The 46,192-nt window shown below is 72.3% G+C and carries 47 protein-coding genes; 18 read left to right on the top strand and 29 right to left on the bottom strand.

Annotated features, from left to right (window positions below; all coding sequences use genetic code 11):
- Positions 1-144: 144 nt before the first annotated feature.
- The 3 genes from ACTHMF_RS10700 to ACTHMF_RS10690 are packed head-to-tail and all read left to right on the top strand — an operon-like array spanning position 145 to position 3,643.
- On the top strand, positions 145-888 hold the full coding sequence (locus ACTHMF_RS10700; RefSeq protein ID WP_440317452.1) for a YcnI family copper-binding membrane protein: 744 nt from the start codon (positions 145-147) through the stop codon (positions 886-888).
- Positions 885-1,577 carry a copper resistance CopC family protein gene (locus ACTHMF_RS10695; RefSeq protein ID WP_440317450.1) on the top strand — a complete coding sequence of 231 codons (693 nt, stop codon included), beginning with the start codon at positions 885-887 and terminating at the stop codon, positions 1,575-1,577. The genes ACTHMF_RS10700 and ACTHMF_RS10695 overlap by 4 nt, the downstream gene beginning before the upstream one ends.
- Positions 1,574-3,643, top strand: a complete 2,070-nt coding sequence (locus ACTHMF_RS10690; RefSeq protein WP_440317448.1) for a cytochrome c oxidase assembly protein — start codon at positions 1,574-1,576, stop codon at positions 3,641-3,643. Before ACTHMF_RS10695 ends, ACTHMF_RS10690 begins: the two co-directional genes overlap by 4 nt.
- 6 nt (positions 3,644-3,649) lie before the next feature.
- Here ACTHMF_RS10690 and ACTHMF_RS10685 read toward each other — a convergent pair whose 3' ends face one another.
- On the bottom strand, positions 3,650-3,997 hold the full coding sequence (locus ACTHMF_RS10685) for a hypothetical protein (protein WP_440317447.1): 348 nt from the start codon (positions 3,995-3,997) through the stop codon (positions 3,650-3,652).
- A gap of 158 nt (positions 3,998-4,155) precedes the next feature.
- Between ACTHMF_RS10685 and ACTHMF_RS10680 the strand changes: the two genes are divergently transcribed.
- The gene (locus ACTHMF_RS10680; RefSeq protein WP_314148437.1) at positions 4,156-6,324 is read left to right on the top strand and encodes an ATP-dependent Clp protease ATP-binding subunit; all 2,169 of its coding nucleotides are present in this window, start codon (positions 4,156-4,158) and stop codon (positions 6,322-6,324) included.
- Positions 6,325-6,345: 21 nt separating this feature from the next.
- Here the strand turns inward: ACTHMF_RS10680 and ACTHMF_RS10675 are convergent, their stop codons facing one another.
- Genes ACTHMF_RS10675 through ACTHMF_RS10650 form a run of 6 tightly spaced genes read right to left on the bottom strand, consistent with a single transcriptional unit; the run spans position 6,346 to position 9,076 of the window.
- Positions 6,346-6,864 carry a phage tail protein gene (locus tag ACTHMF_RS10675; protein ID WP_314148436.1) on the bottom strand — a complete coding sequence of 173 codons (519 nt, stop codon included), beginning with the start codon at positions 6,862-6,864 and terminating at the stop codon, positions 6,346-6,348.
- Between the two features lie 7 nt (positions 6,865-6,871).
- Entirely contained in the window at positions 6,872-7,369 is a 498-nt protein-coding gene (locus ACTHMF_RS10670; protein ID WP_440317444.1) for a phage tail protein, read from the bottom strand.
- Between the two features lie 15 nt (positions 7,370-7,384).
- On the bottom strand, positions 7,385-7,897 hold the full coding sequence (locus tag ACTHMF_RS10665; RefSeq protein WP_440317442.1) for a phage tail protein: 513 nt from the start codon (positions 7,895-7,897) through the stop codon (positions 7,385-7,387).
- On the bottom strand, positions 7,894-8,190 hold the full coding sequence (locus tag ACTHMF_RS10660; protein WP_440317441.1) for a DUF6916 family protein: 297 nt from the start codon (positions 8,188-8,190) through the stop codon (positions 7,894-7,896). The genes ACTHMF_RS10665 and ACTHMF_RS10660 overlap by 4 nt, the downstream gene beginning before the upstream one ends.
- A complete protein-coding gene (locus tag ACTHMF_RS10655; RefSeq protein ID WP_440317439.1) occupies positions 8,187-8,651 on the bottom strand; it encodes an N-acetyltransferase family protein in 465 nt (154 codons plus the stop codon). Before ACTHMF_RS10655 ends, ACTHMF_RS10660 begins: the two co-directional genes overlap by 4 nt.
- A complete protein-coding gene (locus tag ACTHMF_RS10650) occupies positions 8,651-9,076 on the bottom strand; it encodes a DUF6916 family protein (RefSeq protein ID WP_440317437.1) in 426 nt (141 codons plus the stop codon). Before ACTHMF_RS10650 ends, ACTHMF_RS10655 begins: the two co-directional genes overlap by 1 nt.
- Positions 9,077-9,295: 219 nt before the next feature.
- Here ACTHMF_RS10650 and ACTHMF_RS10645 point away from each other — a divergent pair, with 219 nt between their 5' ends.
- A complete protein-coding gene (locus tag ACTHMF_RS10645) occupies positions 9,296-13,120 on the top strand; it encodes a beta strand repeat-containing protein (RefSeq protein ID WP_440317436.1) in 3,825 nt (1,274 codons plus the stop codon).
- 9 nt (positions 13,121-13,129) lie between these two features.
- Positions 13,130-14,179, top strand: a complete 1,050-nt coding sequence (locus ACTHMF_RS10640) for a zinc-dependent alcohol dehydrogenase family protein (RefSeq protein WP_314148429.1) — start codon at positions 13,130-13,132, stop codon at positions 14,177-14,179.
- Positions 14,180-14,268: 89 nt separating this feature from the next.
- Here ACTHMF_RS10640 and ACTHMF_RS10635 read toward each other — a convergent pair whose 3' ends face one another.
- Together ACTHMF_RS10635 and ACTHMF_RS10630 are read right to left on the bottom strand one after the other, a co-directional pair.
- On the bottom strand, positions 14,269-14,859 hold the full coding sequence (locus ACTHMF_RS10635; RefSeq protein ID WP_440317434.1) for a nitroreductase family protein: 591 nt from the start codon (positions 14,857-14,859) through the stop codon (positions 14,269-14,271).
- 186 nt (positions 14,860-15,045) lie between these two features.
- Positions 15,046-15,465, bottom strand: coding sequence for a Rho termination factor N-terminal domain-containing protein (locus ACTHMF_RS10630; protein WP_440317432.1), 420 nt, complete (start codon positions 15,463-15,465; stop codon positions 15,046-15,048).
- Between the two features lie 121 nt (positions 15,466-15,586).
- Here ACTHMF_RS10630 and ACTHMF_RS10625 point away from each other — a divergent pair, with 121 nt between their 5' ends.
- The gene (locus ACTHMF_RS10625; RefSeq protein ID WP_440317430.1) at positions 15,587-15,925 is read left to right on the top strand and encodes a nuclear transport factor 2 family protein; all 339 of its coding nucleotides are present in this window, start codon (positions 15,587-15,589) and stop codon (positions 15,923-15,925) included.
- 14 nt (positions 15,926-15,939) lie between these two features.
- Here the strand turns inward: ACTHMF_RS10625 and ACTHMF_RS10620 are convergent, their stop codons facing one another.
- Positions 15,940-16,416 carry a hypothetical protein gene (locus ACTHMF_RS10620; protein ID WP_440317428.1) on the bottom strand — a complete coding sequence of 159 codons (477 nt, stop codon included), beginning with the start codon at positions 16,414-16,416 and terminating at the stop codon, positions 15,940-15,942.
- Positions 16,417-16,864: 448 nt separating this feature from the next.
- Here ACTHMF_RS10620 and ACTHMF_RS10615 point away from each other — a divergent pair, with 448 nt between their 5' ends.
- Genes ACTHMF_RS10615 through galU form a run of 4 tightly spaced genes read left to right on the top strand, consistent with a single transcriptional unit; the run spans position 16,865 to position 22,368 of the window.
- A complete protein-coding gene (locus ACTHMF_RS10615; protein WP_440317454.1) occupies positions 16,865-18,427 on the top strand; it encodes a glycosyltransferase family 2 protein in 1,563 nt (520 codons plus the stop codon).
- On the top strand, positions 18,420-19,928 hold the full coding sequence (locus ACTHMF_RS10610) for a glycoside hydrolase family 26 protein (protein WP_440317427.1): 1,509 nt from the start codon (positions 18,420-18,422) through the stop codon (positions 19,926-19,928). Before ACTHMF_RS10615 ends, ACTHMF_RS10610 begins: the two co-directional genes overlap by 8 nt.
- A 25-nt stretch (positions 19,929-19,953) precedes the next feature.
- Positions 19,954-21,357, top strand: a complete 1,404-nt coding sequence (locus tag ACTHMF_RS10605) for a UDP-glucose dehydrogenase family protein (protein WP_440317426.1) — start codon at positions 19,954-19,956, stop codon at positions 21,355-21,357.
- Between the two features lie 33 nt (positions 21,358-21,390).
- On the top strand, positions 21,391-22,368 hold the full coding sequence (gene galU, locus ACTHMF_RS10600) for a UTP--glucose-1-phosphate uridylyltransferase GalU (protein WP_440317424.1): 978 nt from the start codon (positions 21,391-21,393) through the stop codon (positions 22,366-22,368).
- Between the two features lie 86 nt (positions 22,369-22,454).
- Here the strand turns inward: galU and ACTHMF_RS10595 are convergent, their stop codons facing one another.
- Positions 22,455-22,760, bottom strand: coding sequence for a hypothetical protein (locus ACTHMF_RS10595; RefSeq protein ID WP_440317422.1), 306 nt, complete (start codon positions 22,758-22,760; stop codon positions 22,455-22,457).
- Between the two features lie 88 nt (positions 22,761-22,848).
- Here ACTHMF_RS10595 and ACTHMF_RS10590 point away from each other — a divergent pair, with 88 nt between their 5' ends.
- Positions 22,849-23,592 (top strand): GNAT family N-acetyltransferase, encoded by a 744-nt coding sequence (locus ACTHMF_RS10590; protein ID WP_440317420.1) that lies wholly within the window; start codon positions 22,849-22,851, stop codon positions 23,590-23,592.
- Positions 23,593-23,770: 178 nt separating this feature from the next.
- Here the strand turns inward: ACTHMF_RS10590 and ACTHMF_RS10585 are convergent, their stop codons facing one another.
- From ACTHMF_RS10585 to ACTHMF_RS10575, 3 genes are read right to left on the bottom strand one after another with little or no spacing between them, the layout of a single operon-like run.
- Positions 23,771-24,841: a threonine aldolase family protein gene (locus ACTHMF_RS10585; RefSeq protein WP_440317418.1), complete on the bottom strand. Its 1,071-nt coding sequence runs from the start codon at positions 24,839-24,841 to the stop codon at positions 23,771-23,773.
- Positions 24,838-25,524 carry an SDR family NAD(P)-dependent oxidoreductase gene (locus ACTHMF_RS10580; RefSeq protein WP_440317416.1) on the bottom strand — a complete coding sequence of 229 codons (687 nt, stop codon included), beginning with the start codon at positions 25,522-25,524 and terminating at the stop codon, positions 24,838-24,840. The genes ACTHMF_RS10585 and ACTHMF_RS10580 overlap by 4 nt, the downstream gene beginning before the upstream one ends.
- Positions 25,521-26,966, bottom strand: a complete 1,446-nt coding sequence (locus tag ACTHMF_RS10575) for a DUF6421 family protein (protein ID WP_440317414.1) — start codon at positions 26,964-26,966, stop codon at positions 25,521-25,523. Before ACTHMF_RS10575 ends, ACTHMF_RS10580 begins: the two co-directional genes overlap by 4 nt.
- 435 nt (positions 26,967-27,401) lie before the next feature.
- Between ACTHMF_RS10575 and ACTHMF_RS10570 the strand changes: the two genes are divergently transcribed.
- Positions 27,402-28,151: a DNA alkylation repair protein gene (locus ACTHMF_RS10570; RefSeq protein ID WP_440317413.1), complete on the top strand. Its 750-nt coding sequence runs from the start codon at positions 27,402-27,404 to the stop codon at positions 28,149-28,151.
- A gap of 7 nt (positions 28,152-28,158) precedes the next feature.
- Positions 28,159-29,058, top strand: coding sequence for an SDR family NAD(P)-dependent oxidoreductase (locus tag ACTHMF_RS10565; RefSeq protein WP_440317412.1), 900 nt, complete (start codon positions 28,159-28,161; stop codon positions 29,056-29,058).
- A gap of 50 nt (positions 29,059-29,108) precedes the next feature.
- On the opposite strand, the gene ACTHMF_RS10560 is transcribed toward ACTHMF_RS10565, so the two are convergent.
- The 8 genes from ACTHMF_RS10560 to ACTHMF_RS10525 form a co-directional block, all read right to left on the bottom strand.
- Complete coding sequence (locus tag ACTHMF_RS10560; RefSeq protein ID WP_440317410.1) at positions 29,109-29,348, bottom strand: hypothetical protein; 240 nt, start codon at positions 29,346-29,348, stop codon at positions 29,109-29,111.
- On the bottom strand, positions 29,345-29,812 hold the full coding sequence (locus ACTHMF_RS10555; protein ID WP_440317408.1) for an SRPBCC family protein: 468 nt from the start codon (positions 29,810-29,812) through the stop codon (positions 29,345-29,347). Before ACTHMF_RS10555 ends, ACTHMF_RS10560 begins: the two co-directional genes overlap by 4 nt.
- Before the next feature lie 124 nt (positions 29,813-29,936).
- Positions 29,937-30,380, bottom strand: a complete 444-nt coding sequence (locus ACTHMF_RS10550) for an SRPBCC family protein (protein ID WP_440317406.1) — start codon at positions 30,378-30,380, stop codon at positions 29,937-29,939.
- A gap of 88 nt (positions 30,381-30,468) precedes the next feature.
- Positions 30,469-31,392 (bottom strand): ABC transporter permease, encoded by a 924-nt coding sequence (locus ACTHMF_RS10545; protein ID WP_440317404.1) that lies wholly within the window; start codon positions 31,390-31,392, stop codon positions 30,469-30,471.
- A gap of 7 nt (positions 31,393-31,399) precedes the next feature.
- Positions 31,400-32,437 (bottom strand): aliphatic sulfonate ABC transporter substrate-binding protein, encoded by a 1,038-nt coding sequence (locus ACTHMF_RS10540; RefSeq protein ID WP_440317403.1) that lies wholly within the window; start codon positions 32,435-32,437, stop codon positions 31,400-31,402.
- Between the two features lie 103 nt (positions 32,438-32,540).
- Positions 32,541-33,377 carry an ABC transporter ATP-binding protein gene (locus ACTHMF_RS10535; protein ID WP_440317402.1) on the bottom strand — a complete coding sequence of 279 codons (837 nt, stop codon included), beginning with the start codon at positions 33,375-33,377 and terminating at the stop codon, positions 32,541-32,543.
- Positions 33,378-33,466: 89 nt separating this feature from the next.
- Positions 33,467-33,928 carry a hypothetical protein gene (locus tag ACTHMF_RS10530; protein ID WP_440317400.1) on the bottom strand — a complete coding sequence of 154 codons (462 nt, stop codon included), beginning with the start codon at positions 33,926-33,928 and terminating at the stop codon, positions 33,467-33,469.
- A 71-nt stretch (positions 33,929-33,999) separates the two neighbouring features.
- The gene (locus tag ACTHMF_RS10525) at positions 34,000-34,845 is read right to left on the bottom strand and encodes an exodeoxyribonuclease III (protein ID WP_314149225.1); all 846 of its coding nucleotides are present in this window, start codon (positions 34,843-34,845) and stop codon (positions 34,000-34,002) included.
- Positions 34,846-34,932: 87 nt separating this feature from the next.
- Between ACTHMF_RS10525 and pyrE the strand changes: the two genes are divergently transcribed.
- Positions 34,933-35,481: an orotate phosphoribosyltransferase gene (gene pyrE, locus ACTHMF_RS10520; protein WP_440317399.1), complete on the top strand. Its 549-nt coding sequence runs from the start codon at positions 34,933-34,935 to the stop codon at positions 35,479-35,481.
- Positions 35,481-38,402, top strand: coding sequence for a septum formation family protein (locus tag ACTHMF_RS10515; protein ID WP_440317398.1), 2,922 nt, complete (start codon positions 35,481-35,483; stop codon positions 38,400-38,402). Before pyrE ends, ACTHMF_RS10515 begins: the two co-directional genes overlap by 1 nt.
- 15 nt (positions 38,403-38,417) lie before the next feature.
- Here ACTHMF_RS10515 and ACTHMF_RS10510 read toward each other — a convergent pair whose 3' ends face one another.
- Together ACTHMF_RS10510 and ACTHMF_RS10505 are read right to left on the bottom strand one after the other, a co-directional pair.
- Positions 38,418-39,218 (bottom strand): HAD-IIA family hydrolase, encoded by an 801-nt coding sequence (locus ACTHMF_RS10510; protein ID WP_314149897.1) that lies wholly within the window; start codon positions 39,216-39,218, stop codon positions 38,418-38,420.
- Between the two features lie 46 nt (positions 39,219-39,264).
- On the bottom strand, positions 39,265-40,062 hold the full coding sequence (locus ACTHMF_RS10505; protein WP_440317396.1) for a GH25 family lysozyme: 798 nt from the start codon (positions 40,060-40,062) through the stop codon (positions 39,265-39,267).
- Between the two features lie 61 nt (positions 40,063-40,123).
- Between ACTHMF_RS10505 and ACTHMF_RS10500 the strand changes: the two genes are divergently transcribed.
- The gene (locus ACTHMF_RS10500; RefSeq protein WP_440317394.1) at positions 40,124-40,822 is read left to right on the top strand and encodes a TrmH family RNA methyltransferase; all 699 of its coding nucleotides are present in this window, start codon (positions 40,124-40,126) and stop codon (positions 40,820-40,822) included.
- Positions 40,823-40,890: 68 nt separating this feature from the next.
- Here the strand turns inward: ACTHMF_RS10500 and ACTHMF_RS10495 are convergent, their stop codons facing one another.
- The 5 genes from ACTHMF_RS10495 to ACTHMF_RS10475 all read right to left on the bottom strand — a co-directional run bounded on the left by ACTHMF_RS10495 (position 40,891) and on the right by ACTHMF_RS10475 (position 45,565).
- A complete protein-coding gene (locus ACTHMF_RS10495; RefSeq protein WP_440317392.1) occupies positions 40,891-41,310 on the bottom strand; it encodes a DUF3052 family protein in 420 nt (139 codons plus the stop codon).
- Positions 41,307-42,152: a metallophosphoesterase gene (locus tag ACTHMF_RS10490; protein ID WP_440317390.1), complete on the bottom strand. Its 846-nt coding sequence runs from the start codon at positions 42,150-42,152 to the stop codon at positions 41,307-41,309. Before ACTHMF_RS10490 ends, ACTHMF_RS10495 begins: the two co-directional genes overlap by 4 nt.
- A 100-nt stretch (positions 42,153-42,252) precedes the next feature.
- Complete coding sequence (locus ACTHMF_RS10485; RefSeq protein WP_440317388.1) at positions 42,253-44,190, bottom strand: YhgE/Pip family protein; 1,938 nt, start codon at positions 44,188-44,190, stop codon at positions 42,253-42,255.
- A complete protein-coding gene (locus ACTHMF_RS10480; protein ID WP_314148052.1) occupies positions 44,187-44,924 on the bottom strand; it encodes a hypothetical protein in 738 nt (245 codons plus the stop codon). The genes ACTHMF_RS10485 and ACTHMF_RS10480 overlap by 4 nt, the downstream gene beginning before the upstream one ends.
- Entirely contained in the window at positions 44,921-45,565 is a 645-nt protein-coding gene (locus tag ACTHMF_RS10475) for a TetR/AcrR family transcriptional regulator (RefSeq protein ID WP_314148051.1), read from the bottom strand. The genes ACTHMF_RS10480 and ACTHMF_RS10475 overlap by 4 nt, the downstream gene beginning before the upstream one ends.
- A 235-nt stretch (positions 45,566-45,800) precedes the next feature.
- Here ACTHMF_RS10475 and ACTHMF_RS10470 point away from each other — a divergent pair.
- On the top strand, positions 45,801-46,192 hold a 392-nt coding region (locus ACTHMF_RS10470), incomplete at its 3' end, for an adenylosuccinate synthetase (protein WP_440317386.1).

Raw genomic sequence — 46,192 nt, 5'->3', positions numbered from 1 at the left:
AGGTGGGTGGACGGCGTCCGCGACGGTTCGTCGGCGGCGGGGAGGACGCATCGCCTCCGCGTCGGGGCGCCGTCGCGCGCCCGCGCCGAGGTGCCATCCCCATCCCCTCATCCGGCCGTGCATCGGCCGAGAATCGGACATCCCATGAACACGCGTTTCCTCACGCGCGCCGGCGTCGCCTCCGTCGCGGCCGTCGCGCTCGCCCTCGCCGCCCCGCTGGCGGCGAGCGCCCACGTGCACGTCGACCCCGACCAGGCCTCCGTCGGCGGCTACTCCACCCTGACCTTCAAGGTCCCCAACGAGTCGGCGAAGGCCGGAACGGTCAAGCTGGAGGTGGACCTGCCCACCGACACGCCGCTCACCTCGGTCTCGTACCAGCCGGTCGCCGGCTGGACGACGCAGGTCGTCTCCGAGACGCTGCCGAAGCCGGTGAAGACGGACACCGGCACCATCACGGAGGCGCCGGTGAAGGTGGTCTGGACCGCCGGCTCCGGCGTGCAGATCGCGCCGGGCCAGTTCCAGCAGTTCGTCATCTCTGCCGGCGCGATGCCGGACACCGGGAGCATCCTGCTGCCGACCCACCAGTACTACTCGGACGGCACCGTCGTCGACTGGGACCAGAAGACCCCGGCGTCCGGCGCGGAGCCGGAGCACCCGGCGCCGACGGTCTACATCACCGAGGCCCCGCCGGCGGGGGAGGACTCCGCCGTGCCGAGCGTCGCCGCGACGCCCGGCGCAGAGCCGGCACCGGCATCCGCCTCCCCGGCTGCCGCTGCCGCCGCGATCGGCCTGGGCATCGGCGGGCTGGCGCTCGGCGCGATCGCACTCGTGGTCGCGGTGTTCGCCGCGACCCGGCGCGGGCGCCCGGCGCAGGGCGCGGGCAAGTGAGCGCGGCCGCGCGGGACGCCCGTCCCGCGCGGTCGTGGAGGACGGCGGCCGCTGCGGCCGCGGGTGCGATCGCGGCGGCAGCGCTGGCGTTCGCACCCGCGGTCGCGGCGAGCGCCCACGACTACCTCGTGGAGAGCTCGCCCGCCGCGGGCTCGGTGCAGACCGTCCCCCTCGACCGCGTCAGCCTGACCTTCAACGATCGCGTCCTGGACCTGAGCGGCGACGGCTCGTCGGCGCTCGTCCAGGTGACCGCCGCGAACGGCCGGCACTTCGAGACGGGATGCGCGAGCATCGCCGATCGCACCGTCTCCGCCCCGGTCGCGCTCGGCCAGGACGGCCGCTACACGGTGGAGTGGCAGATCGTGTCCGCGGACGGGCACACCGTGTCCGACTCGCTGGTCTTCGACTACCGCGCACCGGCCGGCGCCGCCCGCAGCGAGGGCAGCCCCGACCGTCCCGGCTGCGGGGCGGCGAGGGAACAGCCGGCGGCGGCCGGCACCTCGACGCCCGCTCCGGCCGCGGCGAAGCAGGACGACGCCGTGGGGCTCGTGATCGGGATCGCCGTCGGGATCGTCGTGCTCGCCGCCGTCGGCGTGCTGGTGGTGGTGCTCACCGCGCGCCGGTCGCGCAGAAGCGCCCCGTCCGGCAGGCCCGCCCGGGAGCCGTCCCGTGAGGAGGACGACGAATGAGCGCCCGCACCGGCGGCACCCGGGTCGACCCGAACGACGCGGGCGCCCCCGGTGAGGCGGCGTTCCGCGAGCAGGAGCTGCGGCTGCCCCCGGTGAGCGTTCCGGCGCTGCTGGTGCTGCTGTGCGTGCCGCTCGCCGTCGCCGCCGCGCTGCTGGCGATGGTGTTCTCCGGTGCCTTCCTCACCGGGACCGCCCTACTGGACCCGGGCGACCTCGTGACGTACGGCCTGCCGGTGGCGCGCACCCTGCACGACATCGCGGCGACGGCGACCGTCGGCTTCCTGGCGGTCGCCGCGTTCCTCGCGCCGGGGCAGACGAAGCGGCCGGGGATGCTCGGCTGGGCGCAGTCCCGGGCGACGCGGTGGGCGGGCTGGGCGGGTGCCGCCTGGTTCGCGTGCGCGCTGGCCGTGCTCCTGCTCACCGGGGTGAGCGTCTCGGGCGTGCAGCCGGCGGACGCGCTGTTCTGGCCGACGCTCGGCACGTTCCTGTTCGGCGTCGAGCTCGGTCAGTCGCTCGTCGTCTCCGCCGTCGCGGTGCTCGTCGCGGCCGTGGTCGCGGCGCTCGCCCACCGGATCACCACCGCGGGCGTCGCGTTCGGCTTCGCCGTGTTCGCGCTGCTGCCGCTCGCGCTCTCCGGGCACGCCGCGGGCTCCTCGGAGCACGCGAACGCGGTCAACAGCCTCGCGGTCCACCTGGTCGGCGTGACCCTGTGGGCGGGCGGCCTGCTCGCCCTGCTGCTGCTGCGGACGACCATGAAGCGGGGCTTCCCCGCCGCCGTCGCGCGCTACTCGACGCTCGCCGGCTGGGCGTTCGCGGCGGTCGCGTTCTCGGGTGTCGTGAACGCGTCCCTGCGGCTGGCCTCCCCCTCCGACCTGCTGAAGCCGTACGGCATCCTCATCCTGGTCAAGGCCGCCGTGCTGGTGCTGCTCGGGATCGCCGGGGCGCTGCAGCGCAGGCGCGTGATCCCGCGACTGCGGCGCGACCCCGCCGACCGGAGGGCGTTCGCCGCGTTCGCGACCGCCGAGATCGTGTTCATGGCGCTGGCGGTCGGCGTCTCGGTCGGGCTGTCCCGCAGCGCGCCTCCCGTCTCGCAGCAGCCGCTCACCGGCGACGAGGCGCGCGAGGGCCTGCTCGGCTTCCCGTACCCGCCGCCGGTGACGGTGGAGCGGATACTGACGGTGTCCCACATCGACTGGGTGTGGCTCGCGCTCGCCGCGGTGCTCGCCGGGCTGTACGTCTGGGCGTTCGTCCGGCTGCGCCGGCGAGGCGACCCGTGGCCGGTGCACCGCCTGATCGCGTGGCTCGCGGGCTGCGTCGCACTGGTCTGGCTGACCAGCGGGGGCGCCGCCGTGTACGGGCTCGTGCACTTCAGCACCCACATGGTGCAGCACATGGGCCTGATGATGCTCGCGCCTCCCCTGTTCGTGCTCGGCGGTCCCGTGCTGCTCGCGCTGCGCGTGCTGCCCGCCCGGCACGACGGCAGCATGGGAGTGCGGGAGTGGCTGCTGCTGCTCACCCACTCCGGCTATCTGCGGTTCCTGTCCCGTCCGGTCGTCGCGGGGGTGATCTTCGCGGGCAGCCTCGTGGTGTTCTACTTCACGCCGGCGTTCCAGTCCGCGATGTTCAGCCACCAGTGGCACGTGCTGATGTGCGTGCACTTCCTGCTGAGCGGCTACCTGTTCTTCTGGGTGTTCATCGGGATCGATCCCGGGCCGCCGCGTCCCGCCTACCCGATCCTGTTCATCGTGATGCTGGCCACCCTGGCCTTCCACGCGTTCTTCGGGGTCGCACTGATGGAGAGCGGCTGCGTGCTCGCGGCCGACTGGTACCACGCGCTCGGGCAGACGGACGACGCCGCGCTGCTCGCCGACCAGCACGTCGGCGGCGGTGTCGCCTGGGGTGCGTCCGAGCTGCCGATGGTGCTGGTGGCGCTGCTCGTTGTGGCGCGCTGGGTGTCCTCGGACGAGCGCGCCGCCCGCCGCCTCGACCGCCAGGCGGAGCGCGACGGCGACGCCGAGCTGCGCGCGTACAACGAGCGGCTGGCGCGGCTCAGCCGGAGGGAGTGAGGCCGCTCAGCGCTCGTCGTGCCTGCGCTTCTTGGCGCCGGGCGCGTCCAGCAGCGAGAGCGCGAACAGCACGCCGAGCAGGCCGAAGATCACGAGCGCGGCGGCCAGGTCGCTCCACGCGAACGGGATGAGCGTCCCGTCGATCGAGAGCACCAGCACCGTCTCGATGACGCCGAACACCAGGAAGAACAGTCCGAGCAGCGTGCGGGTGACCCGGATGCGCCCGCGCCGGTGCAGCTCCACCCGCCGGAACTCGACCATCAGGGTCAGCAGCAGCAGCGGCAGGATCTGCGAGAGGGCGGCGGCGGTCGCGCTGTCCAGCAGCACGACGTGGACGTCCATCGGGTCGACCATGGGGTTCAGGGTACCGCGGGGCGCCGGTCCCGGGAGCCGCCGGGCCTCCCGCGGGCCCGGCGTCGCGGGTAGCCTGAGCCCTGGAATACCCGTCGCGCGAGCAAAGTTGAGCTAAGTAGACTCAACTCTGTCGGAAGACGTGGAAAGGACTTCAGAGTATGGCGAACATGCAGGGCGCGCCCTCCACTCAGGAGGAAGCCAAGAGCGCGCTCGAACAGTACGGCGTGAACCTCACGGAGATCGCCAAGAGCGGCAAGCTCGACCCGGTCATCGGGCGGGACGCCGAGATCCGGCGCGTCAGCCAGGTGCTCACCCGCAGGACCAAGAACAACCCGGTGCTCATCGGCGAGCCCGGCGTCGGCAAGACGGCCGTCGTCGAGGGCCTCGCCCAGCGCATCGTCGCGGGGGACGTCGCCGACTCGCTCAAGGGCAAGCAGCTGGTCTCGCTCGACCTGTCCGCCCTCGTGGCCGGCGCGATGTACCGCGGCCAGTTCGAGGAGCGGCTGAAGGCCGTCCTCAAGGAGATCAACGACGCCGAGGGCCAGATCATCACCTTCGTCGACGAGCTGCACATCCTCATGGGCGCGGGCGGCGGCGAGGGGTCGGTCGCGGCCTCCAACATGCTGAAGCCGATGCTCGCGCGCGGCGAGCTGCGCCTCATCGGCGCGACCACGCTCAACGAGTACCGCGAGTTCATCGAGAAGGACGCCGCGCTCGAGCGGCGCTTCCAGCAGGTGTACGTCGGCGAGCCGAGCGTGGAGGACACCGTCGCCATCCTGCGCGGGCTCAAGGGTCGCTACGAGGCGCACCACGGCGTGACCATCGAGGACTCCGCCCTGGTCGCGGCGGCCTCGCTCTCCAACCGCTACATCACCGCGCGGCAGCTGCCGGACAAGGCGATCGACCTGATCGACGAGGCGGCCAGCCGGCTCAAGATGGAGATCGACTCCGCCCCGGTCGAGATCGACACCCTGCAGCGCCAGGTGGAGCGGATGAAGCTGGAGGAGTTCGCCCTCAAGAAGGAGAAGGACGACGCCAGCAAGGAGCGCCTGGAGCAGCTGCGGCAGCGGCTGCGCGAGCAGGAGGACGAGCTCGAACAGCTGCAGGAGCGCTGGCGCGCCGAGAAGGCGTCGCTGAACCGCGTCGGCGAGCTGCGCTCGCAGCTGGACGAGGCCAAGACCCAGCGCGACCTGGCGCTGCGCGACGGCCGCTACCAGGAGGCGTCCCGCATCGAGTACGAGACCATCCCGAACATCGAGCGCGAGCTCGCGGAGGCCGAGCGTGCCGAGCAGCACCCCGACCACCCGCGCATGGTGAACGAGCAGGTCACCGCCGACGACATCGCCGCCGTGGTCGCCGCCTGGACGGGTATCCCGGTCGACCGGCTCACGCAGGGCGAGACCGAGAAGCTGCTGCACCTGGAGCACGAGCTCGGCCGCCGCATCATCGGTCAGAAGAAGGCCGTGCAGGCGGTCGCCGACGCGGTGCGCCGCACGCGCGCCGGGATCTCCGACCCCGGACGCCCGACCGGCTCGTTCCTGTTCCTCGGTCCGACCGGTGTCGGCAAGACGGAGCTGGCGAAGGCGCTCGCCGCCTTCCTGTTCGACGACGAGAAGGCGATGGTGCGCATCGACATGAGCGAGTACGGGGAGAAGTTCTCCGTCTCGCGCCTGGTCGGCGCGCCTCCCGGGTATGTCGGTTACGAGCAGGGCGGTCAGCTGACCGAAGCCGTGCGCCGTCGCCCGTACTCGGTGATCCTGCTGGACGAGGTGGAGAAGGCGCACCCCGAGGTGTTCGACGTGCTGCTGCAGGTGCTCGACGACGGCCGGCTCACCGACGGCCAGGGCCGCACGGTCGACTTCCGCAACGCGATCCTCATCCTCACCTCCAACCTGGGCAGCCAGTACCTGGTGGACCCGACGCTGAACGAGACCGAGCGCGAGGAGGCCGTGCTGCAGATGGTGCGGCAGGCGTTCAAGCCGGAGTTCGTGAACCGGCTGGACGACATCGTCGTGTTCTCCGCGCTCAGCCAGGACGAGCTCGGCGAGATCGTCGAGCTGAACATCGACCGGCTGATGCGGCGGCTCGAGGAGCGCCGGCTGGAGCTGGCGGTCACGCCGGACGCGCGGCGCTGGCTGGCTGAGCGCGGCTACGACCCGATCTACGGTGCGCGGCCGCTGCGCCGGCTGATGCAGCGCGAGATCGAGGACCGGCTGGCGACGGCGCTGCTCGCGGGCGAGATCCGCGACGGCGACCTGGTGCGGGTGGACCTCGACCCGAGCGGCGACCGCCTCAGCGTCGCGCCCGTGCGCGACGAGGCGGAGTAGTGGTTCCCTCCCGCCGCGGTCTCACGGCCGCGGCGGGAAGACCCCCTGCATCGCGATGATGTAGTTCAGCACGAGGTAGGGCTGCATGTTGTTGTGCGGCAGCCCGGAACCGGTGGGAGCGATGGCGGCCGGGTGCAGCGGGACCGCCGGAGCGCCCCCGTAGGCGGCCTCCGGCGTGCGGCCGACCCGCGGCATCGCGAACGACGCGCCTGTCGGGTTGCCGGTGGTGCCTGCGGCGGCCGTCACCTGGACGGTGTGGGTGTGCGCCGGCATCTCCGAGGTCAGCAGGGACACGGACTCCGCGCCCGCCGAGGTCCCCAGCGGGTAGTCCCCCCAGGCGTCGGTGCCGAGCGCGACCTGGCCCTGCAGGTTCGGCAGCGCGAAGTTCGACATGCCGTTGCCGCCGTAGGTGGTGCCGAGCAGCGCGAACAGCGCCGTGTTCTGGGCGATGGGCAGCAGCTGACCGTCGCAGAACGCCCAGCCTGTCGGGGCGAAGGTGAACGGGACGAGCCGGATCTCGGCGAGGAACGGTTCGGACACGGCGGCCTCAGTTCTGGGACGGGAAGATGCCCTGCAGGGCGATGGCGTAGTTGAGCGCCAGGTACGGCGCCATGTTCTGGTGCGGCTGCGAGCCCCCGGCCTGCGCGACCGTGGCGGCCGACAGCGTTGTGGAGGCGGCGGGGGCGTACGCGGCCTTGCCCGGCTGGGCGAGCACGGTCGCGGTGCTCGGGGTCGTGGCGGTCGCGGCGGCGGCGACGGAGAGTCCGTGCGTGTGCTGCGGGAGCTCGGCCAGGGTGAGCGTGTGCGTCGGCTCCCCGCCGATCTCGCCGAGGGTGTGACCGGATCCCTTGTGCACGGGAACCCGGCCGCGCAGGTCGGGCAGCTGGAACGTCGTCTGCCCGTTGCCGCCGTAGGTGGTGCCGAGCAGCGCGAACAGCGCCTGGTTCTGGTTGATCGGCAGGGTCTGGCCCCAGCAGAGCGCCCAGCCCTGCGGGGCGTACGTGAAGGCGACGAGGCGGATCTCGCCCAGGAAGGGTGTTCCCATCGGGTGCTCCTCGATTCAGGGACGGCTGGGGAAGATGCCGGACGTGCAGATGATGAAGTTCATGGCGAGGTACGGCTGGCGGTTCTCGTGCGGCTGCGTGCCGCCGCTGGGAGCGAGCTGCTGCGGCGAGAGCGGAGTGGACGGGACGGTCGAGCTGTACGGCACGTCCGCCCAGCCCGCGGGGAAGGCGCCCGCCGCGCTCGTCGTCGTCGCGGAGCCTGCCGCCTGGACGGCGTGGCTGTGCGCCGGGAGCTGCGGTCCGATCAGGGTGACCTGGTCCGCCCCACCCGTCTCGCCGAGAACGTAGTTCGGCAGGCCGTTGCCCTGCCCGGCGCCGAGCGGGAACCGGCCGCCGAGGTCGGGGAGGCCGAAGGTGTTGACGCCGTCGCCGCCGTAGTAGGTGCCGATCAGGCTGAACAGCGCGTCGTTCTGCGCGATGGCGAGGAGCTGACCTCGGCAGAACTCCCAGCCCTGCGGCGCGAAGGCGCCGGCGAACATCCGGATCTCGCCGATGTAGGGGTCGCTCATGATTCCTCCTCGTCGGGCACGGTGAAGACCGCCTCCAGGCTCAGGCCGTCTGCGGTGCGGCCGATCGGCACGAGGAACACCGGTTCGGCGATCCCGGCCCCGGTGAGCTCGTAGGTCTGCTGCTCGACGGGCGCGTCCGCGGCCGCGTCGAAGCGCAGGGAGAAGGCGAGCCAGCCGTTCGAGCGCCGCGCCTGCGTCACCTCGGTGAGCACGAAGCGGTGCCGGTCCCCGTCCGTGGTCACAGCCTCGAACTCCGCGCCCGCCGCGCCGGCCCAGCGGTCGTACGCGCTCATCCGTCCACCCCGGTCGCCATCAGGACGTAGCCGAACTGCTCGGCGACGACGGCGAAGCCGTGCCGCTCGTACAGCCGGCGCGCCCCGGCGTTCAGCGCCCACACCGACAGCGTCACGTGCTGGCTGTCGCCGACGAGCCCCGCCAGCACGGTGGAGGCGATCCCGCGGCCGCGGTGCTCGCCGAGGACGGCGATGTCGACCAGGTGCAGGCGCGTGCCCTCCCTGTCGACGGTGACCGTGCCGACCGGCTCCCCGCCGTCCAGGATGATCGACGTCTCGGCGTGCGGGTGCCGCGCGTCGCGCTCCGCCGCGTGTGCACGGAACTGCAACGAGAGGATCGGGTCGAGCTCCGCAGCGGGCACGCCGGGGAACTCGTCGCGGCGCACGTCGAGGAAGACCCGGCGCAGGAACGGCGCATCGGCGTCCGTCGCGGGACGCAGCTCAACGGTGCGCAGGGCCATCAGGCGGTCCGGTTCACGACGGCCTGCATCGTGCGCGTCGTGCCGTGCGGGCCGACCGGGTTGAGGAACAGGGAGACCGCAGGGACACCCGAGCGGCTGAGCGTGTAGATCCCGTCCGCTGCGGTGCTGCCGCGGCCGGAGAACAGCAGGACGAACCGGTAGTCGTCGCCGGGCGCGCCGTCCGGCGCCAGGTCGTTCACCGCGTCGAGCGTCAGGGTCAGCACCCGGTCGCCGTCGGCGGCGCGGAACGTGCGGCCGACGTGCGGGGCGAACAGCGAGCGCAGCGGCTGGGCCTCGGCGGCGGGGGCGTCGGCGGACAGCAGCCCGGCGATCGCGGGTGCGGCGGGCAGGGACGCGGCGGCGACGGCGACGCCGAGACCGCCCAGCGTGGACGTCATCACGGCACGGCGCGACACCTCGGGCACGGGCTGTCCTTCCTGGATGCTCCGCGCTGGATCGGGGGCGCGCGCGGAGCCTGGATGCGAGCTTAGGGCATCCCGCCGCGCGCGCTCTGGCCCGCAGAAAGGGGACAACGCGGCAGGCCCGCGCGCCGATAGCATCGTCACAGCCGTCGCCCGACCGCGCCGGTCCCCACCCGATCCGCGCGCGTCCCCGCGCGCTCCCCCGCGAGGAGCCAGACCTCCATGCCGTCTTCCGCTCCACGCCGCCTCGGCCTGGCCGTCACCGTCGTCGTCTCGGTGGTCGCCGCCCTCCTCGGCGGGGCCGTTCCCGCGCAGGCGGTCGCGCAGACGATCACCGTGGAGACCACGGCGGACGGCGACGCGACCGGAGCGTGCGCCGACCCCGGCGTCGTCGCGCTGTCGTCGCCGGTCACGCTCCGCAGCGCCGTCTGCGTCGCCAACAACCGCGGCGGCGCGCAGGTCGTCTCCGTGCCGGCGGGCTCGTACACGCTCACGGCCGGCACCCTCCCGGTCGGGACGCAGCAGAACGCCGATGTCACCATCGCCGGAACCGGCTCCCCGACCATCACCGGGGACGGTACCCACCAGGTCTTCCTGCTCGACCCGCAGACCGTCGGCGGCGTCGCCGTCACGCTCACCGGCCTGACCGTCTCCGGCGGCGTCGACAACGTCTACGGCGGCGGCGCGCTGCTCGGCGGATCGCCCGACCCCGGCCTCCCCGCCGACTCGCTCGTCATCCGCGACTCCGTGTTCAGCGGCAACCGCGCGAACACGACCAGCGGCTCGACGGCGTCCGCGGGCGGTGCCGTGCAGTTCGTCGGCGGTTCGCTCACCGTGACGGACACCGTGTTCACCGGCAACGACGCCGGCCAGAGCTCGGGCGGTGCCATCTACTACCAGTCCGTGCAGCCGACCGGCCAGGGTCTCAGCATCGACGGCAGCACGTTCACCGGCAACCGGGCGACCGCCACGGGGCTCACGGGAGGCGGCGCCGTGGACATCGTCGACGCCGCGGGCGTCGCGCACGCCTCGATCACGGACAGCACCTTCACCTCGAACACCGTGACCGCGGGCTCCGGGAGCTTCCGCGGCTCGGCGGTCCTGCTCGAGAGCGGTCAGCTGACGCTCACCGGATCGTCGTTCTCCGGCAACCGGGACAGCACAACAGGCGGCTCGGCCATCGCCGTCAGCGGCGGCGCGCTGACCGCCCAGTACAACCGGTTCGCGGGGGACAACGGCGTCGCGGTCGGCCTGTTCGGCGGCACCGCGACCGCCACCGAGAACTGGTGGGGATGCGGGGGAGCGGCCGGCGCGGCGGGCTGCGACTCCGTGAGCGGAGCGGTCGCCACCTCGCCCTCCCTCGCCCTCACGCTGAGCGCGTCCAGCACCGCGATCGCGCTGCCCGCCACGAGCGCGACGGTCACGGCGAGCCTGCTCGTCGACTCGGCAGGCGGTGCCGTCCCCGCGGCGAAGCTCGGCGCGTTCACCGGTCTCGGCGTCGCGTGGACGGCCGGCGGGATCCCCGGGGCGACCGTGTCCCCCGCGACCTCCGCGTTCGCAGCGGGGACCGCGGCCACCGTCTTCTCGTCGTCCTCGCCCGGCGCGGGCAGCGTGAGCGCCGCGGTCGACGCCGCGCGGGCGACGCTCGCGATCGGCGTGTACGCCCCGCCCGTCATCACCTCCACGACCCCGCTGGCCGGCGTCGTCGGCCTGCCGCAGTCGTCCGTGCTGACGGCGACCGGCTATCCGACGCCGTCGTTCAGCCTGGGCGGGACGCCGCCGGCGGGGCTCGGCCTGACCGACAACCACGACGGCACCGCGACGCTCACCGGGACGCCGACCGGACCGGCCGGCGACTACCAGCTGTCCGTCACCGCCCACAACTCCGGCGGCGACGCGACCGTGAGCATCGCATACTCGCTGAACGAGGCGCCCGCGTTCTCCAGCCCCGCGACCGCGCAGTTCCGCGCGGGAACGGCAGGCACCTTCGCGATCGCGACGACCGGCCGGCCGGCGCCGTCGCCGATCACGCTGACCGGGACGCTGCCGAGCGGCCTCGCCTTCGCGGACGCCGGCGATGGCACCGCGACGATCTCCGGCACGCCGGCGGCCGGCTCTGGCGGCGTCGTCACGGTCACGCTCTCGGCGGCCAACGGCATCGGCGCCGCGGCCACCCAGTCGGTCGCGATCACCGTCCTGGAGGCGCCGCGGATCACCAGCAGCGCCGAGACTGCCGCGCGCGTCGGAACGCCGTTCTCGTTCACCGTGACCACGGCGCACGCGTACCCGGTCCCCGCGCTCACCGCGACCGGCACGCTGCCCGGCGGGCTGACCTTCACCGACAACGGCGACGGCACCGCGACCATCGCGGGCACCCCGACCGCACCGGGCGGCTCCTTCCCGATCGGCCTGAGCGCGGCGAGCACGGCGGGAACCGGCACAGGGACGCTGACCATCGTCGTCGCGCAGCCGCCGGCGATCACGCTGCCTGCCGCCGACCAGACCGTCGGCGACGGCGGCACCGCGACCTTCACCGCGGCCGCGTCCGGGTACCCGGCGCCCGGCGTCCAGTGGTCCGTCTCCGCCGACGGCGGCGCGAGCTGGGATCCGATCGCCGGCGCGACGACGCCGACGCTGAGCCTCACCGCGACCCTCGCGCAGAGCGGGAACCGCTACCGGGCAACCTTCACGAGCACCGCGGGCAGCGCATCCACCGAGGCGACGCTCACGGTGACGCTCACGCCGACCATCACCAGCGCGGCGGGGGCGACCTTCGCCATCGGCGCGGCGGGCTCGTTCACGGTGACGACGACCGGGTCGCCGGTCCCGGCGCTGAGCACCGCGACCGCGCTGCCGTCCTGGCTGACCTTCACCGACAACGGCGACGGCACCGCGACCATCGCCGGTACCCCGCCCGCGGGCTCGGGCGGCGCCTACCCGATCGCGATCGCGGCGGTCAACGGCCTGCAGCCGGACGCGACCCAGGACTTCGTGCTGACCGTTCCGGAGGCGCCGACCATCACGAGCGCGGCGGCGACCACGTTCGCCGTCGGAACGGCCGGCTCGTTCACGATCACCACCGCGCCCGGCTACCCGGCGCTGCGCAGCGTGTCGGTCTCCGGCGCGCTGCCGGGCGGCGTCCGCTTCGTGGACCGGGGCGACGGCAGCGGCGTGCTGACCGGGACCCCGGATGCCGGGACCGGCGGCGTCTACGCGCTGACCGTGACCAGCGCGAGCGCGGGCACCACCGCGGCCAGCCAGTCGTTCACCCTGACCGTCGACGAGGCGGCTACGTTCACCAGCCCGTCCCGCCTCGCCGTGACGCGCGGCGTCACGGTCGACTTCACCGTCACCACCGGCCACGCGCATCCCGCCGTCGGCGCGATCGGCATCGCCGGCGCGCTCCCGGCCGGTCTCGTCTTCACCGACAACGGCGACGGAACCGCGACGATCGCCGGGACGACGGTGGATGCGGCGGGCGACGTCCCGGTCGTGCTGACCGCGGGGGCGGCGACCCAGACGCTGGTGCTGCAGCTCTCCGACGCCCCCGTCCGCGCGCTCCCCGCGCTTCCGGTGGCCGCGGACGGCCCGCTCGGCGGCGTGCCGGGGACGGGGGTCCCGGGCCAGAAGCTGACCGTGACCGCCTCCGGCTTCGCCGCCGACTCTCCCGTGACCTTCGGCCTGTACTCGACGCCCGTCGTCGTCGCGCAGGTGGATGCGGACGCGCAGGGCGTCGCGACCGCGACCATCGTGATCCCGCTCGGCTACACGGGCGCGCACACCCTGCTCGCGATCGGCACGGCTCCGGACGGCTCGGAGCGGGTGCTCAGCTCCGCGATCGTGCTGCCGGCGGGCACCGGCGGCGGCACCGGCGATCCGGGCACGGGCGGGTCCGGCGGGTCCGGCGGCGGTGGTCCGGCCTCCGCGGGCCCGGGCGGCGGCCTCGCCGGGACGGGCAGCGACGTCGCAGGGGTCGCCCTGGTCGCGCTGTTGCTGCTGGCCGCAGGGGCCACCGTGCTGGTGAGGCGGCGGGTGCGCCGGGCGTAGGCTCGGAGCATGCTTGCCACCATCATCCACGGGGAACGCGACGTCCGTCTCGAAGAGGTCCCTGACCCCGTGCTGTCGACCGGGGGCGACGCCATCGTGCGCGTCGTCGCCGCGTGCGTCTGCGGGTCCGACCTCTGGCCCTACCGCGGCGTGACACCCACCGAGAAGCCCCACCGGATCGGCCACGAGTTCGTCGGCGTCGTGGAGGAGGTCGGGCCGGAGGTCCGCACCATCCGGCCCGGCGACTTCGTGATCGCCCCGTTCTACGACTGCGACATGACGTGCGTGAACTGCCGCAACGGCGTGAGCACCTCGTGCCTGCACGGCGGCTGGTGGGGCGCCTCCGACCGGATGGGCGGCTTCGCCGACGGCGGCCAGGGCGAGCGCGTGCGCGTCCCGCACGCCGACGGCTCGCTCGTCGCGACGCCCGAGTACCCGCGCGAGGAGCTCATCCCGAGCCTGCTGACGCTCGCGGACGTGATGGGCACCGGTCACCACGCCGCCGTCTCGGCCGGCGTGCGCGAGGGCAGCACGGTCGTCGTCGTCGGCGACGGAGCGGTCGGCCTCTGCGCCGTGCTGGCCTCCGCGCGCCTGGGCGCGTCCCGGATCGTCGCGATGTCCCGGCACGAGCCGCGCCAGGAGCTGGCCCGACGGTTCGGCGCGACCGACATCGTCGCCGAGCGCGGGGATGCGGGCGTCGCCGCCATCAAGGAGCTCTTCGACGGGATCGGCGCCGACTGCGTGCTCGAGGCCGTCGGCACCAAGGAGTCGATGGACCAGGCGATCCGCTCGGCCCGTCCGGGCGGGATGGTCGGCTACGTGGGCGTCCCGAACGGCGGCCCCGAGCTCCCGGTCCGCCCGCTCTTCCAGAGCAACATCGGCGTCAACGGCGGGGTCGCCCCGGTGCGCAACTACGTCGAGGAGCTGCTGCAGGACGTCTGGTCCGGCGCGATCGAGCCTGGTCTGGTGTTCGACCTGGAGCTGCCGCTCTCCGACATCGCCGAGGCGTACGCCGCGATGGACGAGCGCCGCGCCATCAAGACGCTCGTCCGCCCGTAACGCCGCGAACGCCCTCATCTGGTGCGGATGAGGGCGTTCGGCGTGCCCTTGGGGGCTCGGGAGGCGCGCTGTGCGCCGTGTGGCGAGTGTTACGCGTCCACGACGACGACCTCGCCGAGCGGCTGGCGCGTGCGCGGGGCGAGCTCGCGCTCGCGCAGCGGCTCCGGCAGCGCGTCCACGTCGCCCAGGGTGCCGAGCGCGATCACCGAGACCGGCGCGAAACGGTCCTCGATGTCGAACGCGGCGCGCAGTCCCGCGGCGTCGAAGCCGCCCATCTGGTGCGTGTGCAGGCCGTCGTGGTGCGCCTGGACGCTCAGGTGCGCGACCGCCTGGCCGACGTCGTAGCTGGCCCAGCGCCGCTCGTTGCCCTCGGCATCGATGACCTCGGCGACGGCGACGATCAGCACGCTCGCCGCGCCCGCCCAGGTCTGGTTGAAGCCCATCAGCTCGCCGACGATCGCGTCGAACGCCGCGCTGCCGCGACGCGCGACGATGAACCGCCACGGCTGGGAGTTGTTGGCGGAGGGCGACCAGCGTGCGGCCTCGAGGGCGGCGGTCAGCTTGGCCTCGTCGATCGGGGCGACCGGGTCGAAGGCCCGCGGGCTCCAGCGCTCGGCGAGCGCGGGCAGCAGCGGGGCGGACGTGTCGGCGGTGCGCGGGGCGGTGTCGGTGAGCGACATGGGAACTCCTCGAGTGTGGATGGAAAACAGCGTCGAGGCTCCATTGCCCAGCTATATCCATACAAACACATGCACGCGGGGCAGCATTCCCGCTCCCGCTCCCGCCCCGGTGACTGACCCCCTCCGGTACGGCTGCCCGTGCGCGAGCAGGGCGCGAACGTTCCGAACGGGGACAATCGCAGTGGATCAGTCGCTCAGGCGCTCGATCAGCTGACCCTTGGAGAGGTGGGAGACGTTGCGGATTCCGCGCGCGCGGGCGGCGTCGCGGAGGGCCTGGACGGTCATCCGGTCGAGTTCCGGGTCGTGCGGGGTCGACGTGGCGGCGGAGCCGGCGAACTCGGCCGCGGTGTCCGCGTCCTCGTCGGTGACGGTCGGCAGCGGGGGAGTGAGGTCGATCCCGGGCGCGGGAGCGTCCGCCGTCGCCTCGGTGGGCGCGTCCTGCGCCGGCCCCGGCATCCGCTCCGCCAGCCGCTCGCGCAGCTTGTTCGCCCGCTTCCTGGCGTCCTTGTCGAGCGCTGCCGCGGCCGCCACGGCCTCCTCGATCGCCTTCTCGGCGCGCTTGTAGGCCTTCTTCGCGGCCTTCTCGAGCTTCTTCCGCTTGCCCATCGGACCTCCCTCTCGCCGGTCTGCCCAGCACGTTCCCACTCCGCGCGTCCGCCTTCAACACCTGCGGCCTTGCGGACCGCGCCCGTCGTGCAGCATTCTTGCTGGCGGAAGAGAGGTCGCCATGCCAGCAGAAGACCTGCCCGCCCCGGTCGCCGCCTTCATCGACGCGACGAACGCGGGCGACAGCGCCGCGTTCGTCGCCGCGTTCACCCCGGACGCCGAGCTGGATGACTGGGGTCGCGTCGTCCACGGTTCCGAGGGTGTCGCGTCGTGGAACGAGACGGACAACATCGGCGTGCGCTCGCACTTCGACCTCGTGGACTGGCACCGCGAGGGGGACGAGGTCGTCGCCGAGCTGCGCGTGAGCGGCGACGGCTTCAACGGCACCGGGCCGATGCGGTTCACGATCCGGGACGGCCGGATCGCGCGGCTCGTGATCGCCCCCACGCCGGGGCACTGACCGACAGGACGGGCCTACGGCGCGAGGTCCTTGTACTGCTCCAGCGCGCCGTCGAGCACGGGCACCTGGAGCGTGAGCGTCTCCGTCCCGGTGTCGAAGGTGACATCCGCGAGCGAGCCCGGCTTGGCGCCGAGATCCTCGAACTGCACGGTCTGGCCACCTCCCGAGTCCGAGCTGCCGATCTGGACCACCTCCGACGGCTTCAGCGTGACCGACTCCTTCCCGGCGGACGTGCTGATGTCGACGTTCTCGGTGGTGTCGCCGTTGTTCACCAGGCTCGCGACCAGGTTGGTCGGCGTCCCGCTCTGCAGCGTCAGCAGCACCGCGTTCCCGACGAACACCTGCCCGACGGCGCCGCTGACGCCGTCGCTGGTCTCCTGGATGTCCTTGGTGTCCTGGGGTGCGAACAGGTCGCACCCGGTGAGCAGGGCGAGCACCGCCGCTCCCATCAGCGCTGCCGTCGCACGACGACGGACGGTCCCGGAGATCATGCCGTCTCCCCCCTCGGTGGCGCACCCAGCTGCACGTTCACGGCGCCAGCATAGACCCGGCCCGCGGGGTGCGACAGGACCGCGATTCCCGTCACCGGTGTGTGAACGCATTGTGACGCGGATGTAAAACTTCGTCATTCTCGCCGGCCGCCCCGAACCCTCCGTCCGGGGTACAAACCGGCCGGAGCCGCGCGCCGGGACACGCCGTGCGCGCGCTCTCACGAATCGGCCGCTCATCAGGTCTTCGAGACCTCTCATGAGGGCTCTCGCAGCGTGTCCGCATGTCGACGGACACGGGTACGGAAAGCAGATCGCGCCCGCGCTGTCCAGCCCGTTCCACCCCCTCTTGCGGGGCAGAAACGCGGTCGCGTAGAACTGGGTCCACCCGAACCAGACCAGGTCCCCGACGCTGTGGATGCCACCCCTCACCCCCTGCGAGGTCCCGTCCGTGTTCATCTTCCTGTTGCAGCTCCGGCACATGCTCGGCGGGCACCCGGAGTTCTACCTCTTCGCCATCTACTCCGCCCTGATCTGGGTCATCTGGATCGTCAAGGTCCTGATGTCCCGCCGCTACCGCCCGTACACCGGCGAGTTCCACGGCACCACGAGCGTCGTCGTCCCCGTCGTCGACGAGCCGCTCGACCTGTTCCGGGACGTGCTCGGCCGCATGGTCGAGCAGAAGCCGGGCGAGATCATCGTCGTGATCAACGGCGCCCCGAACCCCGAGCTCGCCGAGGTGTGCGAGGAGTTCGCGCCGCTGGTGCGCTGGGTGCACACGCCCATCCCCGGCAAGCGCAACGCCGTGATGATCGGCACCAGGATGTCCACCGGCGAGATCACGGTGCTGGTCGACTCCGACACGGTCTGGACGCAGAACACGCTGAGCGAGCTGGTGAAGCCGTTCGCCGACCAGCGCGTCGGCGGCGTCACCACCAAGCAGCGCATCCTGGAGCCGACCCGCAGCTGGATCACCCGCTGGGCCGACTGGCTGGAGAACTCGCGGGCGCTCTACTCGATGCCGGCGCAGAGCGTGGTCGGGCAGATCGGCTGCCTCCCTGGACGCACGATCGCGTTCCGCCGCTCGATCCTGATGCGGGTCATGGAGAAGTTCATGACCGAGCGCTTCCTCGGCGTCTTCCTGGAGGTCTCCGACGACAGGACCCTCACGAACCTGACGCTCAAGGAGGGCTACCGCACCGTGTACCAGCACACCAGCCTGGTCTACACGGATGCGCCGCTGAAGGTGAAGAAGCTGTTCAAGCAGCAGCTGCGCTGGGCGCGCGGCAGCCAGTACAACACGCTCCGGATGCTGCCGTGGATGCTCGGCCACGCCCCGATCCTGGCGTTCTTCTTCGTGATGGACATCATCCTGCCGTTCCTGCTCGCCGGCGTGCTCGGCGGCTGGGTGTGGCGGTCGATCACCGGCCAGGGCTACAACTTCTACGAGGGCTTCCTGCAGTCCTACGGCGTGCAGGGCGGGATCCTCGCGGTCGTCGCGCTGATGGTCGCCTCCTCGGTGATCAGCATGTCGATCCGGCAGATCCGGCACCTCTCCGAGAAGCCGAGCGACTTCTTCCGGCTGCCGGTGTTCATCATCGTCTCGACGTTCTTCCTCATGCCGATCCGCCTCATCGGGTTCTTCCGGATGGCGCACGCCAGCGGCTGGGGCACCCGCGCCGGTGCCTACGCGGGAGGACCGGGCGAGATCAGCTCCGACGACGAGATCGCCGCGCTCGGCAGCGCCGACCAGCCGGATCCGGGCTCGTCGTCCGCCCGGCCAGCCATCGCGGACGAGGTCGGCGGCGTCACCACCAGCACTGCGCTGGCCACGGCGACCGCGACGCTCACCAGAGCGGAGGCGCGGGTCGCGGCGAAGACGGCCGCGGCCGCCGCCCCGGCGAAGAGCAAGAAGACGTCCACGAAGACCCGCCGGCGCCTCAACCCGCTGGCCGCCATCCCCTACCTGATCGGAATCGCGATCCTGACCCTGGAGGCTCTGTTCCTTGTCTAGCCCCACTCTCAGCAGCAAAGCCGCGGCCTGGTGGTCGCACTCCACCTCGCGCGCCCGGGCGACGACGGTCGCCTTCCTGGCGCTCGCCAGCGTGCTCATCGCCATCTCCACCTACGTGTGGGTGTCGCCGACCGGCGCTCCGATCCGCAACGCGGTCACGCAGGCGGCCGAGGCCGTCTCGCCGTTCGCGGAGCAGAACGCCGAGCTCCGCCGCAACCTCGAGCGGGCCACCCAGACCGTCGCCTCGCAGAAGGGCAAGATGACGGCGATGCAGAAAGAGGCGCTCGCCGCGCAGGCTGCCGCGGCCAAGCAGCTCGCCATCGCGAAGCAGAAGGCGTCCGCCGCGCAGAGCGAGCTCGCCTCGGTCAAGGCGCAGCTCGCGTCCGCGAAGGCGGGCCTCGGCTCCGGCTCGCACGGCTCGACCGCCTCCGGCGCCTCGGCGTCCGGCCAGAACGGCTCGGGATCCGGTTCCGGGTCGGGAGGCAACGGCGGCGGCAGCCCCGCTGCCCCGATCACCGCGCCGTCGCGCGCATCCCTCGTGCAGCCGTCCAGCCGCTACTACGGGATGTACACCGAGCAGGCGCCGTTCAACTGGGCCACGTTCGACGCGACGAGCGCGAAGGTCGGCGTCTCGCCCAACCTCGTCGGCTACTTCAGCGGCTGGGACGAGAGCTTCCGGGCCAACGCGGTCACCCGCGCCTGGCAGCAGGGCCGCCTGCCGATGATGACGTGGGAGTCGCGCCCGATCGACGCGGGCAATGACACGGTGGAGGCGCCGGAGTACGCGCTCCCGAAGATCATCGGCGGCGACTTCGACAGCTACCTGCACCAGTACGCCAAGGACATCGTGGCGACCGGCCTGCCACTGGCGATCCGGCTCGACCACGAGATGAACAGCGCCTGGTACCCGTGGTCCGAGACCGACGCGAAGGGCGGCTCCATCAACGGGAACAACGTGGGCGACTACGTGAAGATGTGGCGGCACGTGCACGACATCTTCCAGCAGGAAGGCGCGAACGACCTGGTGATCTGGGTGTGGGCGCCGAACATCGTGAACAACCTGCCTGCGACGCACAAGGTGGACGGGTACCTCGAGAACCTCTACCCCGGAGACGAATACGTCGACTGGGTCGGCCTCTCCGGGTACCTCCGCCCGCCGTACAAGTCGGACAACGACTTCAGCTTCGACTACACCTACGGTCCGACTCTCACCAAGCTGCGGAGCATCGCGCAGAAGCCCATCCTCCTCGCAGAGGTCGGTGCGTCGGAGACCGGCGGCCACAAGGCCGCCTGGATCACGTCCTTCTTCGACGGTCTCGCGAAACCGGAGAACTCCGACATCATCGGTTTCTCCTGGTTCAACCTCGCCGTCACCAGCTACGTCGAAGGCGTCCGCGCCACCAACGACTGGCGCATCGACTCCCGCGCCGACACCCTCTCGGCGTTCATCTCGGGCCTGACCAGACCCGAAGACGACTTCACCCTCACCCCGGCCGACTGACCAGGCCACAGAGAAAGGACCGGACATGACGACCACCAAGAAGGCCCAGAAGGACCAGCCGGCCCCGCGCATCAGCGTGATCGGCACCGGCTACCTCGGCGCGACGCACGCCGCCGCGATGGCCGAACTCGGCTTCGATGTCATCGGCGTCGACACCGACCCGCGCAAGGTCGAGGAGCTGGGGGAGGGGCGCGCCCCGTTCTTCGAGCCGGGCCTCCCCGAGCTCATCCGCACGAACGTCGCCGCCGGCCGGCTGACGTTCACGACCGACATCGCCGAGGCGGTCGCCGTCTCGGACGTGCACTTCATCTGCGTCGGGACGCCGCAGCAGTCCGGGTCGTTCGCCGCCAACCTCTCCTACGTGGAGGCGGCGGCGCGCGGGATCGCGGAGAACCTGACGCACGACGCCCTCATCGTCGGCAAGTCCACGGTCCCGGTCGGGACCGCGGCCCGGCTGCGCGCGATCGTCGCGGACGCCGCGCCGGCGGGTGTCCAGGCCGAGCTGGTCTGGAACCCGGAGTTCCTGCGCGAGGGCAAGGCCGTCGAGGACACGCTCGCCCCGGACCGCCTGGTCTTCGGCGGCGCGTCGCCCCGCGCCGAGGCGCTGCTGCGCCGGGTGTACGCCAAGCCGATCGCGGACGGCTCGCCGGTGATCGCCGCCGACCTGCCGACCGCCGAGCTGGTCAAGGTGAGCGCCAACGCCTTCCTCGCCACGAAGATCTCGTTCATCAACGCGATCGCCGAGCTGTGCGACGTCGCGGGAGCCGACGTCTCGCTGCTCGCCGACGCACTCGGGCACGACGCCCGGATCGGCCGCCGCTTCCTGAACGCCGGGCTCGGCTTCGGCGGCGGCTGCCTGCCCAAGGACATCCGGGCGCTCATGCACCGCTCCAACGAGCTGGGCGCGCACGCCGCGGTCGGGCTGCTGCAGCAGGTCGACGAGATCAACATGGGTCGCAGGCAGCGGGTCATCGACCTCGCGCTGGAATCCCTCGGCGGCTCGGTCCTGAACCGCAGGATCGGGGTGCTCGGCGCCGCGTTCAAGCCGCACACCGACGACGTCCGCGACTCGCCTGCGCTCAACGTGGCCGCCGCCCTGCACCTGCGCGGCGCGCAGGTGGTCGTCTACGACCCCGAGGCGCGGGCGACCGCGCAGCGGCTGTTCCCGACCCTCGGCTATGCGGACTCGCTGCGCGAGGCCATCGAGGACGCCGACCTCACGGTGGTGCTCACCGAGTGGGACGAGTTCACCTCCGCCGACCCGTCCGAGCTGCGCGCGCTCGTGCGCGGCCGCACCGTGATCGACGCCCGCAACTGCCTCGACGCGCGCGCCTGGACCGCCGCCGGCTGGACCGTGCGCGGCATGGGCAGGGTCCCCGAGGGCGGCCCGCTTGCCGACGACCTCGCCGAGCTCGCCACCGTCCGCTGACTCGAACGATCCGAACACCGGAGGAGAACCGACATGACCAGCTATGTGACCAAGGCCGTGATCCCCGCGGCGGGACTGGGCACGCGCTTCCTGCCCGCGACCAAGGCCATGCCCAAGGAGATGCTGCCCGTGGTGGACAAGCCCGCCATCCAGTACGTCGTGGAGGAGGCCGTCTCCAGCGGACTGCACGACGTGCTGATGGTGACCGGCCGCAACAAGAACGCCCTCGAGAACCACTTCGACCGCAACGCCGAGCTGGAGGACACGCTCGCCAGGAAGGGCGACACCGACCGGCTGCTCAAGGTCAGCTACTCGACCTCGCTGGCCGACCTGCACTACGTGCGGCAGGGCGACCCGAAGGGCCTCGGCCACGCCGTCCTCCGCGCCAAGATGCACGTCGGACGCGAGCCGTTCGCGGTGCTGCTCGGCGACGACATCATCGACGCCCGCGACCCGCTGCTGAGCAGGATGCTGCACGTGCAGCAGACGCTGAACACGACGGTCGTCGCGCTCATGGAGGTGCCGCCGGAGTCCATCCACCTCTACGGTGCGGCCGCGGTGGTCGAGACCGACGAGGACGACGTCGTGCGCATCACCGGGCTCGTGGAGAAGCCGAGCAGGGAGAACGCGCCGTCGAACTACGCCGTGATCGGCCGCTCCGTGCTGCGCCCGGAGATCTTCGACATCCTGGAGAAGACGCCTCCCGGCAAGGGCGGCGAGATCCAGCTGACGGATGCGCTGGAGGGCCTCGCCTCGGCTCCCGCGTGGACGGGCGGCGTGCACGGCGTCGTCTTCCGCGGCCGGCGCTACGACACCGGCGACCGGCTCGACTACCTGAAGGCGATCGTGCAGCTCGCCGTCGCGCGCGACGACCTCGGACCGGACCTGCTGCCGTGGCTGCGCGAGTTCGCTGCGAACGCCGGTCCCGCCGACACCGGGTCGATCCCCGCGCTGCCGCCCGTCCCGCTCAGCACCGCCGCGCGCGAACTGCTGCAGATCGCCGGAGCCTGATCCCAGGGACCTCCATTTGCGCAAAATCGTCGTTCGGATGCGCCCGAAGCCACGATGTGTGCCAAATGTTCCGCCGGGCGGCTCGGTCAGTCCAGGCCGAGCCGCTTGAGCGTGTGCTTCTCGCTGTGGCCCTCGTCCGCCTCCACCTCGTCGATCGCGACGGGGATGTTCGGCCCGACCGCCAGCCACACGAAACCGTCCCGGTGCACGAGCGGGACGAGGTCCGTCGTTCCGTCGCGCAGCAGCGTCCTGATGCGTTTCAGCAGCGCGTAGCCTTCGCTCGGCTTGGTCACGTACGTCTTCCTGCGGTAGTGGATGACGTGCGCGATGGTCTTGGCGCTCAGCCCGCTGATCTCGGCGGGCGGGAGCGGGTCGACGGAGGTCTCGGTCATGGCACGAACGGTACGCCGACACCGACCGGTTGGGCAGGGCCGGGCGGCGCCGCGACCGGGCGGCCCGCGGATCGGCTAGGTTCGGCGGATGGACTCCGTCGACCCCGCGCTGCTGGACCGCCTCGCCGACCGCGGCTGGCCCGCCCTGGAGCGCGCGCCCCTCGACGGCTGGACGCTCCGGGCCGCGGGCGGCGTGACCAACCGCGCGAACTCGGTCCTGACGGCGGGTCCCGTGCCCGCGCTCGCTCCGGCGGTGGAGGCCGCGGAGGCCTGGTACGCCGCGCGCGGGCTCCCGTGCGTGTTCCAGGTGAGCCCCGCGAGCCCGGCGGAGCTGCCTGCGCTGCTGCGTGGACGCGGCTACCGCGAGCACTCGGAGACCGCCGTCCTGGTGGCGCCGTCCGTGGAGCGGGTCGCGTCCGGCGCGCCCTCCGCCTCCGTCTCCGTCGCGGACACCCCTGGCGCCGGCTGGCTCGACGCGTGGTGGAGCGTGGACGGCCGGGGCGGCGAGGCGGAGCGAGGGATCGTCCGCCGCATCCTGGCCGGCGGGCCCGCCCTGTACGCGTGGGTGGGAGCCGACGACACGCCGCAGGCCGTCGCCCGGCTCGCCCTGGTCGACGGCTGGGGCGGACTGTACGCGGTGGCGACCCGTCCAGAGGCCCGCCGCCGGGGCCACGCCCGCGCGCTCGCGTCAGCGCTCGCCGCGGAGGCCTGCGCCCGCGGCGTCGACCGGCTGTGGCTGCAGGTGCTCGCGGACAACGCGCCCGCGATCGGCCTGTACGCCTCGCTGGGCTTCGAGCCGGCCTCGCGCTACGCGTACTGGACCCGCGGTTAAACCACGATGCCGGGCGATATGGATACTAGGGATCTCCATACTGCCCGGCATACGTTTCGGGGTTATCGCCGATGGATTATTCGGGTTCCCCCGACGACTCCCCCAGACTATCGGACGAGTCGGCCAAATGGAGGACATATTTGTACCCCGGTTACCCCCAGAACGGGGGTCATCGGCGTCAGGCGCCGAGTTCGCGCACGAGCGCGGCGACGAAGTCGTCGATGTCCTGCTCCGTGGTGTCGAACGAGCACATCCAGCGCACCTCGTTGCGGGCGGCATCCCAGTCGTAGAACCGGAAGTGCTCGCGCAGCCGGTCGGCGACGCCGGCGGGCAGGGTCGCGAACACGCCGTTCGACTCGGTCGCCTGGCTGAAGCCGACGCCCTGGATGCTGCCGTCGGCGACGCCCTTCTCCAGCGCCTCGCGCAGCCGGGTGGCCATCGCGTTGGCGTGCGCGGCGGAGCGCAGGTAGAGGTCGTCGGTGAGCAGCGCGATCAGCTGCGCCGAGATGAACCGCATCTTCGAGCCGAGCTGCATGTTCAGCTTGCGCAGATAGACCATGCCCTCCGACGCGGCCGGGTTCAGGACGACGACGGCCTCGCCGAACAGCATCCCGTTCTTGGTGCCGCCGAAACTCAGGACGTCGACGCCCGCGTCGGTGGTGAACGCGCGCAGTGGGACGCCGAGCGTGGCGGCCGCGTTCGAGATGCGGGCGCCGTCCATGTGCAGCTTCATGCCGCGCGCGTGCACGTGCTCCGCGATCGCGCGGACCTCCTCGACCGTGTACGCGGTGCCGAGCTCGGTGGTCTGGGTGATGGACACCACGAGCGGCTGGGCGCGGTGCTCGTCGCCCCAGCCCCAGGCCTCCCTGTCGATCAGCTCGGGGGTGAGCTTGCCGTCCGGCGTCTCGACCGGGAGGAGCTTGAGCCCGCCCACCTTCTCGGGCGCGCCCGCCTCGTCGGTATTGATGTGCGCCGTCTTCGCGCAGATCACCGCGCCCCAGCGCGGGACCATCGACTGCAGGCCGGTCACGTTCGCGCCGGTGCCGTTGAAGACCGGGAAGACCTGGACGCCCTCGCCGAAGTGCTCGGCGAAGACCTCGTGCAGCCGCTCGGTGTAGACGTCCTCGCCGTAGGAGATCTGGTGCCCGAGGTTCGCCGCGGCGATCGCGTCGAGGATCTCCGGATGCACGCCGGCGTAGTTGTCGGAGGCGAAGCCGCGAAGGTTCAGGTCGTGGAGTTGAAGCGTCACCCGTCCATCCTAGATTCGCCCGTGAGCGGGATCCGACGCCCGTTGATCGCCTCCGGCTCCTCGTCCCACAGCCGCACGACCTCGTCGCCGAGCGCCGCCTCCAGCCCGGCCAGGGTCTTCACGACGAAGACCGTCGCGGCCGACTGCGGGGCGTCCTTGCGGAAGCCGTGCGCGACGGCGCGTGTCCACGCGTCGGCGGCCGCCTTGGCGGCGGCGTAGTTCGCCCCGCCTGCGTACGGCGCGTCGACGGCGGTGGACGAGACGATCGCGAGCCGGCCGGCGGGGGAGGCGACCAGGTCGTCGTAGAAGACGCGCGTGGTGTTCCGCAGCGTGCGGAAGGCGCGCTCCAGGAACTCCCAGTCCTCGTCGCTCTGGCCGGCGAGCCCGCCGCCGCCGCGCCAGCCGCCGACCAGGTGCACCAGGCCGTCGACGCGCCCGAACATGAGGTGGATGCGCATGGCGAGCTCGGCGACGGCGTCCCGGTCCGCGAGGTCGCAGACCCGGGTGTCGACGCCGGGGACCGCCTGCGCCAGCAGGTCGAGCGCCTCCTGCCGCGTCCCGACCGCGAGCACCGTGGCGCCCGCGGCGACCAGCGCGCGCGAGACGGCCTCGCCCGACGCGCTCGTGGCGCCGGCGACCAGCACGAGCCGGCCGTCGGCGCCGCGAGCGGCGGATTCGGTCACGCGGCGTCCGTCGTGCCGGTGATCCCGGCCGTCGACTCGATGACGCCCGCCATCTTCTTGTTCAGCGCCTCGTAGAACATCGACAGCGGGAACTCGTCGTCCAGCACCTGGTCGGTGTAGCCCTTCGGTGCACCGGCGAGCACCTCGTCGGAGAGGCCGCGCGCCCAGTTGGACGCGGGGTTCGGCGTCAGGGTCTGCGTCAGCATCTCGTACGCGGCCAGCCAGTGCGCGACCTTCGGCCGGTCGATCGAGCGCCAGTACAGCTCGTTGATCTGGTCGCTGAGCGCGACGACGACGTCCGGAACGGCCTCCCAGTCGATGGTGAGCTGGGTGTCCGTCCAGTGCAGAACGTCGTGCTGGTGCAGCCACGCGAACAGCAGCTGGCCGCCGAGCCCGTCGTAGTTGCGCACCCGGCTGCCGGTGATCGCGAACCGGAAGATCCGGTCGAAGATCACCGCGTACTGCACGAGCTTGGCGTGGTCGAGGATCTGCCGCTGGGCCGCGGACAGCTCCGCGGCGGGCAGCGCGGACAGCTCGCGCTCCTGCCGCACCGACTCGCGGAACGCGGTCAGGTCGCAGCGCAGCTCCTCCAGCGAGTAGAGGAAGAACGGCATCCGCTGCTTGATCATGAACGGGTCGAACGGCAGGTCGCCGCGCATGTGGCTGCGGTCGTGGATGAGGTCCCACATCACGAAGGTCTCCTCCGTGAGCTGCTGGTCCTCCAGCATGCGGGCCGCGTCCTCCGGCAGCTCCAGCTTGGTGATCTCCGCCGCGGCGCGGACCACGCGGCGGTAGCGCGCGGCCTCGCGGTCCTGGAAGATCGCGCCCCAGGTGAACTGCGGGATCTCGCGCATGGCGACGGTCTCCGGGAACAGCACGGCCGAGTTGGTGTCGTAGCCGGGGGTGAAGTCCACGAAGCGCAGCGGGACGAACAGCTTGTTGCCGTAGTCGCCCGCCTCCAGCGCACCGATGAACTCCGGCCAGATGACCTCGACCAGCACGGCCTCGACGAACCGGTTCGTCGAGCCGTTCTGCGTGTACATCGGGAACACGACCAGGTGGCCGAGCCCGTCCACGCGGTGCTGCTGCGGCTGGAACTCGTTGAGCGAGTCGAGGAAGTCGGGCACGCCGAAGCCCTCGTCCGACCAGCGGGCGAAGTCGCGTTGCAGCGCGGCGAGGTAGCCGGCGTCGTGCGGGAAGTGCGGGGCGAGCTCGCCGATCGCGTCGATGATCGCGCGGGTGTGCTCCGCGGCGGCGGGGCGGTCGGACTCGTGCTCGACGGAGCCGTCCTTCACCTGCAGGCCCTGGAGCGCGACGGCGGCCTCCTTGAGCCGCAGCCACGCGGGATGCGTCGCCAGCTCGCGAACGGGGCGGGCGTCCTCGACGACCTCGGGCTCCCCGACAATCGCGTCCTTGCTGAACTGCTGGACGAACTGAGACATGACGAACCTCCCGTCGTTGGGTCGGCCGCGCGGGTCGCGGCGGAACGATGGGCGCATCGCGCACCCACTTCGAGCCTATCGGCGGGGAGCGGACGTTTTTTTGCCCATTTCAGCGAAAAACTGCGTGAAAAGTCGTGATCACGGCGCGAATCGTCGTGTCGCGGGCGATTCCGGCCGTCCCGCGTCATAGTCTGCCGCCGGGGTGCGTCCCTCTGCTGCGCCAGACACCCGAATCCGCCGCACCGCAGGAGTCCCGAATGCACCGAAGCGCCCGTCCACCCGCAGCCCGGAAGAGGCCGGGGGAGCCGACATGATCCTGATCGTCGAGGGTGTTTTCGCGGTCATCACGCTCGCGCTGATCTGCGCCGCCCTCGTCGCCTCGCGTCGCCACGACCGCGGTGGCGACCCGGATTGACCCCGCGCTAGGGTGCTCGCGTGAGCACAGCAGCCGACGTGATGGCGGCCCTCGCCGACGCCGCCGACCCAGCGGACGCGGCGTTCCTGCAGCGCTTCTTCAAGACCGGCCCTGGCCAGTACGGCGAGGGCGACGTGTTCATCGGCGTGCGCGTCCCGCAGACCAGGGCCGTCGCAAGGCGGTTCGCCACGCTCCCCGAGTCGGAGCTGCGGCTGCTCCTGGACAGCGAGGTGCACGAGCACAGGCTCGCCGCGCTGGTCATCCTGAACCGGCGGTTCGCTCTCGCGAGCCGGCCGAGGGCCCGCGACGACGCGGAGCGCGAGCGCCTGGTCGCCTTCTACCTGGACGCCGTGCGCCGCGGCCGGGTGGACAACTGGGACCTCGTCGACTCCTCCGCGGAGTACGTGCTCGGCGAATTCCTCCTCGACCGGCCGCGCGACGTCCTGTTCGAACTGGCCGCGAGTCCGGTGCTCTGGGAGCGCAGGGTCGCGGTGCTCTCCACGTTCGCGTTCATCAAGCGCGGGGACGCGTCCACCACGCTCGCGATCGCCGAGCGGCTGCTCGGGGACCGCGAGGACCTGATGCACAAGGCCGTCGGCTGGATGCTGCGCGAGGTCGGCGAGCGCGTGGATCGCGCGGTGCTACTCGGCTTCCTGGACGAGCACGCCGGGCGGATGCCGCGCACGATGCTGAGCTACGCGACCGAGCACCTGGATCCGGTGCAGCGCGCGCACTATCGGGCCCTGCCGCGGGGCACGGGTGCGCGATGATGGAGGAATGGCGAGAACGGTTCGAGGCGCACGGGTCCTGATCACCGGAGCCGCGTCCGGCATGGGCCGGCTGTACGCGGAGCGCGCGGTCCGCGAGGGCGCCCGCGCCGTCGTGCTGTGGGACAGGGACGAGGTGGCGCTCACGCGCCTGACCGACCGGCTGCGCGCGGAGATCCTCGCCGGCCGGACCGCCGCGGCGTGGGGCGCGCCACCGCGCTCGCCGAGCTCGGCGGCGGGCGGGGCGGCCACCAGCGTCCATCCCTACGTCATCGATCTGGGGGAGCTGGGGGCGATCGCGCAGACCGCGCAGGCGGTGCGCAAGGAGCTCGACGGCATCGACATCCTGATCAACAACGCCGGGATCGTGCGCGGCAAGTTCTTCTGGGAGCACGACAACGGCGAGGACACCCGCGCCACCATGCAGGTGAACGCGCTGGCGCCGATGTACACCACCAGGGAGTTCCTGCCCGGGATGCTCTCCAGCGCCAGGGAGGCGCGGATCGTCAACATCGCGTCCGCGGCCGGGACGCTCGCGAATCCCCGGATGAGCGTCTACGCCGCGAGCAAGTGGGCCGTGATCGGCTGGAGCGACAGCCTCCGCATCGAGCTCGAGCAGGAGGGCTTCGGTCACGTGAAGGTGACAACGGTCGCGCCGAGCTACATCGACACGGGCATGTTCGAGGGAGCGCGCGGACCGCTGCTGACGCCCGTGCTGACCCCGGAGTACGTGATCGACCGGGTGTGGCGGGCAATGCTCGCCGGCAAGCCGATGCTGCTGCTGCCGTGGTCGGTCGGTCTCGCGAAGACGCTGAAGGGCGTGCTGCCGACCCGGGCGTGGGACGCGCTGGCCGGCCGCGTGTTCGGCGTGTACGGCTCGATGGACCACTTCACCGGCCGCGGCGACTGATCGCCGCGGCCGGCTGGTGCCGTCGGAGGGTGCCGCTGTCGGTCGGCGCCCTACTCGGGATCCGGGCCCGCGTGGCCGCGTTCGGCTATGACCGAGGGGTTGAGGTCGTCGTCGGTCGGCGGCGGGTCGCCGGAGTCGTCGGGGCCGCCGGTGCCGGGCGGCACGCGGTTCCCCGCGGTCCCGTCCTGCTTGGCGGCCGTCTCGCGATCGCTGGAGGGGCTGTAGGAGCGGTCCTTCGCCGTCTGCTCGGCGTCGCGAAGGTGGTCGGACGCGTCGGACGCGTCGGTCACGATGCGTTGCCTGGCGCGACGTCGCCGCGCCAGGCCCCGGTCTCGGAGCCCTGGGACTCGATGAACTCCTTGAAGTTGGCGAGGTCCTTCTTGACCGCGTGGTCGTCCATCCCGATGGCCGCACCGATCTTCTCGAGCGCGTCGGTCGGCGCCCAGTCCAGCTGCACCGTGACGCGCGTCTCCGCGTCGGAGAGCCGGTGGAAGGTGACGACGCCCGCGTGCTCGACCTCGCCGGCGACACTCTTCCAGGCGACCCGCTCGTCCGGGTGCTGCTCGGTGATCACCGTGTCGAACTCCCGCTCGGCGCCGCCGATCTTGACCCGCCAGTGGTTGGTGGTGTCGTCGACCTGCCGGATCTCCTCGACCTCGTCCAGGAAGTGCGGGAACGATTCGAACTGCGTCCACTGGTTGTACGCGGTCGAAACGGGGACCGCCACGTCGACGGACTCGGTGACTGATGCCATGGTCGTTCTTCCTCTCGTCGTGTTCGTCTTCGCGACGGTAGGCCGGGCGGGCGCGGATCTGCAGGGGTGGACAACCTCGGGACGGCGTGATTGAGCGGGCTCGCGTCGGGCGCCGGGCACCGCGTCAGCCGGTGTGCTCGACGTGCCGCTTCAGCGCCGTCATCGTCCGCCGGCTCTCGGCAGCGGCCATCCGCGCCAGGACCGGCTGGACGGCCCGCAGCATCCCGTGCGTCGTGAGCTCGCCGACCCGGGTGAGCCGGATGCCGTGCCCCTCCGGCGATGCGCCGATGTCGTAGACGATCACGGCGTCCAGCGCGCCGGACGGCTTCGCCTGGTGGAACCGGAGCGAGCGGCCGGGGACGTCCTCGACCAGCTCGCCGCGCATCCTGCCGACGGTGGTGGCGTCGACGTAAGCCGCTGCCGGCCGCGCCGAGCGGGGCGCTGCGCGCGTGCCCCGGTAGACCACGGAGTGGTGCAGCCACCCCGGGTAGGCGTCGAGCGCACGGAGGGCGGCATAGACCTCCGCGGCCGACGCGTCGATGTCGATGGTGTTCGTGATCCGGACCATGAGCCAGGTCTACGCCTGCGGCGCCGTGCGCGCATCGGTGATTCCACCCCTGCGTGGCGAGTACGGGCGTTCGCCGCGACGGCCGGGCTCAGCCCCAGCGGCGCCCCGCCCACTTCTCGAACGCGCCCACGATCGAGTCCGTCAGCTTGCCGAGCACCGCCAGCAGGATGATCGCGAGGAACAGCCGGTCGGTGCGCCCGTTGTTCTGCGAGTCGCTGAGCAGGAAGCCGAGTCCCATCGAGGACGCGATCAGCTCGGCCGCGACCAGGAACAGCCACGCCTGCGCGAGCGCGAGCCGCAGCCCGGAGATGACGGAGGGCAGGACCGAGGGCAGCTGCACGGTGGTGAACAGCCGCACGCCGCCGAGCCCGAACGCGCGGCCGGCCTCCACCAGGTGCCTGTCGACGTGCTTGAGCGACGCGGCGACCGTCGTGTAGACGGGGAAGAACGAGCCGATCGCGATGAGGATGATCTTGGAGTCCTCGCCGATCTTGAACCACAGGATCAGCAGCGGAACCCAGGCGAGCGACGGCACAGCGCGCACGGCGGCGAGCGTCGAGCTGAGCAGGATGTCCGCGAGCCGCGACAGCCCGACGACCGCGCCGAACACCAGGCCGAGCGCCGCCCCGCAGGCGAACCCGATCAGCACGCGCTGGGTGGAGATCGCGATGTAGAGCCCGAGCAGGCCGCGCTGGGCGAGGTCGACGGCCGCGTCGACGACCATCGCCGGCGAGGGCAGCTGCGACGACGTGAACGCACCGGAGGTGGAGGCGAGCTGCCAGATGAGCAGCAGCAGTGCCGGGAGCAGCAGCCCGCCGACGATCCGCACCCATCGCCGGGACAGGAACGGCGTGCGGGCGACGGCGCCGCCGTCCGCACTCGCCGTGACAACGGGCTCTGCGCCCTCGCGCGGCGTCTCGCGGGCGACGCTCGTGACGCCGCCCACGCCGAGTCCCGGCCCGCCGACCACGATGAGCGGCCCGTCCCCCTCCGGTGCGTTCTGGTACGTCATGGTCCGGTCAGTCCCCGATGGCGCTCGGGTCGGCCTTCTTCACGAAGTCCGGGTCGAGCAGGGTGTCGAGGGCCTTGTCGATGTCGGCCTGCGACTTGACGTCGCCGGACTGGACGAAGATCGGGCCCACCTTCGTGAGCACCTTCAGCTGGGCGTCGCCGGGCACCGGCGAGACGTCGAGGTTCGTGCGCTCGGTGATCACGGTCGTGGCGACGGAGAGGTCGATGCCCGCGACGTCGGAGAGGATCTTCGCCGTGTCGCTCGGGTGCTTCTGCGCCCACTCCCTCGCGTACTCGTACGTGTTCACCACGGTCTGCGCCACGTCCGGCTTGGAGGACAGGAACGACTCGGTCGCGTTGAGGAAGCCGTAGGTGTTGAAGCCGACGTTGCGGTAGATGAGCTTCGCCCCCGACTTCTGCGCGTTGGCCATGATCGGGTCGAGCCCGCTCCACGCGTCCACCGATCCGTTCTGCAGCGCGGCCCAGCCGTCGGCGTGCTGCAGGTTCTGGATGGTGACGTCGCTGGCCTTCAGGCCGTTCGCCTCCAGCGACTGCAGGAGGAAGAAGTACGGGTCGGTGCCCTTCGTGGCGGCGACCTGCTTGCCCTTGAGCTGCTCGACCGACGTGATCGACGACTTCGGACCGACGACGATCGCGGACCACTCCGGCTGCGAGTAGATGTCGATCGTCTTGATCGGCGACCCGTTCGAGCGGGCGAGCAGCGCGGCGGAGCCCGCCGTCGATCCCACGTCGATCGCGCCGGAGCGCAGCGCCTCGTTCGCCTTGTTGGAGCCGGCCGACTGCACCCAGTTGACGGTGATGCCCTGCTTCTTGAGCGCCTTCTCGAGCCAGCCCTCCTTCTTGATGACGAGGCTGAGCGGGTTGTAGGTGGCGAAGTCGATGTTGAGGGTGCCTCCCTCGGTGACGCCGGACGAGCTGGTCGAGCCCGCGGCCGAGCCCTCGCCGGCCACGCAGCCCGTGAGCAGCAGGCTGGCGGCGGCGGCCGCCGCGGCGAGGGCGGTGACGATGGTGGGTGTGCGGCGCATGATGCCTCTCTGGTGGTGTGGATGCTGGGGTCGCCTGGCCGGTTCATGAGACGAGCCTGGCTCGGCGCCGCAGCGGTGTCGCCGAGCGCCGGAAATCTGTGGATCAGGCGGAACGTGCTGGTGCTGTGGAGGAGTGCGCGTTGCCGTGCCGGTCGATGCCGAGGCCGTCCAGCAGGTCGGCGCGCAGCTCGGCGAGCTCCGCGGAGCCGCGGTCCCGCGGACGGTCCCCGGGAACGGGGATGACGCGGCGGATCGTCGCGCCCTCTCGTCCCTCTTCCGCGCCGAGCAGGATGATGCGATCGGCGAGTTGGAGGGCCTCGTCGACGTCGTGGGTGACGAGGAGGATCGTGGTGGGGGCCGCGGCGTGGACCTCGAGCAGGAGGTCCTGCATCCGCAGCCGGGTCAGGGCGTCCAGCGCGCCGAACGGCTCGTCGAGCAGCAGGACGCCGGGGTTTCGGGCGAGCGCGCGGGCGAGGGACGCGCGCTGCGCCATCCCGCCCGAGACCTCGCGCGGTCGCAGCGCCGCCGAGGCGGAGAGCCCGACCAGGTCGAGCAGCCGGGCGACGCGCGCCCTTCCCTCGGAGCGGTCGACGCCGCGCGGGAGCCCGAGCGCGACGTTGTCGGCGAGCGACCGCCAGGGCAGAAGGCGGGGCTCCTGGAAGCCGACGGCGCAGCGCGGGTCGATGCCGGAGACCGCGGAGCCGTCGATGATCGCGGCGCCGGCCGTCGGGGAGTCGAGGCCGCCGGCGATGCGCAGCAGCGTGGACTTGCCGCAGCCGCTCGCGCCGAGGATCGCGACCACCTCGCCCGCGTCGACGCGGAGGGAGACGTCGCGCAGCACCTGCCGCACCGGCGGGGTCCCGCCGCGGCGCTTCGGAGCCGCGAAGGCACGGCCGACCCCGGCGAACTCGACGGGATACGCGGACGGGGCGGCGGTCATGGTGCTCCGACGCTACCGAAGCGGATCACACGCGTGTGGTCGCGGTGAAACGTTCCGTAACGAGAGCTTTGCCGGCGGCGCGACGGACACTAGGCCCGCGTGCCGCGCCAGCCGGGGTGGCGCACCAGAGCCGCTACGAGGCAGGCGACGGCGAGGAGCCAGCAGCCGGCCATGATCGCGGAGCTGAAATCCTCGCCGTAGTCGACGAAGCTCATCCCGTTGAAGAAGGCGCCGACGGTGAACAGCGCGGCCAGCCCGCTCAGCCACCGCCATCCTCGAACCCGCCGCGCCACGCAGAGCACGAACAGCACGATCGAGCCGACGGCCGCCGCCGCCCCCAGGAGCGCATGGACGAGGAGCGCGGGACCACCGCGGCCGCTCAGCGACCAGAGCAGACTCGCCGCGGACCGTGCGAAATACTCGTCGCCTGCGGAACCCGGATGCGATGTCGGGAGTTCGACGAACAGGTTCAGCAGCATCCCCACGGCGAACTGGACGCCGAAGAGAACGAGGAGAACCACACCGAACCGGCGCACGCGCGTTGCCCGCATGAGTCCGGGATACCCCGGCGACCGCTGCCGCGCAACGACGGCCTGTCGGGAGCCGCCCGGCCGTCAGCCGATCACCAGATCATCGGCCGGTCGTCGTCGTCCTCCTCCGTCGCCGCCTCGGACAGCTCGACCAGCACGGGGACGTGGTCGCTCGGGGCATCGCCTTTGCGCTCGTTGCGGTGGATGCTCGCGTCCACGACCCTCTCGGAGAAGGCGGGCGAGCCGAGGATGAAGTCGATGCGCAGACCCTCGTTGCGCGGGAAGCGCAGCTGCTTGTAGTCCCAGTAGGTGTAGCCGTCCGGGACGATCGGGCGCACAACATCGGTCAGCCCGGCCTGCTCGAACGCTGCGAACGCCGTGCGCTCGGGCGGCGAGATGTGCGTGGAGACGCCGGGGATGAGGCTCGGGTCGCCGACGTCGGAGTCGAGCGGTGCCACGTTCCAGTCGCCCATCAGCGCGAGCGGACGCTCCGGCTCCTCGGCGAGCCAGCGCCGGGTGTCCTCCAGCAGCGCGGCGAGCCAGTCGAGCTTGTAGACGTAGTGCGGGTCGTCCAGGGAGCGGCCGTTCGGCACATACAGGCTCCAGAGCCGGACGCCGTCGACCGTCGCGCCGATCGCGCGTGCCTCCTTGGGCAGATCGGGGCCGTCGTGGCCCTTCAGGAAGCCCGGCATGTCGGGGAAGCCGATCTCCACGTCCTCGATGGGGAGGCGGGCGGCGATCGCGACGCCGTTCCACTGGTTGAGGCCGTGCAGGACGACCTCGTAGCCCGCCTTCTCGAACGCCTCGTAGGGGAACTGCTCCGGCTTGCACTTGATCTCCTGCATGGCCAGCACATCCACGTCCTCGCGGACCATCCAGTCCACCACGCGGGAGACTCGGGTGCGGATGGAGTTCACATTCCAGGTGGCGATGCGCATGTCCCGATCGTATAAGGCGCCGCCGACGACCCGTCCCGCCGCCCGTCCGCCAGCGCTGGCGGGGTCTCGACCCGTAGAATCTCGGGTGTGACCGACGCACGACAGCAGCTCATCGACTACATCTCGGCCGAGGCCGTGTTCCACGGGGACTTCACGCTGACCAGCGGCAAGAAGGCGACCTACTACGTGGACCTGCGCAAGGTGAGCCTCGACCACCGCGTGGCGCCGCTCATCGGCCAGGTGATGATCGACCTGATCGCAGACGTCCGCGACGTGGTCGCCGTCGGCGGGATGACGATGGGCGCCGACCCGGTCGCGGCAGCGATCCTGCACCAGGGCGCGGCACGCGGCCTCGCCTACGACGCCTTCGTCGTGCGCAAGGAGCCGAAGGACCACGGCCGCGGCAAGCAGGTGGAGGGACCGGACCTCGAAGGCAAGCGCGTGATCGTGCTGGAGGACACCTCGACCACGGGCGGCTCGCCGCTGAAGGCGATCGAGGCGCTGAAGAAGGTCGGCGCCGAGATCGCGGGCGTCGCCGTGGTTGTCGACCGCAACACCGGCGCGCGCGAGGTCATCGAGGGCGCCGGCTACCCGTACTTCGCCGCGATCGGGCTGACGGACCTGGGACTGGACTAGTGACCGACGACCGCGACCACCGGGATGCGCGCGACGATGCGCACGGCGACGTCCCCGACGGCGACGCCGTGGACGCGCGCGCCGATGGGACCGGTCAGGACCCGGACGAGCCGGAGTTCGGCAGCTCGGACTGGCTGCTGCAGCAGCTGACCGGCGGCCGCCGCGCGGCCCAGGGTGACGAGGGCGAGCAGCCTGCCATGTCCGGCGGGTCCGCCGATTCCGCCGAGGGCGCCGGCTTCGAGGACCTGCTCAGGGCGGCGGACGAGCCGACGGCCGCGGAGCCCGAGCCGGTGGCGACCGGCTTCTCGTGGAACCTCGTCTCGAAGTCGCACGACGCGGACACGGCGGCCACGGACGCCGCGGACGATCCCGCCGCCGAGGCCCCCGGCTTCGCCGACGGCGAGTTCGTCGACAGCGGTGACGACCGCACGGAGGGGCCGGTCGGAACCGTGATCGAGCCGGTCGAGGCCGGGGCGGAGGGTGCTGCGGCGGAGGGTGCTGCGGCGGTGGATGCGGGAGCCGATGGTGCTGCGGCGGCCGATACGGCGAGGGCCGTTGGTGCGGCGGATGCTGCGGCGCCCGTCTGGCCGTTCCTGCCCGAGCCCGCGGCGTCGCAGGAGGCACCGGACGCGGTGGCGGCGCCGGAGGAGCCCGTCATCCCGACCCCGGCCGCTGGTGCGCCGACGACGCCGGAGCCGCCCGTCATCCCGACCCCGGCCGCTGCCGCGCCGACGACGCCGGTGCCCGCGATGCCGGAGCCTCCGCTGTTCACGCCCCCCGCCATCCCGCTGCCGCCCACGGACGGGACGCCCGTCCCGCGGCACGCATCGCTGCGCGGCGAGCCCGCCGCGCCGCCGACGACGACGGAACCTGCGCCGCAGGCCGCGGAACCCGCGCAGCCGGAACCCGCACCGCAGACCGTGGAGCCCGGGCAGCCGGCCGAGCCGGAGCAGAGGCCGCCGTTCCAGCCGCCGAGCTTCTTCGAGGCCCTGCGAATGCCGCACCCGCCGGAGTGGTCCGCTCCCGACGCGTCGGCCCCGACTCCCGAACCCGAAGCAGCCACCCCCGAGCCCCCCGCGACGACCGGGCCGATTCAGGGACACGGACTGGCGGCCCTGCTGGGCGGCTTCACTCCCGAGCCGGCCGAGCCGTCGCCCGCGCACTGGCTGATGGGCGACACCACCGGGATCATCCCGCTGCCCGCGGACGCGGTCCTCCCGCGCTCGACCGAGGCCCCCACCGAGCCGGCGGCCCCGGCGCCGGAGCAGCCCGCACAGCCGCCCGCGGGCGCACAGCCGCCCACCGCCGCTGCGCCCACTCCCGAGCCGCCCGCCGCCGCGCAGCGACCCGCCGCCGCCCCCGCTCCGAACTCGCCCGCGGTGCCGCCCACGACTCCGCTGCCTCCGGTGACGCAGCTGCCGCCCGCGACGCCGCTCACGCCGGCGCCGATCCCCTCCGCACCGGTGCCGTCCGCGCCGGTGCCTCCCGCGGTCGGCGTCTTCGTGCCGCCGGTCGCCGCGTCGAATCCTTCCGTCGACGACGACGCTCCGACCATGAAGCTCGACGCCGCCGAGATGCGCGCGCTGCTCGAGGGGCGCACCGGCGACCCCCAGCGGGTCGAGCCGCCGGCGCCACCCGTTCCGCCGACCGCCGCCGAGACGGAGATCGCCCTCGGAGCGCCGCCGTCGCCGGCCACCAGCGCGTTCGATGCCGCGAGCGTCGCGGCCGCTGCCGAGGACTCCGTCGCTCCCGTCGAGCCCGCGGACACCGCCGAGGAACCGGAGCCGGAGGAGCCGGAGGACGGTCTCTCCGCCCTGTTCGGCGACGTCGGCACCGTGCAGTTCGAGGAGGGCGACGAGCAGGAGCAGACGGCCGCGCCCGAGTCTGCGGAGCCCGAGACCGCCGGAGAACCGCCCGCGCGCACGGTGGCGATGGACACCATCCTGTTCCCTGAGCTCGCCTTCGAGGGTGACGCGGCGAGCGAAGGGCCCCAACTCGGCGGCACCCCGCCGGAGACGATGCCGGTCGACACCGCCGCCGTGATCCCGCCCGCGGACGTCCCGGCTCAGGATGCGCACGCAGCCCCGGGTGCCGTGGCCGCCGGCGTTGCCGCCGCTCCCGGGTTCGCCGCCGCGTCCGCAGCCGCCGCGTCCGCAGCGGCACCCGCGTCCGGTGCCGCGTCAGAGGTTCCGGGCCCCGCGGCAGCTCCCGCCCCCGCCACCTCCCCCACCTCGTCCACCTCCACACCCCCCGCCCCGCCCCTCACCCCGCCACCCGCCGACGCACCCCCAGCCGGCCGCCCGATCGACCCGCGCTGGAACCGGCTGCTGCTCTTCGGCGGCGGCGGTCTGGCCGTGATCCTGGTGCTGATCGGGCTGTTCGCGCTCGGGACGCGCCTCCCGTCGCTGTTCGGCGCGGGCGGCGGCCCGGCGCCGGCGGCCGCCAGCGCAACGCCGACGTCGACGCCGAAGTCCACCCCCAAGCCGACCCCGACGCCGACGCCGACCGTCACGCCGAAGCCCGCCGCCGCCGTCGGAGCGGGGGAGCACCCGTGGAACGCGCTCGGCGGCGGGGAGTGCATCCAGCCGTACTCGACGCCGTGGGCGGAGACGTTCGCCGTCGTCGACTGCGCGGCCCCGCACACCGCGCAGATGGTCTACACCAACCTGCTCTCGCCGGACATCGCCGCCCCGTATCCCGGTGCGGACGCCCTTGCGCAGCAGATCAACGGACTGTGCACCGCGAACGGCGTCATCGACCTCGGCGCCGCCGCGCAGTACGCCGACCTGCAGGTCCAGGGCACGTTCCCGGCGAACGAGGCGCAGTGGAAGAACGGGCAGCGCTCGTACTACTGCTTCGCCAGCCGCGCCGGCGGCGAGCCGATGACCGGTTCGGTCGCCGGCCCCGGACCCACCGGCTGAGACGCCCTCGGCGTCTTAGAGCTCGGTCTCCAGGGGCTCGCGCGCGACCAGCTCGTGCACGCCGGAGAGGATCTCGTCCGGCCGGAACGGGTAGCGGTCGATCTCGGCCTGGTCGCTGATCCCGGTGAGCACCAGGATGGTGTGCAGGCCGGCCTCGATGCCCGCGACGACGTCCGTGTCCATCCGGTCGCCGATCATCGCGGTGTTCTCGGAGTGCGCGCCGATGCGGTTGAGCGCCGAGCGGAACATCATCGGGTTCGGCTTGCCGACGACGTACGGCTCCATCCCGCCCGTCGCCTTCGTGATCATCGCGGTGACCGCGCCGGTGGCCGGCAGCGGGCCCTCCGCGCTCGGGCCGGTCGCGTCCGGGTTGGTCGAGATGAAGCGCGCTCCGGCGCCGATCAGCCGGATCGCCTTCGTGATCGCGTCGAACGAGTAGCTGCGGGTCTCGCCGACCACCACGTAGTCCGGGTTGGTGTCGGTCATGATGAAGCCGGCCTCGTGCAGCGCCGTCGTCAGGCCCGCCTCGCCGATCACGTACGCGCTGCCGCCCGGCGCCTGCGACTTGAGGAAGTCGGCGGTCGCCAGCGCGGACGTCCAGATGGACTCCTCCGGCACATCCAGCCCGGAGGCGCGCAGGCGGGCGGCCAGGTCGCGCGGCGTGTAGATCGAGTTGTTGGTCAGCACCAGGAACGGGGTGCCCTGATCCCGCCACTGCTGGATGAGCTCGGAGGCTCCTGGCAGCGCCTGGTTCTCGTGGACGAGCACGCCGTCCATGTCGGTGAGCCAGCATTCGATCTCGTCGCGTCGCGCCACGCGCACCCCTTCCGTGGGAGAGTCCGTTGGATGTGACGCCACCAGCTTATTGCCCTGGCGGTCGGGCGAGATCCTCCAGTTGGCGCCGCGAGCCGGCGAAGGCGTTCATATCGACGAACGCCTCGTCGCCGCGGTAGCCGGGCAGCCGCTCCCGGTCCGAGTACTGCCAGAACGTCCACTGCCGCCCGTCCGGCACCCAGGGCGGGACCGCCACGGACCGGAACCAGATCGGATTCCTCTGGTAGGCGCCCTTCAGGTAGCGGTCGTACGCGTCGGCCGTCGCGTACAGGATGGCCGGGCGGCCGTAGTGCCGCTCCAGCGCGGCGAGCAGCGGGTCGAGGATGCCTCGCACCTTCTGGCGCGACGGCGGATGCGCGAAGTAGTCGCCGTAGAACTCCACGTCGACGGTCGGCGGCAGAGCAGCCGGGGCCGCGGGGACGGTGCGGATGACGTTCGCGGCCTGCGTGCTCCCCGGGCTGTCGAAGCTCAGGAAGTGGTAGGCGCCGACCACCAGCCCGCTCTCCCGCGCTCCCGCCCAGTTGGCGGCGAAGCGCTCGTCCACGTCGCTCGACCCCTCCGTCGCCTTGACGATCGCGAAGTCGATGTCCTGCTTCGACAGGACCGGCCAGTCGATGCTGCCCTGATAGCTGGAGACGTCGATGCCGCGCACCGGGTAGCCGGCGGCGAAGACCCGGTTCGGCCACAGCGTCCCGGAGAGGATGAGCGCGGCGGCGACCGCGATCGCCACGAGCACAGACCCGGCGGCGATGGCCGCGATCCTCCAGCGACGGGCACGGGAGGAGCGGGGTCGTCTCGTCCCCTCGTCGCCTGTCCCACCGGTCACGGCCTCACCCTGGCAGCGCAGGCTGGGAGGCGGCCCTGCACCCGGCGGCTACCCTGGACCGGTGACGTCAGACTCCCCGCAGGCGCAGCGGCAGGCGCAGGCCGAGGCGCAGTCGCACCCGCCCGCCGAGGCCGCCGCGCCCTCCCCGTCCCCCGAGCTCACGACCCACGGCGTCGGCCCGTGGCAGGGCGCCTGGCCCGAGGAGCCGCACTACGACCCCGACCTGCTGCGCGACGGCGACACCCGCAACGTGATCGACCGCTACCGGTACTGGCGGATGGAGGCGATCGTCGCCGACCTGGACGAGCACAGGCACCCGTTCCACGTCGCGATCGAGAACTGGCAGCACGACATGAACATCGGCTCGATCGTGCGCAGCGCGAACGCCTTCGCGGCGGACACCGTGCACATCATCGGGCGGCGGCGCTGGAACAAGCGCGGCGCGATGGTGACGGACCGCTACCAGCACATCCGGCACCACGACGACGTCGCCGCGTTCGTCGGCTGGGCGCGCGGGCAGGGGCTGCCGATCGTCGCGGTGGACAACGTGCCGGGGTCGGTGCTGATCGAGACGTTCGCGCTGCCGCGCTCGTGCGTCCTGCTGTTCGGACAGGAGGGTCCCGGGCTCTCCGACGACGCCATCGCGGCCGCGGACGCCGTCGTCGAGATCTCGCAGTTCGGCTCCACCCGCTCCATCAACGCCTCCGCCGCCGCGGCGGTCGCCATGCACGCCTGGATCCTCCAGCACGTCCGCTTCTGACCCCGTCCGCACGCCGACGGCCTGCGCGGCCGGGCACGGCGGGGCCGGCCGGGCGCGGCGACCGCCGGTCAGCGGTTGGCGCGGCGGACGACGAGCTTGAGGGCGGACCAGTCGGTCGTGAGCGCGGCGACCTTCACGTCCACCAGGCCGCGGGCGAGCGCGGCGTCGCGGATCAGGTTCTCGTCGAGGTCGGAGACGTGGCCGGCCGCCTTGCGCGGCCACGCCGCCCACAGCATCCCGTCGGGGTGGATGCGCGCGGCCAGCCCGTCGAGCTCGGCCAGATAGTCCGCAGACGCCCGATAGAACGCGATCACCAGCCCGACGGGTCCGGTGTCCGCGGGAGGCAGCCACTCCACGTCGACCGGTGCCCCCGGCTCGAGCGGCACGGTCCAGCCGGGATCGCCGTGCACGAGCTGCGCGCGCATCCCCGGCTTCAGCCCCAGCTTCTTCCAGAGCGGGGTCCCCGAGTAGCCGGCCGCGGCGCTCACGGCTCACCGCGCCAGCCGGCGTCGGCGGCGATGCGCGCCACCGCGTCCGCGTCCAGGTCGTAGACCGTCTCGCCGTCGCCGGGGGCCGGGGCGGAGACGAGGTGCACGCGGACGTCGCCCGCGACCGGCAGCTGGATGACGGCGAAGCCCGACCCGCGCACGGCGCGTTCGCGCGGCGCCGGCCAGAGCACGTCCGTCGTGTTCGCGACGGCGGGAGCGACCACCACCGGGATGCCGCGCGGACCCGCCGCCGTGACGAGCGCGTGGTGGTAGTGCCCGGCGAGGATGAGCCGCACATCCCCGGCCGAGCAGACGTCGATCAGCGGCTCGGGGTCGACCAGCCGCAGCGTCTCGAACAGCCCGGTCGTCGGCGGCACCGGAGGGTGATGCAGCACGACGACGGTGCCGTGCTCGCTCGGCGTCGCCAGCTCCTGGCGCAGCCGGTCCAGCGCGGCGGCATCCACACGGCCCCAGCCGGCGGCCGCAACGGTGCTGTCGAGGGTGACGATGCGGAACCCGCCGACATCGGCGACCGCCTCGCGCGGCCCCAGAACGTCCTCGAATCCACCGGGCAGGTCGTGGTTGCCCATCGCGTAGGCGACGCGCGCTCCGCGCTCGGCAGCCCACGGCTCCAGGCGCTCGGCCAGCAGGCGGTAGGAGGCGGCGCTGCCGTCGTCGGACAGGTCGCCCGAGGCGACGACCACGTCCACCGCGCCGAGCGTCGCGGCCCTGGCGAGCACGCGGTCGAGGGCGCCGAGCGTGTCCACGATCCCGTAGTGCAGCCGGCCGTCGCCGTACAGGTGCGTGTCGCTGAGGTGCAGGATGCTGAGCCGGTCGGTCACGCCGCCACCCTAGCGCCCGCCTCCGTCACGCGAGTACGCAGACGATCTGCGTACTCGCGTGTTACGGGCGCACTTTCTGCGTACTCGGCGGCTTCGGTGCTCAGCCGATGAGGGAGGGGCGCAGGTCGCGGAGGGTGCGGAAGTGCGTCATCCGGGTGACCCCGATCGCCGCGACCAGCAGGGCGATCAGCATCCACAGCGCCAGCACGCCCGCGTCCGCCCACGCGGTGGCCGGGTTGCCGCCGTACATCAGCTGCCGGATCCCGTCGACCGCGTAGGACATCGGCAGCACGTGGTGCAGCGACGCCAGCGGGCCGGGCAGCGTCTGCCAGGGGAACGTCCCGCCCGCCGTGACCAGCTGCAGCACCATGAGCACCAGGCCGAGGAACTGCCCGACGCTGCCGAGCCACACGTTCAGCGCGAGGATGATCGCCGCGAACGTGACCGAGGCCAGCGCCATCAGCCCGTACATCCCGAGCGGGTTGTGGATGCCGAAGCCGAGCGCCCCGGAGACGATGGCGAACAGGCCGATCATCTGGACGGCGCCGAGCAGCCCGGGCGTCAGCCAGCCGGCGAGCGTGATCTTGACCGGCGAGTGCAGCGCCGTGATCGCGCGGCGGGAGACCGGCTTGACGATGAGGAACAGCGCGTAGATGCCGATCCAGCCCGCGAGCGCGACGAAGAACGGGGCCAGTCCTGCGCCGTAGGTGCCCGCCGAGGTGATCGAGTCGTTCTTCAGGTTCACCGGGTCGGCGATGGTCGAGGCCTGCTTCTTCTGTAGTGCGGGGGAGTTGTCCGGGATCTTGGCGACCCCGTCCACGAGCCCGTCGCGGAGCTGCGCCGTGCCGTCGTGCAGGGTGCTCAGCCCGGACTCGAGCTTCGTGCTGCCGTCGTGCAGGGTCGTCAGGCCGTCGCGCAGGGTCGCGGAGCCGGAGGCGGCGGTCGCCGCGCCGGTCGCGAGCTGCGAGGCGCCGGCCTGCGCCTGCTGCGATCCGCCGGCGACCTGCGCGGCGCCCGACGCGACCTGGTCGGCGCCGGCGGCGAGCTGGTTGACCTGGCCGACGGCGGACTGGATCTGCTGATTGCCGGACTGGACGGTCTGGTCGATGTCGCCGACCGCGGCCTGCACCCGGTCGATGATCGTCTGGTCGACGTGGCGCGCCTTCAGGTCGTCGATGAGCTTCTGTCCGACGGCGGGGGCGTCGGCCGCCACCTGGGATGCGACGGCTCCCGCCTCGTTCGCCTTGCCGGCGAGCTGCTGGTTGCCCGCGGCGACCTTCGCGGCGCCGTCGCTGACCTGCTGGGCGCCCGCGGAGAGCTCGCCGAGCTTGCTGGCCAGCTCCTGGGACCCGCTGGCGAGCTGGGCGTTGCCGTCCGCGAGCTGGGAGGCGCCGGATTGCGCGCTGCCGAGCCCGTCGGCCAGCTGGGTCGCGCCGGACTGCGCGCTCGCCGCACCGTCCACCAGCTTGTCAGCGCAGTCCACCGCCTTCACCAGGTTCGACCGGATGTCCGCCAGGCCGAGCAGGAACTGCTGGGCCGCCTCCTCGTTCACCTGCTTGACGATGGAGGTGCGGATCTTCTCCGCGGCCTGCGTGCCGATGGTGGACGCGAGGTAGCTGTTGGTGTCGTTGGTGGTCAGGGTCACGACCGCGCGGTGCGGGCTCGTCCCGGAGGCGGACGCCAGGGCCGAGGAGAAGTCGGCGGGGAAGGTGATGCTGAAGTCGTACTTGGAGTCGTCGACGCCGCTGGTGGCGGAGCCGGCGGCGACGCGGTGCCACTGGAACGACCCGTCCTCGATCAGCTGGTCGGCCACCTGGTCGCCGTAGTTGACGGTCTTGCCGTCCACGTCGGCTCCGGTGTCGTCCACGACGATGGCCGCGGGGATGCGGTCCAGGTTCGCGTACGGGTTCTGGTTCGCCCACAGGTACAGGCCGCCGTACAGCACGGGGACGCACATCAGCGCGATCAGCGCCACGATGGACATCGGGCTGGCGGTCAGGCGGCGGAACTCCGCCGCGATCATCTGCGGGATCTTCATGCGTTCTCCTCGACCGGCGCCGCCTTCGTGGGGCGCGTCACGATCGGATCGGTGACGATCAGGTCCGGGAGATCGTCGGTGTCGTCCCGGCCCGGGTCCTCGTCGAATGTCTGCGGGGTGGTCTCGTCGAGGCGCTCGACGAGGGATGCTGCGGCGATGGCGGCCGCGGAGGCGTCGCCGGCGACGACGAGCACGGCGATGCCGCGGCCCGCGAGCTCGCGGGCGAACCGCCACCACTCGACCGGGTCGCCGCCGTGCCGGTCGGGGGACACGATCACCAGGCCCTCGACGCCCTTCCGCATCAGGGCGAGCTCGCTGAGCAGCCGGATGCGGACCGTCGGCGGGACGGTGCCGATCGCCCACCGTGAGTACTCGGCGGCGCCGAGCTCGGTGAGCCGGCGGCCGACCGCGATCGGGTTGGATGCGCGGCCCGCGAACATCAGCTCCTCCGCGACGATGCCGGCGACCGTCACGTCCGGAGCGGGCTCGCAGACGTCGGGCGCGTCGATGAGGGCGATCCTCCTGCGCATCGCGGCGTAGTCGGTCTCGCCGTCGATGCTGACCACTCCCGCGTCCGGCCGCATCCGCCCGGACGCGATGAGCCCGAGCACGGTCGGCCGCTGCTCGGTCTCGGCGCGGGCGAGCGCGGCCTGGCCGGTCTGGAAGGACGCGGTGGTGGGAGGCAGCGCGGCGTTGCGCGCGCCCTTGGCGACGGAGTCCAGGACGATCCTCATCGGCCCTGCACCGCCTCGAACGCCAGCTCCGGCGTCGTCTCGATGAGCGCGCCGGCCTCGCGCCAGCCCATGCCGGCGGCGGACAGCCCGGCCAGCATCACCAGCCGGTGTCCCGCCTGGGGCGAGAGCTTCGCGCGCGTCGCCTCGTCGAGCACCGACACCGCGGCGTTCTCGATCAGCCGGGTGACGGTCTCGCGATCGAGGTCGGTGCGGATGCTGCCGTCGGCCATCCCGCGCTCGACCGTCGTGCGCAGCCGCTCGCGCGCCGGGTCGAGCGCGGTGCCGACCAGCTCGCGGTGCGGGCCGCGCACGGCGAGGGCCGCGCTGACCCTGATGTGCTCCACCTCGGCCCAGAGCGTGGCGCCGAACAGGGCGATCTCCACGCGGGCGTCGGGGTGCGAGACCGGGTCGAGCAGCGCGGCGAGCCGGGCTGCGCCGCGAGTGAACACGTCGATCAGGAGCTCGTCGCGGGAGGCGAAGTGCCCGTACACCGCGCGCCGGCTGAGCCCGGCGCGCGCGGCGATCGCTTCGAGCGAGGTGTCGATGTCCTCGTTCAGCGCGGCTGCCGCCGCCGCGAGGATCGCCTCGCGGTTCGCGGTCGCATCGCGCCTCGGGGCACGGGTGGCAGGGGCTGCGGACATGCCGCCAGTCTACTCTTCTTGCACAGCACTGTGCAACTTAGTGCGTGCGCTGTATTTGCGCAAAATGTCGGTTCGCGACGCGGTCAAGCCGACATTTGCGCCACATGTTCTCGCGGCGGCCACGGACAGCGCAGATCGGCCCCGAGGAGAAGCCCCGAACGGGTCGCGATAGGATCGAGTGCGACGGTCGTCCGCGTGGCGCCGGCGCGATCCATCCATCGAGAGGACCGATAACGTGCCCGCGATCGTGATCATCGGCGCCCAGTGGGGCGACGAAGGCAAGGGAAAAGCCACCGACCTCCTCGGCAGCCGCATCGACTACGTCGTCAAGTTCAACGGCGGCAACAACGCCGGACACACGGTCGTCGTCGGCGACGAGAAGTACGCTCTGCATCTGCTGCCGTCCAGCATCCTGACCGACGGCGTCGTCCCGGTCATCGCGAACGGCGTTGTGGTGGACCTCGAGGTGCTCTTCCAGGAGCTCGACGGCCTGATCGCGCGCGGCGTGGACGTGTCCCGCCTCAAGGTCAGCTCGAACGCGCACGTCATCACGCAGTACCACCGCACGATCGACAAGGTCACCGAGCGCTTCCTCGGCAAGCGCCAGATCGGCACCACGGGACGCGG

Source organism: Leifsonia sp., from assembly GCF_051955155.1.
Lineage (GTDB): Bacteria > Actinomycetota > Actinomycetes > Actinomycetales > Microbacteriaceae > Leifsonia.
The sequence above is the reverse complement of the archived record's forward strand: the minus strand, read 5'-3'. Positions and strand labels throughout refer to the sequence as shown.

What these genes read in the sequence shown, in the direction of transcription:
- ACTHMF_RS10620 (WP_440317428.1), bottom strand. Translation starts at nt 16,416, where the DNA reads ATGATCTCCGGGACCGTCCGTCGTCGTGCGACGGCAGCGCTGATGGGA.
- ACTHMF_RS10565 (WP_440317412.1), top strand. Translation starts at nt 28,159, where the DNA reads ATGGCGAGAACGGTTCGAGGCGCACGGGTCCTGATCACCGGAGCCGCG.
- ACTHMF_RS10645 (WP_440317436.1), top strand. Translation starts at nt 9,296, where the DNA reads ATGCCGTCTTCCGCTCCACGCCGCCTCGGCCTGGCCGTCACCGTCGTC.
- ACTHMF_RS10625 (WP_440317430.1), top strand. Translation starts at nt 15,587, where the DNA reads ATGCCAGCAGAAGACCTGCCCGCCCCGGTCGCCGCCTTCATCGACGCG.
- ACTHMF_RS10640 (WP_314148429.1), top strand. Translation starts at nt 13,130, where the DNA reads ATGCTTGCCACCATCATCCACGGGGAACGCGACGTCCGTCTCGAAGAG.
- galU (WP_440317424.1), top strand. Translation starts at nt 21,391, where the DNA reads ATGACCAGCTATGTGACCAAGGCCGTGATCCCCGCGGCGGGACTGGGC.
- ACTHMF_RS10680 (WP_314148437.1), top strand. Translation starts at nt 4,156, where the DNA reads ATGGCGAACATGCAGGGCGCGCCCTCCACTCAGGAGGAAGCCAAGAGC.
- ACTHMF_RS10485 (WP_440317388.1), bottom strand. Translation starts at nt 44,190, where the DNA reads ATGAAGATCCCGCAGATGATCGCGGCGGAGTTCCGCCGCCTGACCGCC.
- ACTHMF_RS10700 (WP_440317452.1), top strand. Translation starts at nt 145, where the DNA reads ATGAACACGCGTTTCCTCACGCGCGCCGGCGTCGCCTCCGTCGCGGCC.
- ACTHMF_RS10685 (WP_440317447.1), bottom strand. Translation starts at nt 3,997, where the DNA reads ATGGTCGACCCGATGGACGTCCACGTCGTGCTGCTGGACAGCGCGACC.
- ACTHMF_RS10690 (WP_440317448.1), top strand. Translation starts at nt 1,574, where the DNA reads ATGAGCGCCCGCACCGGCGGCACCCGGGTCGACCCGAACGACGCGGGC.
- ACTHMF_RS10670 (WP_440317444.1), bottom strand. Translation starts at nt 7,369, where the DNA reads ATGGGAACACCCTTCCTGGGCGAGATCCGCCTCGTCGCCTTCACGTAC.
- ACTHMF_RS10540 (WP_440317403.1), bottom strand. Translation starts at nt 32,437, where the DNA reads ATGCGCCGCACACCCACCATCGTCACCGCCCTCGCCGCGGCGGCCGCC.
- ACTHMF_RS10665 (WP_440317442.1), bottom strand. Translation starts at nt 7,897, where the DNA reads ATGAGCGACCCCTACATCGGCGAGATCCGGATGTTCGCCGGCGCCTTC.
- ACTHMF_RS10550 (WP_440317406.1), bottom strand. Translation starts at nt 30,380, where the DNA reads ATGGTCCGGATCACGAACACCATCGACATCGACGCGTCGGCCGCGGAG.
- ACTHMF_RS10545 (WP_440317404.1), bottom strand. Translation starts at nt 31,392, where the DNA reads ATGACGTACCAGAACGCACCGGAGGGGGACGGGCCGCTCATCGTGGTC.
- ACTHMF_RS10635 (WP_440317434.1), bottom strand. Translation starts at nt 14,859, where the DNA reads ATGTCGCTCACCGACACCGCCCCGCGCACCGCCGACACGTCCGCCCCG.
- ACTHMF_RS10590 (WP_440317420.1), top strand. Translation starts at nt 22,849, where the DNA reads ATGGACTCCGTCGACCCCGCGCTGCTGGACCGCCTCGCCGACCGCGGC.
- ACTHMF_RS10525 (WP_314149225.1), bottom strand. Translation starts at nt 34,845, where the DNA reads ATGCGCATCGCCACCTGGAATGTGAACTCCATCCGCACCCGAGTCTCC.
- ACTHMF_RS10660 (WP_440317441.1), bottom strand. Translation starts at nt 8,190, where the DNA reads ATGAGCGCGTACGACCGCTGGGCCGGCGCGGCGGGCGCGGAGTTCGAG.
- ACTHMF_RS10480 (WP_314148052.1), bottom strand. Translation starts at nt 44,924, where the DNA reads ATGAGGATCGTCCTGGACTCCGTCGCCAAGGGCGCGCGCAACGCCGCG.
- ACTHMF_RS10535 (WP_440317402.1), bottom strand. Translation starts at nt 33,377, where the DNA reads ATGACCGCCGCCCCGTCCGCGTATCCCGTCGAGTTCGCCGGGGTCGGC.
- ACTHMF_RS10595 (WP_440317422.1), bottom strand. Translation starts at nt 22,760, where the DNA reads ATGACCGAGACCTCCGTCGACCCGCTCCCGCCCGCCGAGATCAGCGGG.
- ACTHMF_RS10530 (WP_440317400.1), bottom strand. Translation starts at nt 33,928, where the DNA reads ATGCGGGCAACGCGCGTGCGCCGGTTCGGTGTGGTTCTCCTCGTTCTC.
- ACTHMF_RS10630 (WP_440317432.1), bottom strand. Translation starts at nt 15,465, where the DNA reads ATGGGCAAGCGGAAGAAGCTCGAGAAGGCCGCGAAGAAGGCCTACAAG.
- ACTHMF_RS10655 (WP_440317439.1), bottom strand. Translation starts at nt 8,651, where the DNA reads ATGGCCCTGCGCACCGTTGAGCTGCGTCCCGCGACGGACGCCGATGCG.
- ACTHMF_RS10475 (WP_314148051.1), bottom strand. Translation starts at nt 45,565, where the DNA reads ATGTCCGCAGCCCCTGCCACCCGTGCCCCGAGGCGCGATGCGACCGCG.
- ACTHMF_RS10555 (WP_440317408.1), bottom strand. Translation starts at nt 29,812, where the DNA reads ATGGCATCAGTCACCGAGTCCGTCGACGTGGCGGTCCCCGTTTCGACC.
- ACTHMF_RS10575 (WP_440317414.1), bottom strand. Translation starts at nt 26,966, where the DNA reads ATGTCTCAGTTCGTCCAGCAGTTCAGCAAGGACGCGATTGTCGGGGAG.
- ACTHMF_RS10605 (WP_440317426.1), top strand. Translation starts at nt 19,954, where the DNA reads ATGACGACCACCAAGAAGGCCCAGAAGGACCAGCCGGCCCCGCGCATC.